Genomic DNA, 44,400 nt, shown 5'->3' with positions numbered 1-44,400 from the left:
CCATCGAAATCTACTGCCCGCAGTACGAGCCCGAGGAATCGAAAACCTAACGAGACGCGAAAGCGACGCCGCTGCCGCACCACGGCAGCGGCGTCGCTTTCGCGCACTCCCTAATGCACTTTCTGAAAGACGAGCCAGCGCAACTCGATCGGCGATTGTCCGGGCTCGACATCGAAGACGTCGAGGCCGTTGGCCCAACCTACGAACCAGTTCGTCGGCGGCCAAACGTGTTGCGGCAGATGAGCCTCTTCGTACTCGACGACTGAATCGTCGGCGACCAGCCGCAGTGGCAACTCAGCCGCCGCACGCGTCACCTCATCGCGAGTGAAGATCATTGTGTGGCATTGCTGCCCGAGTTCTACTGCGGCGCTGTCGGGAACATAGCCCGCGCGGGGCAAGAATGCGTTGAACACCAGCTGCCCGCCGGGCGCCAAACAATCGGCGGCCAGCTCGAATACGCCACGTAGTTCCTGGCTCGTCCGGAATTCCGGCACTACTTCCGAGGCCACGATCAACTGGTAGTCGGACCGGACCCCGTCCATGGTGTCGAAGGCGTCGCTTTCGATGACGTGCACGTCGAGTGACTCCCGTTCGGCGCTGGACCGAATGATGTCGGCGAACTTCGGAGTGATCTCCACCGCGTCGACCGGGTGGCCGCGCCGGGCCAGCGCCAGAGCATTGCGTCCCGTTCCGGCGCCAATATCCAACACCCGATAATCGGCCGGATCGGGCGCCTGCGCGGCCAGCCCCGACACCCGCGCGTCCGCCTCCGTGCCGAACAGCGGACCCTCGCGAGAAGCGACCCAGGTGTCGTAATCACCTGCGACGCTGAGCCATTCGGCTTGGACGCGATAGTTCATCCCCACCCCGAACGGAGCATGGTAGGAGATGACGATGTTCGAACGTTGCGATGCTGCGTAGGCCCGCGCCAATTCCGTCTCCAACATCGTTCGCAACTGGGCGGTTTCGTCGGTGGTCTGTTGCGCGCCCACACTCGCGAAGATGTTGTCGCACATCTTCATGTACTCATCGATCATGGCGGGAACCGCAGGCACTGTGATGTGCCCAGCGGCGATGGATCGGCGATATAACCGCCGCGCCATCGCCTCTCGAAGTGCGGATGGGTCGAATTCGGTGGGCGGATCCTGCATGAGATTCTTCTACCTGACCCAGCCCGCTCCATACCACCGCTGGACCGACCAGGCAGTGACTCTGAACGTCGAGTGACATCCCGACGACTCAGACGTTAACTGCCATCAACAACGGGCTCAACATCATTCGGACAGCGCGTTGCCATTCGCGGCTCAACGTGGCTGCCAGGTAAACAACGCATGTACAGCTGCTGGCCAAGGTGGATCTGCAGCGCGCCGGTCGGAACAATCGAGATGTAGGCAGCCAGCCAGCGAGGTGGGATGGCGCTGGCAATGGCGATGACGAATTCTCTTCGGGAGCCTCTGGAATGTCTTTACGCCTTGTCGTAGCGGCGGTCCTGGTCGCATCTCTTGGCCCGCTCGCGGTCGGCACCGCTCACGCCGACGCGACCGACGACAAGTTCCTGGCCAGCCTGCGCTCGGAGGGCATCACCGACCACGTCTCCGGCGCACACGCAATCGAGGCCGGTCATTTCGTGTGCGTGAAACTGGACAACGGCATGTCTGCGACCGACGTCGCGAACGACGTGCTGAACAGCAGCAGTATGCCCGCTTACCATTCCGGCTTCTTCGTCGGCGCCAGCATCGACGCATACTGCCCGCGCCACAAGGGCGCCATTCCTGGGTCATAGGCATGCCACGCCCACCGACGGCCGGCCACGTCGAGAGCCGCGTATATATAGGTGTCCCCCCACACACACGTCCACCTGCGTCGTGTCGACATTTCCCGCCGCGAGATTTTTTCCGGCAGACGGTTCAAGTGCCCGAAATATGCCGTTCAACGAGACCTCGACGGTCACCTGCGGCAAACGAGTGCACCCAAATGCTGTGGAGTGACTGTGCTAGGCCCCTAACCTGGGCCAACGCTGTTACTGTGTCGTTACACCAAGTGAATTCGTCGTGCCGTCGAGTGAACAAATGCTAACAGGCGCCATCGAGGCCAGCTTGGGACCAGGCAGTCATCTACTCTCTTGGCTGAGAGCGATGCTGGGGAACATCTGAGGGAGGAAACAGCATGTCGTTCGTGACCACACAGCCGGAAGCTCTGGCGGCGGCGGCGGGGAACCTGCAGGGCATCGGCACCACGATGAGTGCCCAGAACGCGGCGGCGGCCGCCCACACGACCGGGGTCGTGCCCGCAGCGGCCGACGAGGTGTCAGCGCTGACCGCCGCCCAGTTTGCGGCGCACGCACAGATGTATCAGGCGGTGAGCGCGCAGGCCGCGGCGATCCACGAGATGTTCGTCAACACGCTGGCAACAAGTTCCGGTTCGTACGCGGCAACCGAGGCCGCCAACGCAGCCGCTGCCGGCTAAGGCAATACAGCGGCTCGGGACGGATTGGCGACGGGCGTGGGCTCTGCGGCAACCTCCCACCGGCCGGTGACTCCGCCACAGCTCAATCGCGCTGTGAGCCGGAGTCTCGAGAGTTCTTCGTCAACTCGGACGGCGCGGTTTGGGTTGGACGTGTATCTGAACATGCAAGACCCGGTGGCCGCCGGCTGACGGAAGGGGGGAATCAGCCGAAGTTCTCGGTCGGTGGTTGTGTCACCGCGCAGCCGATCCGGCCATTGCGTCCGTAACAACAGTTCAAGCACCAACAACTAAGGAGAAACCAGCATGGCTGGACGCTTTATGACCGACCCGTACGCGATGCGGGACATGGCGGGCCGTTTCGAGACGCACGCCCAGACCGTCGAGGACGAGGCCCGCCGCATGTGGGCGTCCTCGCAGAACATCTCCGGCGCCGGCTGGAGCGGCCAGGCCCAGGCCACCTCGCTGGACACCATGAGCCAGATGAACCAGGCCTTCCGCAACATTGTCAACATGCTGCACGGGGTGCGCGACGGACTGATCCGCGACGCCAACAACTACGAGCAGCAAGAGCAGGCCTCCCAGCAAATCCTCAGCAGCTAGCTTCCAAAGCCACAGCTGCGTACGCTTTCTGACCATAGGAGAACATCGATATGACCATTAACTACCAGTTCGGCGATGTGGACGCCCACGGCGCTCTCATCCGCGCACAGGCCGCCAACTTGGAGGCCGAGCACCAGGCCATCGTTCGCGATGTGCTGGCTGCCGGTGACTTCTGGGGCGGCGCCGGTTCGGTGGCATGCCAGGAATTCATCACCCAGTTGGGTCGCAACTTCCAGGTGATCTACGAGCAGGCCAACCAGCACGGCCAGAAGGTTCAGTCCGCCGGCAGCAACATGGCGCAAACCGACAGCGCCGTCGGCTCCAGCTGGGCCTAAAACCGAACTTCAGGCGCGGCAGCACACCATCCGGTGTGCTGCCGTGTCCTGCAGTTATCAGGCACGTCAACATCTGAGGCAGGGATGGACCAGCAGAGCACCCGTACCGATATCACCGTTAACGTCGACGGCTTCTGGATGCTCCAGGCGCTCCTGGATATCCGGCACGTCGCACCGGAATTGCGGTGCCGGCCGTACGTATCCACGGACAACAACGACTGGCTCAACGAGCATCCCGGCATGGCGGTCATGCGGGAACAGGGCATCGTCGTCGGTGACGCCGTCAACGAGCACGTTGCCGCGCGGATGAAGGTGCTTGCCGCGCCCGATTTAGAGGTCGTGGCGCTGCTGTCGCGGGGGAAGTTGCTCTACGGCGTGGTCGAGGACGAGAACCAGCCGCCCGGCTCCCGCGACATTCCCGACAACGAATTCCGGGTCGTGCTGGCCCGGCGTGGTCAGCATTGGGTGTCGGCCGTCCGAGTCGGTAACGACATCACCGTCGACGACGTCTCCGTCACCGACAGCGCCTCGATCGCCGCGCTGGTGCTCGACGGCTTGGAGTCCATCCACCACGCCGATCCCGCCGCGATCAACGCCGTCAACGTGCCCCTCGAGGAGATGCTCGAGGCGACGAAGTCCTGGCAGGAGTCCGGTTTCAACGTTTTCTCCGGCGGCGATCTGCGCCGCATGGGGATCAGCGCCTCCACCGTCGCGGCGCTGGGACAAGCCCTTTCTGATCCAGCTGCCGAAGTTGCGGTGTACGCGCGGCAATACCGCGACGACGCCAAGGGACCCAGCGCGTCGGTGTTGTCCCTCAAGGATGGATCGGGCGGGCGTATCGCTCTTTACCAGCAGGCGCGCACGGCCGGGTCCGGTGAAGCGTGGCTCGCCATTTGTCCGGCTACTCCGCAACTGGTGCAAGTCGGTGTGAAGACCGTTTTGGACACGCTGCCCTATGGAGAATGGAAAACGCACAGCAGGGTGTGACCGTTGGTCGCCAAAAGCGCTGTGTCACAACGACTTCGAAGAATAAATGCAGTCGAGATGCGAACCGGCCGAATTGCTCTAGAATCGGCTGCAATACCAAAAACAGGGTCAACAACAACTATTAGTCGCGAGGCGAGGCAAATGGAATCGGACTCAGTCGAGCCGCAGCTCCCAAGGGGTTGTGACACCTTGGGCGACTCGGCGGGCCAACCGAAAGCACTTCGCCGGCGGTTGAATGGCCAGAATGAAGGTTTCTTAATGGCAGTCACATTGGCAGGGGGTGCAGGACGGTGACCGCAGTAGTTGATGCGCCACAGACCGATCTTGAGGGCGTTTCGTCGCCCCGAGCAGTCGTCATCGGCATCATGGCCGGCGAAGGCGTTCAGATTGGCGTCCTGCTGGACTCCAATGCGCCGGTTTCGGTGATGACCGAGCCGCTGCTGAAGGTGGTCAACAGCCGACTCAGGGAGCTTGGTGAGACCCCGCTGGAGGCCACCGGACGTGGCCGCTGGGCGCTGTGCCTGGTTGACGGCACGCCGCTGCGGGCCACCCAGTCGCTGACCGAACAAGACGTCTACGACGGTGACCGGCTGTGGATCCGGTTCATCAGCGACACCGAACACCGGTCGCAGGTCATCGAGCACATCTCGACCGCCGTCGCGGCCGACCTGAGCAAGCGGTTCACTGCCATCGACCCAGTCGTCGCGGTGCAGGTCGGTGCCTCGATGGTGGCGACCGGCGTGGTGCTCGCCTCCGGCGTGCTGGGTTGGTGGCGCTGGCACCACAACTCCTGGCTGCCCACCATCGCCACCGCCGTCATCGGCGTGTTGGTGTTGGGGGTTGCGCTCCTGCTGCTGATGCGCGCCAAGACCGATGCGGACCGCCGAGTCGCCGACATCATGCTGTTCAGCGCGCTGGCGCCGGTCACCGTCGCGGCCGCCGCGGCACCGCCCGGTCCGGTCGGTTCGCCTCAAGCCGTCCTCGGCTTCGGTGTGCTGACCATCTCCGCTGCGCTGGCACTGCGGTTCACCGGTCGCCGACTGGCGATCTACACCGCGATCGTGACCGTGGGCCTACTGACGACCCTGGCCAGTGTGGCCCGAATGGTCGCCGCCACCAGCGCAGTGACGATGCTGTGCACCCTGGTGCTGGTCTCGGTGTTGCTCTACCACGCCGCGCCGGCGCTGGCGCGCCGCCTGGCGGGCATCCGGTTGCCGGTGTTTCCGTCGGCTACCAGCCGGTGGGTTTTCGAGGCGCGACCCGACCTGCCCACCACGGTGGTACGCACTGACGGTGGTCCGCCGGTGCTGGAAGGCCCCGCTTCGGTGCGCGACGTGCTGCTACAGGCCGAGCGTGCCCGCTCCTTCTTGAGCGGCCTGCTGGTAGGGCTCGGGGTGCTGATGGTGGTTTCGCTGTCCGCCCTGTGCAACCCGCACACCAACGAGCGCTGGTTGCCGTTGCTCCTGGCCGGGTTCTGCGCCGGCTTCCTGATGCTGCGCGGACGGTCGTATGTGGACCGCTGGCAGTCGATCACCTTGGCCGCAACCGCCGTGATCATCGTGGCCGCGGTGTGCGTGCGCTACGCCTTGGTGTTGTCCTCACCGCTGTCGGTGTCGATCGTCGCGGCGGTCTTGGTGCTGCTGCCGGCGGCGGGTCTGACCGCGGCCGCGGTCGTGCCGAACACGATCTACAGCCCGCTGTTCCGCAAGTTCGTGGAATGGATCGAGTACCTCTGCCTCATGCCGATCTTCCCGCTGGCATTGTGGTTGATGAACGTCTATGCAGCGATTAGGTACCGGTAGCAGCAGCTTGTGGCGTGGTCGCGTAACCACCGCGACCGTCGCCGCAATGCTGTTGGCCTCAGGTGCATTGGCCGGTCTGCCGCCGGCGTATGCCGTATCTCCACCGACGATTGACCCGGGCGCGCTGCCGCCAGACAGCCCGCCCGGTCCAGTAGCGCCGATGAAGCAGAACTCCTACTGCACCGAAGTGGGAGTTCTGCCCGGTACCGACTTCCGGCTGCAGCCGAAGTACATGGACATGCTGAACCTGTCCGAGGCGTGGCAGTTCGGGCGCGGCACCGGGATTCGGGTCGCTGTCATCGACACCGGTGTGACACCGCACCCGCGCTTCGCGCACCTGCTCCCCGGCGGTGACTACGTCATGGCCGGCGGGGACGGGCTGTCGGACTGCGACGCCCACGGCACCATCGTGGCGTCGATGATCGGCGCGTCGCCGGCCAACGGCGCGGTCGCCCCGCCGGCGGCGCCGCGCCGGCCGGTGACGATTCCCACGACCGAGAAGCCGCCACCGCCACAAACAATCACGCTTTCCCCGGTGCCGAACACGACCGTGACGGTCATTCCCGCACCGCCGCCGCCGTCCCCGTCGGAGGGGGCGCCACCTGGTTCTCCGCCCGGTCCGCCCGGGCCCGGCAACCCGCCCGCGGCCAGCCACGGCAGGGGGACGGTGACCATACCCGGCTACTCCGGCGGGCGCCAGATCGTCGGCGTGGACAATCCGCGCCCGCGTGACCCGGCGCCTTCACCGCCGCCACCGGCACCCCCGGCGCCGGCGCCGAGTCCGACGACCGGGCCGGCAGCCGACGCGTTCAGCGGCATCGCTCCGGACGTCGACATCATCTCGATCCGGCAGTCCAGCCAGGCCTTCGGGCTCAAGGACGCCTACACCGGCGATGAGGACCCGCAGACGGTCGCCAAGATCGACAGCGTCCAGACGATGGCGCGCGCGATCGTGCACGCCGCCAACATGGGGGCTTCGATCATCAACATCTCCGACGTGACCTGCATGAGCGCCCGCAACATCGTCGATCAACGTGTCCTCGGCGCGGCCGTCCGCTATGCCGCGGTCGACAAGAACGCGCTGATCGTGGCCGCGGCCGGGGACAGCAGCAAGAAGGACTGCAAGCAGAATCCGCCGTTCAACCCGCTGTCGCCCAACGACCCACGCAACTGGAACTCCGTCACGACGGTCGTGACACCGTCGTGGTTCAGCGACTATGTGCTGACCGTCGGCGCGGTCGACGCGAGCGGCCAGCCGATGGCGCAGTCGAGTGTCGCGGGCCCCTGGGTGTCGATCTCCGCGCCCGGAACCGATGTCATGGGGCTGTCGCCTCGAGACGACGGCCTGATCAACGCGATCGACGGCCCGGACAACTCGTTGTTGGTCCCGTCTGGAACGAGCTTCTCGGCTGCCGTCGTGTCGGGTGTGGCCGCGCTGGTCCGCGCGAAGTTCCCCGAACTGTCGGCGTACCAGATCATGAATCGACTGATCCGCACGGCACGGGCGCCGGCGCGGGGCGTAGACAACCAAATCGGATACGGTGTCGTCGACCCGGTGGCGGCACTGACCTGGGATGTACCCCAGGGACCGGCGACGCCGCCGAAGCAACTGTCGGCGCCGCTGGGCCTGCCGAAGCCGCCACCCCCGCGCAACATGTTGCCGGTGTGGATTGCGGCCGGGGGACTGACCGGAGCATTACTGATAGGCGGTGCGGTGTTCGGAACGGCGAGTTTGATGCGGCGATCACGGAAACAACGATGAAGGCGCAGCGGAAATTGGGATTGTCGTTGTCCTGGCCACGGCTGACCACCGTCTTTCTGGTCGACGTGGTCATCCTGGTGCTGGCCAGTCACGCCCCGGAGTCCTGGCAGGGTCCCAACCGCATCGCGTTTTGGGTCGGTGTCGGCCTGGCGGCAATCGTGACGTTGCTGTCGCTGGTCACCTATCACGGGATCACGGTGACCTCCGGGCTGGCTAGCTGGCTCTGGGACCGGTCCGCCGATCCAGGTACCGCCCTGGGCGCCGGATGCACCCCGGCCAAGGACTTCAAGCGTCGGTTCGGCCGGGACGCGGTGGGCGTGCGGGAGTACAAGGGCCTGCTGGTGAGCGTCGTCGAGGTGGGCGACGGTGAGGGCGACCCCGCCGGTCGGCATCGGCACCGCACCGCGGGATCCGCAGTTCTGCCGATCGCGGCGGTGGCCGACGGGTTGCGTCAGTTCGACGTCCAGCTCGACGCCATCGACATCGTCTCGGTCCAGGTGCGCGGCGGCGCGGAAGCGGCCAAGGCGTCGGCTTCGCTAGAGGAGTGGGGACCCGAAGAGTGGGGCGTGGTGGGCGATCAGCCCGCCGCCAATCGCCGCCGCACCTGGTTGGTGCTGCGGATGGACCCGCAGCGCAACATCTCTGCCGTGCTCTGCCGTGACTCGTTGGCCTCGACACTGGTCGCGGCGACCGAGCGACTGGTACAGGACCTCGACCGGCAAGACTGCGCTGCCCGAGCGCTGACCGCCGACGAATTGGCCGAGGTGGACAGCGCGGTGCTGGTCGACCTGGAGCCCACGTGGAGTCGTCCGGGTTGGCGTCACCTCAAGCACTTCAACGGGTATGCGACCAGCTTCTGGGTGACGCCGGACCACATCGACTCCGAAACGATCGCTCAGCTCTGGCAATCCGACACCCAGGAAGTCGGTGCCACGGTTCTGACGCTGCGGCTGACCAGTGACAACGGCCGTCCGGTGTTGTCGGCCTGGGTTCGCTATCACAGTGACGGCCGGCTGCCCAGGGAAGTCGGGTCCGGTCTCAACCGGTTGACCGCTCGGCAGCTGGCAGCGGTTCGCGCCAGCCTTCCGGCTCCGACGACGCGTCCTCAGCTCGTCGTCCCGAGCCGGGAACTGAGAGACCACGATGAACTCGAGCTGCCCGTAGGTCATGAGCCGGAGCATGCATTAAGCTCCGCGGGGCAATGACTCGAGCCCAATCAGCCGCTGAAGACGCCCGCAATGCGATGGTCGCCGGCTTGCTGGCGTCCGGAATATCGGTCAACGGACTGCAACCCAGCCACAATTCGCAAGTGGCCGCCCAGATGTTCGCCACCGCCACCACACTGGATCCGGCGATGTGCGACGCCTGGCTGGCTCGCATCTTCGCCGGGGAGCAAAGCCTCGACGTGCTCTCCGGCGCCTGGTCGGCAGTACGGACCTTCGGATGGGAAACGCGTCGTCTGGGCGTCAGCGACCTGCAGTTCCGCCCCGAGATCTCCGACGGGCTGTTCCTGAAGCTCGCCATCACCAGCGTTGACTCGCTGGCCTGCGGCTATGCCGCCGTGCTCGCCGAGAACAAGCGGTACAAGGAGGCGGCCGACCTGCTCAACGCCGCCGAACCGCGGCATCCTTTCGATGCCGAGTTGGTCGAGTACGTGCGCGGTGTGTTGTACTTCCGCACCAAGCGGTGGCCGGACGTCCTATTGCAGTTCCCTGAGGGCAAGCAGTGGCGCCACCCGGAGCTGAAGGCGGCGGGTGCGGCCATGGCGACCACTGCGCTGGCTTCGCTGGGTGTGTTCGAGGAGGCCTTCCGCCGCGGGCAAGACGCCATCGAAGGTGACCGGGTGCCGGGCGCGGCAAATATCGCGCTGTACACCCAGGGGATGTGCTTGCGCCATGTTGGGCGCGAGGAAGAAGGCGTCGAATTGCTGCGCCGCGTCTACTCGCGGGATCCGAAATTCACCCCGGCTCGGGAAGCGCTGGACAACCCCAACTTCCGGCTGGTGGTCACCGACCCGGAAACCATCGAGGCACGTACGGATCCGTGGGATCCGGACAGCGCACCCAGTCGCGCCCAGACCGAGGCCGCTCGCCATGCCGAGGCTGCCGCGAAGTACCTGGCCGAAGGCGACGCCGAGCTCAACGCAATGCTGGGCATGGAACGCGCCAAACGGGAAATCAAGCTCATCAAGTCGACTACCAAGGTCAACCTGGCGCGCGCGAAAATGGGCCTGCCAGTACCGGTGACCTCCCGCCACACCCTGCTGCTGGGGCCGCCGGGTACCGGCAAGACGTCGGTGGCTCGCGCGTTCAGCAAGCAACTGTGTGGACTCACGGTGCTGCGCAAGCCGGTGGTCGTGGAAACCAGTCGCACCAAGTTGCTCGGCCGCTACATGGCCGACGCGGAGAAGAACACCGAGGAAATGCTCGAAGGTGCCTTGGGTGGCGCGGTGTTCTTCGACGAGATGCACACCCTGCACGAGAAGGGTTATCAGCAGGGCGACCCGTACGGCAACGCCATCATCAATACGCTGCTGCTTTATATGGAGAATCACCGCGACGAACTGGTCGTTTTCGGCGCCGGCTATGCCAAGGCCATGGAAAAGATGCTCGAAGTCAACCAAGGTCTGCGCCGACGGTTTTCCACGGTCATCGAATTCTTCAGCTACACCCCAGAGGAGTTGCTGGCGCTGACCCGGTTGATGGGTAACGAGAACGAAGACGTCATCACCGAAGAAGCGGTCCAGGTGCTGTTGCAGCCGTATACCAAGTTCTATACCGACGAAACCTACTCCGAAGACGGCGACTTGATCCGCGGCATCGACACACTGGGTAACGCCGGTTTCGTGCGCAACGTGGTGGAAAAGGCGCGCGATCACCGCAGCTTCCGCCTCGACGACGAAGACCTCGACGCGGTGCTCAACAGCGACCTGACGGAATTCAGCGAACGGCAGCTGCTGCGGTTCAAGGAATTGACCAGCGAAGACCTGGCCGAAGGTCTCAGCGCGGCAGTCGCCGAGAAGAGATCCAGCTAAGTTGCTGCGGGTAGGCGGTTGTAGCTAACCCATAGCCGACCCGGCTCCGCGGCGGCCCGGTCGGCTCGCTCGGCGGTCACGCCGGTCTTTCTATTAACTCGTCGTAACAGCCGCGAGTCGAATTGACGCTGCTGGGCCGCGATGCCACCATGACGCTCAAAGCGCCTCGGGCGCCGCAGTTTCTGCAGGACACCGGGTTCGAGTGAAGGATTGGCGTCGAACGGACAGCGACACCCATGGGTACCGCAGGGGGCCCCTTCTATGTGTTGTGTCCAAGACACTTCATGCCGCGCCAGCGCCGGATACGCTGTGTTCACCTGAAGTTCGGATGAGTGGACCAAGGCTTCTGGCAAAGTCGGCCAGCCGACCGCATTGCACGGCGTGGAACACCGCGACACTCCCGGCTGAGGGCTTTCACGACGGGGAGGTGGGGCGGAACTGATCCAATCAGCAGTGGTATTCCGAAGTTGTTGACCGTTATCTTCCGATCCGGTCACGGCGCTTCCTCTGCCGTCTGAATCGACTGGCGCAGAGTACCCGAGCCACGTCGCGCAGATGCGCTCGTCCGATCGGCAATTCTTTGACACCACCGCAGCGGCCGGGCCCGAGCCGGGTCGGACTATCCGACAAGGAGACGTCCGATGTTTTTCGTTGCGACACAAAGCAATCCAATGCCGCTTTCGGCCATGACAGCTGCCCCTACGGGCACGGCCGGTTAGGGGGCGGCAATGGATTACGGTGCACTTCCCCCAGAGATCAATTCCTTGCGCATGTATTCCGGGCCGGGTTCGGCGCCGCTGTTGGCAGCGGTGACTGCGTGGGACGGGTTGGCCGCTGAGCTCCGTTCGACAGCAGCCGCCTACGACACGGTGATCTCGGCGTTGACCAGCGACGAGTGGCTGGGACCCGCGTCGGAATCCATGGTGGCGGCACTCGCGCCGTACCTCACCTGGATGACGATCACCGGGATGCAGGCCGAGCAGACCGCCCGGCAGGCCGCCGCGGCCGCCGGTGCCTACGAGGCGGCCTATGCCATGACCGTGCCACCACCGTTGGTGGCCGAAAACCGTACGCAATTGGCCGCATTGGTCGCGACCAACTTGCTCGGTCAAAACACACCCGCCATCGCGGCCACCGAAGCCGCATACGGAGAAATGTGGGCCCAGGACGCGGCGGCCATGTACGGCTATGCCGCGAGATCGGCCGCGGCATCGACACTGACGCCCTTCACCGAGCCGGCGCAGACGACCAATCCCAGCGGTCAGGCCAGCCAAGCAACGGCGGTTACTCAAGCCACCGGCAACGCCGGCGGCAGCCTCACCCAAACCGAACTGCCGCAACTCATGTCCTCGGTGCCGGGCAGTCTGCAGGCACTGGCCGCACCGGCAGCCGCGTCGCCCTTGGACGCCGTCCCGGGTTCCGGCCTGCTCGCCGACTTGCTCAACTTCCTCGACGGAAACGACGGCAACCCCTATGGGATCTTCCTGAACTCGTCTCTGGTCAACGGGTTCGTCTCGGCCGGCTATGTCAGCCCAGCGGTAATCGCCCCCGCGGTCTGGGCGGCCATTGCCGACACCAATGCGGTCGCATTGGGTGCCCAAGAAGGGGCCTCGGTACCGCCCATGGGTTCCGGGTCAGGAAACGCTTCGTGGATACCGGCCGGGTCACCGGCGAGCCCCACCGGCGTGCCCCCGCTGGGGGAGACAACTGGGGCCGCAGTGGGCGCGGCCGGGGTGACGGCCGGTACCAATCAGTCGGCGGTGGTCGGGCGTCTGTCCGTTCCGCAGACATGGACGGAGGCGACCGCGGTGGCCAATCACGCGGGAGCTGCGGCACCTGGCGGTGGCTGGACCAGTTCGGCCGCGGTTCCAGAAGCCGCGGCGGGGATGCCCGGTGTGCCCGGCATGCCGGCACCGGGAATGTACGGCCACAGCTTCGGCAATGCGCCGCGCTACGGATTCCGACCGACGATCATGGGCCGCCCACCTGCCGCCGGCTGACCGATAGGAGGCAGCTAAGACGTTGGCAATCGGAGCCGGGCCGATAGGTGGCTTCCGAGCCAACACCACGATCACGGTTGGCTGAAGGAGGTGCAGGCCATGGATTTCGGTGCACTCCCACCCGAAATCAACTCCCTGCGCATGTATTCCGGGCCGGGCTCGGCGCCGATGTTGGCTGCCGTGACGGCATGGGACGAACTTGCCGCCGAAATGCATTTGGCTGCAACGGCTTACGAATCAGTGGTCTCGGCGCTGGTCAGTGAAGGGTGGCTAGGGCCGGCCTCGGCGGCGATGGCGGCCGCGGTTGCACCGTACGTGACCTGGCTGAGTGTCTCAGGCTTGCAAGCGGCGCACACCGCCGGTCAAGCTGCGGCGGCGGCGGCGGCATATGAGGCCGCCTTCGCGCTGACCGTGCCGCCTGCTGTGGTGGCAGCCAACCGAGCGCGGTTGCTCATGCTGGTGGCCACCAACTTCCTGGGCGTGAACACGCCGGCGATCGCGGCGACCGAGGCCGAATACGCCGAGATGTGGGCCCAGGATGCGACGGCAATGTACGAATATGCCGCCAGTTCGGCCCAAGCCGCGACGCTGACACCGTTCGGCGAACCAGCGCAGACCACCACCGCGTCCGGCCCGGCCAACCAGGCCGCAGCGGTCGCGCACGCATCGGGCAGCGCGGCGAGCAACCTCACCGGGACCCAGTTGCCGCAACTGATGTCGACGGTGCCGGCAAGCCTGCAAGGACTCTCTTCACCGGCGGCCGCCTCCCCGCTCGACGCCATTCCCCAAACCGGCCTGTTGGTCGACATCCTCAACTTCCTTGACGGCAACGATGGCAACGCCTTCGGGATCTTCCTGAACTCCACGCTGGTCAATGGCGTGGTATCGGCCGGATATACCGCGCCGGCGCAGATCTTGCCCGCCGTGACCGGAGCTTTGGCCGACACCAATGCGGTAGTGACCGGCGGAACCGGTGCGGCTTCCGCACCGATCGCGAGCGCCGACGCCGCCGATGTTGCGTGGAATGGGGCGACGGTCGCTCGCTCGGGTCTGGGCGGAGTCAGCGCCGGCACCAACCAAGCCGCTTGGGTCGGCCGGTTGTCCGTTCCGCCGAGTTGGACGGCGGCCGTCGAGGTAGCCGACCATGCCGGCACCGCACTGCCCGACGCGGCCCTGAGCGGCGCGGCCGCCGCCCCGCCAGCGGGCTCGGGCGTGCCCGGTGTTCCCGGCATGCCGACCCCGGCGCCGTACGCGCGGAGCTTCGGCAGTGGCCCGCGGTACGGATTCCAGCCGACGATCATGTCGCGGCCCCCGGCCGCCGGCTGACCGGCAGACGGCGATCGGCAGCGACGACTAGGGCCCCTGCTCGAGCGCTGAGTTGACTCGAAAAACTTCCAGTGCCACCATGGCCATTGCATGCACCTCGCTAGGTGAGGCGTCCGCTCGGATACAGGCCACTGACCTCGAACGTCGAAAGACGCCCAGGGTCAGGACAGCTCTTCCCGGCTTAAGGGTTGAGCCCAAGTGGCTTCCGGCTTGATAAGCCGGATACGCCGTCCGGTGCCAAAGCTCTGACGAGAGGGGTGCCGCGCCCGGTGTATCCCGCCGGGCCCTCATCCCGTGTGCGCCCCGATGGCATCCCCGTATGCCCTGGCCCGCAGGAGGTGAGAGCGAAGTGAGTCCCGGCGATTATCCGCATTCCAGATCGACCATTTCGTCTCGATCCAACCCCGGTGCCGGTTCGGCATTCTGACGCCTTTCCCGCTGCCCTGAGCCACACGCGTCCGCCGCGCCGACGCGTGTCTTGAAGCTGCGTGAAAACACGGTTAGGACCACGGGTTTGGGTCCCTCCTGCAACGAGAGCTAGCCGAAAGAGGGGCAGCGATGACTTTCGCAGTGAACTATGCCGCACTGCCGCCCGAGATCAACTCCGCGCGCATGTACAGCGGAGCCGGCGCCGCTCCGCTGCTGGCTGCGGCGTCGGCGTGGAACGGCTTGGCAGCCGAATTACGTGCTACCGCAACGTCTTACGGCTCGGTGCTGACCGCGCTGACCAGTGAGGAGTGGCACGGACCGGCGTCGGCGTCGATGGCGGCCGCAGCGGCTCCCTACGTCGCGTGGATGAGTTCGACCGCCGTGCAGGCAGAGCAGACGGCCGCCCAGGCCGAGGCGGCAGCCGCCGCGTACGAGGCCGCATTCGCCGCCACGGTTCCACCGCCGGTGGTCGCCGCCAACCGGGCTCAGCTCATGATGCTCATCGCCACGAACATCCTGGGTCAGAACACTCCCGCTATCGCCGCGACCGAAGCACAGTACGCGGAGATGTGGGCGCAGGACGCCGCCGCCATGTACGGCTATGCCGGGTCCTCCGCGACCGCCACGCAATTGACGCCGTTCGTCGAGCCCACGCCGACGACCAACCCCACCGGCCTGGCTGCCCAGGCCGCCTCGGTGAGTCAGGCCGCCGCGGGTGGAGCGCAGAACACCCTCTCGCAATTGATGTCCGCGGTGCCGAGTGCGTTACAAGGCCTGTCCGGATCCAACGGCACGTCGGGCCTGTCCGACGTTGCGGACCTGATCTTGACTGGCACGGGGCCCACCGGGTTGGAGAGCTTCTGGGCCGAGTGGGGACCCAATGCAAACATCTGGAACACGATCACGTCGACGGGTCTGTTCACCCCCGGCGCAACCGTCGGCACCTTGTCGAGTTTGTTTGGCGCGACGGCAGTTTCCGGGGTTGCCGGTGACGTCACCGACAGTGCTGCCGCCGGTGTGGCGAGTACATTGTGGGCACCGTTCGCATCGACGACTGCGCTGGGCAGCGTGACGTCCGCTGGTGCGGGCAACGCCTCGCTCGTCGGCAAGCTGTCGGTACCGCCTTCCTGGACGGCTAGCGCGCCGGCAGGTCAGATCGGGACGGCATTGGGCGGGACACCCATGGTGGCGCCGCCGCCGGCCGTCGCGGCCGGCATGCCGGGAGTGCCGCTGGGCAGTATGGCCAGCCAACCGTACGGTCGCGCGGTTCCTCAATACGGTGCTCGACCGACCTTCGTCGCACGTCCACCGGCCGCCGGTTGACAGGCCGGGGCAGCGAACTCGCAGGAACTGATCAGGCTCAGTACAGCGGTCGACGGTCACCTTCTCCTATCGTTGGTCGTAACGGGTAGGAGAACGCGGCATGGCCGTCAGCTGTCCGCTCGGTGCAGTGGCTTGCGCTTGACCGCACGCAGGCCGAGGCCCGGCGTATTGCTGAATTGAACGTGATTTTGTATTCGGCTAAGTCTGCGAGAGCGTGGCAAAAGCACTTTATGGCCACGCACGTTATTGCCGTCCTGCGGTCGCAGACCAGAACAGCGAAGCAGGCGCCTTTGCGTGCTTACTGAAGTTTGCTGAGCAGCACGATCTCTCAGCGGCGCAGGCGCCGCGGTGAACCCATCGATACGCGCTGTTTACGCCGGGATCACACCGTGGGAACGCGTCGAAAATACGTTTCATTGGGACGGGGGCAATACCAGCTGAATCGGCGTGAATAGCGTAATTCGCGCGCACCAGATAAGAACCATGCGGTCGTCTAGTTCATCGGCGAGCTTGGCCGGTTATGAGGGGACAAGGGGTAACGCGTATGGATTTCGGGGCGCTGCCACCGGAGATCAACTCCGGCCGCATGTATACCGGTCCAGGGGCAAGTCCCATGTTGACCGCCGCGGCAGCATGGGACGCGCTCGCGGCCGAATTGCACTCCACCGCAGCGTCTTACGCATCGGTGATCGAGGGCCTGACGGCCGGTTCTTGGCAAGGACCGACAGCGATGGCGATGGCCGCCGCGGCCGCACCGTACGTCTCGTGGATCTCTGCCACCGCCGCGCGGGCCGATCAGGTGGCCATGCAGGCGAAACTTGCAGCGGGCGCGTATGAGACCGCATTCGCCGCGACCGTTCCGCCGCCGGTAATCGCCGCCAACCGGGCTCAGTTGTTGGCACTGATCGCCACCAACTTCCTCGGCCAGAACACCCCGGCAATCGCCGCGACCGAGGCGCAATACGTGGAAATGTGGGCCCAAGACGCGGCCGCGATGTACGCCTACGCCGCCACGTCGGCGGCCGCGACGCAGCTGACCCCCTTCACCGAGCCACCACAGACCACCGATACGTCAGGCACGGTCATGCAGGCGGCTGCGGTATCACAGGCCACCGGCGCCTCGACCGGCTCGGACCTCACCACGCAGCTGTCGCAATTCATCACCTCGCTGCCGAATGCGTTGCAGGGGTTGGCAACGACCGTCGCATCGGCACCGACAACCGGGTCGACGTCGTTGCTACCAGGATTGGCGTTGCCCCAGATCGCCCAGGTGTCCTTGCCGCCATGGTTGGCGACCAACCTGGCGAACTGGAATTCCATCTTCTCCGTCCTCACCGGGCCGTTTTCGTTGCAGGGCTGGACGTCGATACCGGGTGGTCCCTTCCTGTCCTTCGGGCAGGTATACGCCTATGGCCAGAACGGGCAAGGTCTTCAAGCGTTCTTCACCCCCGCGCAACCGATCACCGGCGCCTTGGCGCCCATCGCCGAATCGGTCACGCCCCATCTGAGTACTGCCGGGTCGGTCGGCGGAGCGGCGTCGGGCGCAATGGGCCGCGCGGCCCTGGTCGGAAGCTTGTCAGTGCCGCAGGGCTGGACCACAGCGGCTCCGGCCATCAGAACGGTCGCCGCGACGCTGACGGCCAATCTCGCCGCCGCGCCGACCTCGTCGCTGGCCGCGGAGTCTGGTGTGTTCGGGCAGATGGCGCTGTCCAGCTTGGCAGGGCGCGCCCTAGGGGCCACCGCCGCGGGTTCCGGAGGTGGCGGCGTCGCGGTCGGCTCGCTGGGCGGCGTCGTCGCGGAAGCCGATCCGGCCGCAGCCATGATCTTCGTCCTCCCGGCGCTGGAGGACTGACGCGCGATGACTGGTAGCCCGGCCAATTGTGTTTTTTCGCAGACCTTTCCGGCGTCCGCTCTAGACAGAGGGTAGGCAGAGATGTTCTATGCAGCATTTCCACCGGAGATCAATTCCGGGCGGATGTACACCGGTCCAGGATCGGGGCCGATGTTGGCCGCCGCGGCCGCCTGGAACGGGCTCGCCGTTGAATTGCAGTCCACGGCCGCTTCCTATTCGTCGGTCATCGCGGCCTTGACCGCCGGCCCGTGGGTCGGCCCATCGGCCATGGCGATGACCGCTGCTGCCGCACCGTACGTGGCTTGGTTGAGCGACACTGCCGCGCAGGCGGCCCAAGCGGCCAGCCAGGCCACCGCAGCGGCCGCCGCATACGAAACGGCTTTCGCCGCGCACGTGCCGCCGGAAGAGATTGCGGCTAACCGTAGCCAGTTGGCGTCGCTGGTGGCGACGAACCTGTTCGGGCAGAACACCGCCGCGATTGCCGCCACCGAGGCTCAATACGGCGAAATGTGGGCGCAGGACGCCGTGGCCATGGACACCTACGCCGGGTCATCCGCCGCTGCAAGCGAAGTGACGCCGTTCACCGAGCCGCCGCAGATGGTCAATCCCGGCGGGCTGGCGGCCCAAGCCGGGGCTGCGGGTCAATCGGCGGGCGCCGCTGCGCAGTCGCTGCTGGCCGCCGGCGACCCGATATCGGGATTGCTGCAGACGCTGGCCAACCTCAGCACCGACTACACCACCACCGTGACCGGCATGCTCAACAGCCTGTTCGGGCCGGCTGGCGCATCGACGTACACGGCTTTGTACAACGCGGTGAAGGTTCCGCTCGGGTTCAGCACACAGTTCAACGACATCGGACTGTTGATCAACTTCCCGGTGTCCCAGTTCCTCAAGTTCGGCCCGAAATCGGCTGCCGCACTAGGCGAATTGCCCAAAGACGCTCTCGGCGCCGGCCTGGGAGCCCCACACTGGGGCCGCGGCTGGCTCACCAGCGCGACGGCCGCGAACCCGTCGGCGAGCTTCGGTCGGGGCATGTTGGTAGGCGCGTTGACCACACCGCCGAGTTGGGCTGCCAATACCCCGGCCATCCAAACGGTGGCAGCGGCGCTGTCAGCCGCCGGGCCGCAAGCGGTGCCCGCAGCCGAACTCGGCCAGGGCAGCCTGCTCAGCTCGATGTCTCTGGCCGGAATGGTAGGTAGCGCCCTGGGCGCCGGAGCCCCCAGCGTCTTGCCCCGGGCCGGCGCCCGGACCCGGCTCACCCCGGTCAAAGACATGAAAGACCTCAAGTCACCCGACCAACTCAAGCGGTTGGTGGCCCAGATTTCGGAGCAGCCCCAAAGCGTCCAGCACCACACCGTCGACCAAGAGGGTCTGGACAGCTTGCTCGAACAGTTGGCGAAGAAACCCGGCATCCACGCGGTGCACCTGTCCAAAGGCGACAAGCCGAGAGTCCTGCCGTCGGATGCGCAACTGGGATAGGCAGCGACTCGGTCAGTCGACCGGCGCGGGAAGGGGAGTCATGAAACTGCTTGTTGCGGTCATCGGCATCTGCGCCGCGATCGGCTTCGCCGCGCCGGCGTGTGCCGACCCGGACGACGGACCGGGCGGTGACGACGCGAGTTTCCTTGCGGCGCTGCGGTCGGCCGACATCGCTTACAGCAATCCCGCTCAGGCGATCGGTTCAGCCAGAGCGGTGTGCACCTGCTTGAACAATGGTGAATCCGGCCTTGAACTCGTGCACGACGTCAAAACGCGCAATCCGGCATTCAACATGGACGCCGCGGCCGAGTTCGCCGTCATTTCAGCGAAATACTATTGCCCACACCAGCTCGCCAAGAGCTGACTAGGGCCGCCGCAAAACTCATGCGATGCCGCATCCGCTATTTCATCTAGCGGACTTTGCTGAACCATTGACGTAGCTGCCCAAAACCCTGGCGTCCGTCGATCCGGGCCGCAGAGACCGTTAACTTTGGATATTTGCCGGAAACAAAGGCCGCTTACGCACACCGAGAATCGCACCAACGGGAAAAGTCGGTCGGCACCGCCATATCCAGCGCCGACGCACGCACTGCTGGTCGACACGCGTGCAGTTATTCCGGAACAGCATTGGGAAATCTCTTGAGATTTATATGAGCTCGGCCAGGTTTACGGCCAGAAGTGTTAACCCCTGATTACGATGGCGGCCACCAAGGGGACCGGAGGTAAGTGATGGACTTCGGGGCGTTACCGCCAGAGATCAACTCTGGACGCATGTATATGGGGGCGGGCTCCGGGCCGATGTTGGCCGCTGCGGCGGCATGGGATGCGTTGGCCGCTGAATTGCATTCCAACGCGGCGTCGTATGAATCCACGATCCAGGGCGTCACGGTGGGGTCATGGCAGGGGCCGGCAGCTGCCTCCATGACCACCGCGGCCACGCCGTTCGTGGCGTGGATGGGCACGACCGCGATCCAAGCAGAGCAGGCAGCCACGCAGGCCAAGGCGGCCGCGGTCGCTTACGAGACCGCATTCGCGGCGACGGTCCCGCCTCCGGTGATCGAGGCCAATCGCGCCCTGCTGATGGCGTTGATCGCCACGAACATCTTCGGCCAGAACACTCCGGCGATCGCGGCCACCGAGGCGCAGTACCTCGAGATGTGGGCACAGGATGCCGCGGCGATGTACGCCTATGCGGGCTCCTCAGCTGCTGCCAGCGAGCTGACGCCCTTCACCGAGCCCCCGCAAACCACCGACCCCTCAGGGGTGGCGCGACAGTCGGCTGCGGTCGCGCAGGCGACCGGCTCGGACATCCAGTCCCAGCTGGCTCAATTGATGAGTGTGGTTCCCAATGCGCTGCAAACCGTGGGGCCGGCGGCTGCTGCGCCAACGGCGGCGGCGACGCCCGTCGGCTCGATCATCGAGGCGATCTATCCCATTACCGCAGGACTCAGGCCGTTCTTCGCGGCGGTCACCGGCGCATACAGCCCCATCGGGGGCATCATCTTGCCGGGCGGCTGGTGGCTGCTATCCCTGCAAATCCTGGGCTTGGCACAGAACGGGCCAGGTGTCGCCGAACTGCTCGGCGGCGGCAAGGCGATCGCCGGGGGGCTGGCGCCGCTGCGCGGCGGATATGTCTCTTCGGTGAGTCCGAGCCCGGGCGGAGTCACGGGATCCATGGGTCAGTCGACCTTGGTCGGCTCCCTATCCGTGCCGCAGGGCTGGGTCACGGAGGCCCCGGTGATGCGGACGCTGTCGTCGATGCTGCCGGGCACCAGTGCGGCTGCTGCACCAACCGTCGGGGCCGCTCCGCCGGGAGCCTTGTTCGGCGAGATGGCGATGGCGAGCTTGGCGGGTCGCGCGTTAGCGGGCGCCAGTGTGCGCACGGTCGCCGGTAGCGGTACCGGAACTACCGCCGGTGCGGTGGCTGATGATGTCGCCAGCACCGCGACCATCATCGTCATCCCGGCGGACTGATCAAGAACCTTGAAGAAGAAGGAGAGAACGCATGTCATTTGTGACTGCACAACCGGATGAGTTGGCCGCCGCGGCAGGCAACCTAGAAAACATCGGCGCCTCGATGACGGCGCAGAGCGCGGCGGTGGCGGGCCCGACTACTGGCGTGATTCCTGCGGCGGCGGATGAAGTTTCGGCGTTGACCGCAGCGCAATTCGCCGCGCACGCGCAGCTGTACCAGGCAGTCAGCGCCCAAGCAGCCGCGATCCACCAGATGTTCGTCCGCACGCTGGCCAGCAGCGCGGGTTCGTACGCCGCCACCGAGGCGGCCAACGCGGCCGCAACGGGCTAGCCGCGAAAAGGAGAATGCGCAATGAGTTTCGCGTTCCGTCCGCCGGAGATCATCTCCGGTGAGATGTATACCGGTCCGGGCGCGGGGCCGATGCTGGCGGCGGCCGCCGCCTGGGACGCGTTGGCCGGGGAGCTGCAGGACACGGCGGTGTCATACGGTTCGATCGTCGACGCGCTGGCCAGCGAAGCCTGGATCGGCCCGTCCTCGGTCGCCATGGCGACCGCGGCCGCGCCCTACGTCGCTTGGCTGTCAGCGACTTCGGCGCACGCGAAGTTGGCGGGCGACCAGGCGAAGGCGGCCGCCGGTGCCTATGAAACCGCCTTCTCCGCCGTCGTGCCGCCACCGGAGATCGCAGCCAACCGCGCCCTGCTGGCAGCGTTGGTGGCGACCAACATCTTCGGGCAGAACACCGGGGCAATTGCTGCCACGGAAGCCCAGTACACGGAGATGTGGGCGCAAGACACGGCAGCGATGTTCGGCTACGCCGGTTCATCGGCGGCCGCCTCCAGACTGACGCCCTTCACCGAGCCACCGCAAACCACGAATGCATCGGGGTTGGCCAACCAAGCTGCGGCGTCCGGGCAGTCCGCCGGCCTGGACAGCGCGACCGCCGCGGCAGCCACCGCCGTGCCCAGCGCTGCGGCGCTGCCCTTCCCCTTCGACATCGTCACCCAACTGCTGCAGGCTCTCGGCAGCGCCTCCACGGCATATATGCAGTTCTGGAGCCAGCTGCTCAACACGGTGACAGGCACACCGTTGGCGGGCATCACCTGGGAGAACACCTTCGGAATCTTGGCCGACATCGGGCGGTTCAGCACGGTAGCCAACGACAGCATGAGCCCGGTCAACCTCGGCATGACCGAGTTCAAGATGTTCTACAAGCCCCCGGTCGACGCGCTCGAGATTCCCAAGTCGGCGCTGGGAGCCGGGTTGGGGCTGCGGTCGGCCTCCTTGACCAGTTCCGCTGCGGTATCGGCCGGCGTGGGTGAGTCGAACGTGGTGGGCAAATTGTCAGTGCCCCCGAGTTGGGCGTCGGCGACGCCGGCGATCAGGATGGTTTCCGCCGGACTGCCGGCCACCAGCCTGGCCGCCGCGCCGGCAGCGGGCATCCCGGGAGATCTACTCAGCCAGATGGCGCTGGGCAGCCTCACCGGTGGCGCATTGGGCGCAGCCGGGCCGCAGGTCTTCACCGCAAGCGGCGCCCGGGCTCGCGCCAACGGCGCGAAGGGCGCCGTCGAGCCGGTCAAACTCGACAGTGTCATCGCCAAGCTGCAGAAAGAACCGGAGTCGGTGCAGCACTGGAATGTGGACAAAGCCGGTCTGGACAATCTGCTCGATAAATTGTCCAAGGAACCCGGCATCCATGCGGTTCACGTCACGAACGGGGACAAGCCCAAAGTCACCCTGCCCGATGTGCCGTCGAGATAGCTGCGGCGATGCGCAGACTGCTGTTAGCCTCCGTCGGCGTGTTGTCCGTCATCGGTTTCGCGGCGCCCGCAAACGGTGAGCCGCAAGGGGACGACGCGGCGTTTTTGGTGGCTTTGGACAATGCCGGCATCGTCTACAACAGCCCTGGGCAAGCCGTCGCATCGGCCAAAGCGGTGTGTGGCTTGATGAGCAAGGGTGAGACGGGTTTGCAGGTGGTCAACGACATCAAGGATCAGAATCCTGGGATGACGTTGGATGCCGCGGCCAAGTTCGCGGCGGTCGCGTCGAACACCTATTGCCCCGAACACCTGACCCCGAAAGGCGGATAGCGACGATCCGGTGTCGCCGGAATTCCCCGTGGGTTACCGGTGTCCAGCCGGTTTGCCTGGACTCCACCTCTCGTTAACCCGCTTGTGGTTAGCTGCCCTCGCTGTCCAAGGATTGCGAGAGAGGGGGCCGTCATGCACACCCTGACCGTCGCTGATTTCGCACTGCGTCTTGCCGTCGGAGTGGGATGCGGTGCGCTCATCGGGTTCGAGCGGCAGTGGCGAGCGCGCATGGCCGGGTTGCGCACCAACGCGCTGGTGGCTACCGGCGCAACGCTTTTCGTACTGTATGCGACCGCGACCCAGGACAGCAGCCCCACCCGGGTCGCGTCGTATGTGGTGTCGGGGATCGGGTTCCTCGGCGGAGGGGTGATTCTGCGCGACGGCTTCAACGTCCGCGGCCTCAACACCGCAGCGACGCTGTGGTGCTCGGCGGCGGTGGGTGTGTTGTCCGCTTCGGGCCATTTGGTGTTCGCGTTGATCGGTACCGGCACCATCGTCATCATTCACCTGCTGGGGCGTCCGCTTGGGCGGCTGATCGACCACGACAATTCAGCCGAAGACGACGAAGGCTTGGAGCCCTATCAGCTGCAGCTGATCTGCCGGCCCAAGGCGGAGAAATACGCGCGGGCGCAGATCGTCCAACACACCAGTAGTAACGACATCACGTTGCGGGGCATCCACACCGCACCCACTGGTGAGGACAACATGGCGCTGACGGCTCATTTGTTGATGGGCGGAAACGTGCCGGCCCGGTTGGAGCGGCTGGTCGCGGAATTGTCGTTGCAGCCAGGAATTTTCGCGGTGCACTGGTATGCCGGTGATCAGACGAACCCGATCTTGCCCGCGCCGCACCCTGATTAAGGGCGGGCCTGCAGATCCGGTGCTGCCGCGGCCAACAAGTCGCTGCGACTTCTAGTCAACGGCGGGTAGATGCGCCGAGTGTTGATCGTCTGCTTGGTGGCCTTGGCGTCGGCGCCAGACTTGACCACCGTGCGCTCCCAACCCTCGGTGTACACCGCGCCGGCCGGCCCTAGATCGAGAACGGTGACATACCAGGGGATTCTGAGAGGCAGCATGGGCTCGCCGAACAGATCGCTGATCACGTTGTAGCCGGCATAACGGCCCATCGGCCGACCATGTTGGCACGACATGACCGAGTGGTGTTCGTCATCCATTCGAGCCCTAGCCACATCACCGGCGGCGAACACTGCGGGCACGCCGACTACACGCAAGTAGTCGTCCACCCCGACGCGTCCCAGCCGGTCGCGTACCACCGGCAGCTGCTCGGTCAGCGAACTGGCGCGCATGCCGGCACACCACACCACGGTTCTGGTGGGTATCTCTTCACCCGACGACAGCAACACCGACTGCCCATCCACCGCCGCCACACCGACGCCGGTCATTGTCTCGATACCGTCGTCCGCCAATGCCTTCTCGATGACCGGCCTTGCGGATGCACCCATGTCGGAGCCGACGACGATGTTGTGATCGACCAAAACCACACGTGGAGTCACGTCGCCGGCGCGGACCTCTCGCAGCCTGGCGGGCAGTTCGCACGCCGTCTCGATGCCGGTCAGGCCGGCTCCGACCACCACGGCGGTGGCCGCTGCGCGGGTTGGCGGCCCGACGGCCAACCGCCTCAGGTGCCGTTGCAACGCCATCGCACCTTCGTAGGTGTCGACGTCGAAACCGAACTCGCGCAGACCCGGTAGGTCCGGTTTCACCACGCGGCTGCCCGAGGCGAGAACGAGTCGTTCGTAGCCGATCACGTCACCCGATGAGGTTGTCACCGTGCGTCGTTCGGGGTCGATCGCGCGCACCTCGGCGGTGATGTGCGCAATCCCCGCAGGCTCTAGCACGTCGGTGAGGGGGATGCGGCACGCGGTCAAGTCGGCCTCGTAGTTGCGAACGCGTATGTCGTGGAACGGTGTCGAGCTCAACACCGTGATGCCGACCTCATTCGGGGGAACGGCCAGTTCATCGGCTCGCCGCGCGGCACCCAGCGCCGCCCACAGCCCCGCGAAGCCCGAGCCGATCACCACCACCGGAATCAACGGCTCAACACCTCACGCATTTGGACGAGCGTGGCTGCCGCCTTCTTACCTGGCAGCAGCATCCAGGTGTGCAAACCGCCGTCCACTTCGTGCCAGCCGATCTGGATTCCTTCGGCCGCCGCCCGGTCCCGGAAGGCCCGAGCGTCGGGGTTGAGCACGTCGTGGGTACCGGTGAAGATCGTCAACCGCGGCAAGCCGGCCAGGGACCCGACGCTCGGACTGAGCAGAGCATTGTCGAGCGGGTCCCCGCCGGCATAGCGGATCCCGGCCGCACGCAGATCGTCGACGTTGAGAAACGGGTCGATTTTCGCCACCGCGGCCACCTCGGGATCCGGTAGAGCCAAGTGCAGCCACGGCGACAGCAGCACGGCATCCGTCGGCTGGGGCAGCCGGGCATCACGCACCGCATGACACAAGGCGAAAGCCATTCCGCCGCCCGCCGAATCACCCATGAAGGCAACAGAATTCGGTTCTTGGTCGGTCAAGATCCGCCGGTACACCTGCAACAGGAACGGAAACACCTCCCGGTAGGTGTGTTCGGGAGCGATCGGATAAATCGGCACCGTCATCGTCCGGCGCATGGTGAGGGCGATCTTGGCGATCGCCGGCCAGTGAAAGTGGGGGAGGAGATCGAGTACGTAGGCTCCGCCGTGCAGATAGAGCAGGTGACCGGTCAGCGTTTCGCCGTCGGCCAACAGTGGAGTCACGTGGTAGACCGGACGCCCGTTGAGGTCGGCCCGGGTGACTTCGACCTTCCGCAAGACTCGCCTCGACGGGTTACCGGCGTAGGGAGGACGGGGGTGCGCTGCCCAACGCTCCAGCTTCGCCGGGGGGAACAGCCGGTTGCGCACGCCGGTGGAGCGCAGCAGTCGCTGGCCAAAAGTGGGTTTGAGCGTTTTGCTGTCCATCGCTGCCCCAGTGTGGACTAGGCGATCACCAGACGCTCGCCGGGAGTCGTAGTCTGTTCGTTGTGCACGGCCTCGATTTCCTGTCGGTACTTCCGCCGCAGATGCGGGACCCGGTGTTGTTTGCCATTCCGTTTTTCCTGCTACTGCTGATCCTCGAGTGGACAGCGGCGCGCAAGCTGGAAAGCATCGTCACCGACGAGTCGCGGCCGGCGTCCGGCGCCTACTTCACCCGCGATTCGGTCGCGAGTATCTCGATGGGCCTGGTCTCGGTCGCCACCACGGCGGGCTGGAAGACGCTGGCGCTACTCGGCTACGCCGCCATCTATGCCTACTTGGCACCGTGGCACCTGCCGGTTTCGGCTTGGTACACGTGGGTGATCGCGATCGTGGGTGTCGACCTGCTCTACTACGCCTACCACCGCATCGCCCACCGCGTTCGGTTGATCTGGGCGACCCATCAAGCGCACCATTCCAGCCAATATTTCAACTTCGCGACCGCGTTACGGCAGAAGTGGAACAACAGCGGCGAAATCCTGATGTGGATGCCATTACCGCTCATGGGTGTTCCGCCGTGGCTGGTGTTCTTCGCGTTCTCGGTCAACCTGATCTATCAGTTCTGGGTACACACCGAGCGAGTCGACAAGCTGCCGCGGATCTTCGAATTCGTCTTCAATACGCCGTCACATCACCGGGTCCACCACGGCATGGACCAGGTGTATCTCGACAAGAATTACGGCGGCATCTTCATCTTGTGGGACCGGCTGTTCGGCACGTTCCAAGCGGAGTTGTTCCGGCCGCACTACGGTCTGACCAAACAGGTCGACACTTTCAACATCTGGAAGCTGCAGACTCACGAGTACCGTGCGATCGCACGTGACTGGCGGTCGGCGACACGGCTGCGGGACCGACTGGGCTATGTGTTCGGGCCGCCGGGATGGGCGCCGCGGACCCGGGCCAAGCGAACTGACGCTGTCCCGGTCGCTACTTCTCCGTAACATCGTCGGTAGCTGGCGCGAAAGACCTACCGTCGGGTGAAGGCACCCGCCATCGCCAGTCTGCCGGTGCACGCGGTGCCGGCTTCGACGGATCGGAGATGATCGTGCGCCGTCTGGCTATCCGAGGATTCGCCGCATCCGCTATCGCCGCTGCCCTGACGGCGGGCCTGCCGCCGGTGACCGCCAGCGCCGATCCCGTCGCGGTCTTCCCGGGCATGGAGATCCATCAGGGCAACCACGTGTGCACCCTTGGCTATGTCGACCAGGCCCGCAGAATGGCGTTTTCGGCCGGGCACTGCCGCGGCGGCGATGTCGTCACCGATAGGGACAACAACGTCATCGGCCGGCTAGCCACGTTCCGGGACAACACACCCACGGGAACCACCGTCGCCACCGACCAGGTCATCGCCGACTACGAAGCGATCGTGCTGGCCGACAACGTCCGGACCAGCAACGTCCTGCCGGGCGGACGCGCGTTGCAGTCCAGCGCCGGCGTAGTGCCCCACCCGGGCGACGCGGTCTGCCACTTCGGTATCACCACCGGCGAAACCTGCGGGACGGTGGAGAGCGTCAACAACGGGTGGTTCACGATGTCGCACGGGGTACAGAGCCAGCAAGGTGACTCGGGCGGGCCGGTCTACTCGAACGTGAACGGCCGGGCCGGTCAGATCCTCGGAATCTTCAACAGCATGTGGGGCGACTTCCCGGCCGCCGTGTCCTGGCAGAGCGCCTCCGAGCAGGTCCACGAGGACATGGGCGCGACTCTCACGCATTAGGCCCAAGGTATCGGTTACCGCGTGTCAGACTTTGCGGCGTGGGCGTAGGCCAGGATTCGCGGGAGTCCATCGAGCAAAAGGTCATCGAGGTTGGCCGTCGTCAACTGGCAGACCACGGCGCGGCCGGGTTGTCGCTCGGCGCCGTGTGCGAGCAGCTGGACCTTGTGCCCGCAGATCTGCACCGCTGCGTGGCCAGCCGCGACGAGCTGCTGACCCTGCTACTCGTCGACGCCTACACCGAGCTGGCCGACACCGTGGACCGAGCGCGTAATGAAACCGCCGCCGACATGTGGCGTGACGACGTGTTTGCCATTGCGCGCGCGGTTCGCGGCTGGGCGGTTACGCACCCATCGCGGTGGGCGTTGCTGTACGGCAGCCCGGTTCCCGGTTACCACGCTCCGCCCGACCGCACCACCGGAGTGGGCACCCGGGTGGTGCGGGCGTTCTTCGACGCGATCGGTGCCGGAATCACCATGGGCGACATTCTGTTGACCACCGACCTTGCCCCTCAACCCATGTCGTCGGACTTCGAGCGCATTCGGGACCAGTTCGGATTTCCCGGCGACGACCGCTTGCTGGCCAAGTGCTTCTTGCTGTGGGCGGGCGTGGTGGGTGCGATCAGCCTCGAGGTCTTCGGCCAGTACGGACCCGACACGCTGACCGATCCCGAGGCGGTGTTCGATACGCAAATGCGGATGCTCGTCGAAGTCCTCACCCGACGCTGACCAATCAGCAAATTAGAACGTGTTCACCCGAACCCGTCGGGCTGAGATCTGACGATGACGGCAAAGCCACTCGTGGCCTTTAAAGCCGTGAACAGGGTGGGTTATTCTGCGAGACGATGAACCTTTCCGTTCAATCGCCGACGCAGATCGCATGGGTTACCTCCGATTTGGACGCCACCGAAACCGCCTTAACCGGCCTCTTAGGCGCCCGCAAATGGGTCCGCATCCCCGACGTGCACTTCGGCCCGGACTCGTGCAGCTACCAAGGCCGGCCCGCCGATTTCGTTGCCAGCATCTCGTTGAGCTACCTCGGGGATATGCAGCTCGAACTGATCTCTCCAGTCCGCGGGGAGAATATCTATAGTGACTTCCTGCGCGACCACGGCCCGGGCTTGCATCACCTTTGCACCGAAGCCGACAGCCTCGAGCAGCTCGACGCCGCGCTCGCTGACGCCGTCGACCACGGTGCGCAGGTGGTTCAGCAAGGCGTGATGCCCGGCGGTATTCACTTCGCCTACGTATCGGCGCCGCAGGCTGGAATGCCGTATCTGGAAATCGCCTACCTCTCTCCGGAGATCAAGGCGTTCTACGACTACATCAAACAGGAGCAGCGGTGAGCACCGACATACCAGACACGGTCAATGCGGACTCGGTGACGTCGTGGTCGGACGACGTGGACGTCCTGGTGATTGGCTTCGGCATCGCCGGCGGCTGCGCGGCGGTCAGCGCGGCCGCCGCCGGCGCACGGGTGCTGGTGCTGGAACGCGCGGCCGTTGCCGGGGGAACGACTTCGCTTGCGGGAGGACACTTTTACCTCGGTGGTGGGACCGCGGTCCAGCAGGCGACCGGTCACACGGATTCGCCGGAGGAGATGTACAAGTATCTGGTGGCGGTGTCCCGGCAGCCCGACCACGCGAAGATCAAGGCTTACTGCGACGGAAGCGTCGAGCATTTCAATTGGTTGGAAGACTTGGGTTTTCAGTTCGAGCGCAGTTTCTTCCCGGGCAAGGCCGTGATCCAGCCCAACACCGAGGGCCTGATGTACACCGGAAACGAAAAGGTGTGGCCCTTTTTGGAGATGGCGGTTCCCGCACCGCGTGGGCACAAAGTGCCGGTACCGGGCGATACGGGCGGTGCCAGCATGGTGATCGACCTCCTGCTCAAGCGCGCGGCGAGCTTGGGGGTCCAGATCCGTTACGAGACTGGGGCGAGCGAGCTCGTCGTGAACGATGCGGGCGCGGTGACCGGAGTGATCTGGAAACACTTCGCCGAAACCGGTGCGATCAAGGCTAAGTCGGTGATCATCGCGGCCGGAGGGTTCGTGATGAACCCAAACATGGTTGCCAAGTACACTCCGAAACTCGCCGAGAAGCCTTTCGTGCTGGGCAACACCTATGACGACGGCCTGGGCATCCGGATGGGCGTCTCGGCCGGCGGCGCCACCCAGCACATGGACCAGATTTTCATCACCGCACCGCCGTACCCGCCGTCGATCCTGCTGACCGGCATCATCGTCAACAAGCTCGGGCAGCGGTTCGTCGCCGAAGATTCCTATCATTCGCGGACGTCTGGCTTCATCATGGACCAGCCCGACAGCGCGGCGTACCTGATTGTCGACGAGGCCCATCTGGAGCATCCCAAGATGCCGCTGGTTCCGTTGATCGACGGATGGGAAACGGTGCCGGAAATGGAAGCCGCACTTGGTATTCCGCAAGGTAACCTGGTCGCGACGCTGGACCGCTACAACATTTATGCCGCCAAAGGCGAAGATCCCGACTTCCACAAACAGCCGGAATTCCTTGCGGCACAGGACAAAGGGCCGTGGGGTGCGTTCGACATGTCGCTCGGCAAAGCCATGTACGCCGGGTTCACCATCGGGGGGTTGGCCACCTCCGTTGACGGGCGGGTGCTGCGCGACGACGGCACGGTGATCGACGGTCTCTACGCGGCCGGAGCGTGCGCCATCAACATCGCCCAGGACGGTAAGGGCTATGCCAGTGGGACGCAGCTGGGCGAAGGTTCGTTCTTCGGGCGCCGCGCCGGAGCGCACGCGGCCCGTCGTTAGCGCCAGAGCGCACGCGGCCCGTCGTTAGCGCCGAGATTGCCGCCATGGTCGTGACCCGCGGCGAAAGCACAACCGCCACGGCAATCTCGACGACGACACCTAAACCGGCGCGGGCTGCTTCTCCACCCGACCCAGCCGCCACTCGCCGCCGCCCAGCAGCTTGAGCTCCTGTTCGTGGTGCTGTTCGACGGTGTTGCGGTGGCTCACACTGACCACCACACATTCCGGCAGCTCGGTGCGCACCAGCTGGTACAGCGCGAACTCCAAGCCCTCGTCGAGGGCCGAAGTCGACTCGTCCAGGAACACCGCGCGCGGCTTGGTCAGCAGGATGCGGGCGAACGCGATGCGCTGCTGCTCCCCGGGGGAGAGCACTTTGGCCCAGTCCTGCTCCTCGTCGAGACGGCTGTAAAGCGGGGCCAGGGCCACTTTCGTGAGGACGTCTTGCAGCTGGGCATCGGAGATGTTTTCCGGCGCATTGGGATAGCAGATGACGCTGCGCAGCGTGCCCAACGGGACGTAGGGCAGCTGCGACAAGAACATCGTTCCGTGGTCACCGTCCGGGCACGACAACGCCCCCGACGCATACGGCCACAACTCGGCGAGGCTGCGCAGCAGCGTGGTCTTGCCCGCGCCCGAACGACCCGTAATAACGAGGGAGTCACCGGCGTTGAGCTGGACGTCGAGCGGATCGATCAGCCGGTCGCCGCCCGGCGTGCGGACTTCGACGTTCTGCAGTTCCACCGTGCCGTCCGTGCTGGGCTTGACGAACACCGACGGCAACGCGCGGCCACGCTCGTTGGCGTCGACGAGCCCGTGCAACCGGATGATCGCCGCCCGGAATGACGCGAACGCGTCGTAACTGTTGCGGAAGAAGGACAGCGAATCGTGGATATTGCCGAACGACGTCGCGGTCTGGCTCACGTCGCCGAAGTCGATCTGTCCGGAGAACAGTCGAGGCGCCTGAATCACCCACGGCAACGGGACGATCGCCTGGCTCACCACCAGGTTCCAGCCGTTGAAGGCGATGCTGCGGTTCACGAACCGTAAATAGTTGGTGATGATCGGGGTGAACCGTTGCGACAGTTGACCGCGTTCCACCCGCTCGCCGCGGTAGAAGCCGACGGCCTCGGCGGCGTCGCGCAACCGCACCAGCGCGTAACGGAAAGCGGCGTTGAGTTTCTCGTTGCGGAAGCTCAGCCAAATCAGCGGACGACCGATGACGAACGCGATGATGGTGGCCACCAGGACGTACACGATGACCGTCCAGAACATGGCGCGCGGCAACGAGACGCCGAAGAGGGTCAGGGTTCCGGACAGGTTCCACAGGATCGCGGCGAACGAGATCACCGAAATAACCGCTTGCACCGCCCCGAACAGCAGCGTGTTCGTCGTGCCGTTGGCCGGCTGGTTGGGCGTACTGCCGGTCCCCGCGGTGAAGATGTCCACGTCTTGCTGGATGCGCTGGTCGGGGTTGTCGATGGTGTCGTCGATGAACAGGTCGCGGTAGTAGGCTCGCCCGCTCAGCCAGTCGGCGGTGACGTGTCCGGTGAGCCAGGTCCGCCACGCGACGATGAAGCGCTGCGTCAGGTAGATGTCCGCCATCACGCGGGCGACATGGATGACCGCCATGATGCAGAAAATGCCAATGGACACCCAGAAGCCGTGCACCCCCGAGTCCCGTACCGCGTTGTTACCAGATGCGGTGCCTTGGAACGCTTTCTGCAACGCGGTGTACATGTCGTTGCCCTGATAGCTGAACAGGACGTTGAGCCGCACACTGAGCACCACCGATAGCAGCAGCACGCCGAGCATCAGCCACACCCGGACGCTGTTGCGCCCGACGAAGTAGTCCCCGGTGACCCGCCAGTACTGCCGGCCCCACGTGGTCAGGTACCTGATCAGCAGCAGCACCACGAGCACACAGACGGCGCTGATCGCCCAGGCTTTGGCGGACCAGAACACCGAGTCCAGCAACGCCCTAGACCAGTCGATGGACGGCTTAAACGGCTTAGGGCCCAAGGCGACGTCTCCTCACAGTCGGTGGCTGCGCGACGGAAATCCTCCGGCGAACGTACCTGACGAAGCTGGCTAGGCTCCGACTATGACCACCGACGCCGCACCCGCCCAGACCATCCATGCCGGCCGGCTGATCGCGCGTCGGCTCAAAGCCAGCGGCATAGACACGATTTTCACCTTGTCGGGCGGCCACCTGTTCTCCATCTACGACGGCTGCCGCGAGGAAGGCATCCGCCTCGTCGACACCCGCCACGAGCAGACCGCGGCCTTCGCCGCCGAAGGCTGGTCCAAAGTCACCCGGGTGCCGGGGGTGGCCGCGCTGACCGCCGGACCCGGCGTCACCAACGGCATGAGCGCGATGGGCGCGGCACAGCAGAACCAGTCACCGCTGGTCGTCCTCGGCGGTCGAGCGCCGGCGCTGCGCTGGGGGATGGGTTCGCTGCAAGAGATCGACCACGTGCCGTTTGTGGCGCCGCTGGCCCGCTTCGCCGCCACCGCACAGTCCGCCGAAGATGCCGGCCGGCTCATCGACGAGGCGCTGCGCGCGGCGATCGGTGCGCCGTCGGGTGTGGCGTTCGTGGACTTCCCGATGGACCACGTGTTTTCGATGTCCGACGACGACGGCCGTCCCGGCGCACTGCGGGAGATGCCTGCGGCAGCACGCGCCGACGGCGCGGCTCTGGACCGGGTTGCCGGCCTGCTCGCTGCGGCACAACGGCCGGTCATCATGGCCGGCACCAACGTCTGGTGGGGCCATGCCGAGTCAGCGTTGTTGCGGCTGGCCGAAACCCTGCAGATCCCGGTGCTGATGAACGGGATGGCCCGCGGGATGGTGCCCGCGGACCATCCGCTCGCGTTTTCCCGGGCACGCTCAAAAGCGTTGGGCGAAGCCGACGTTGCGCTCATCGTCGGCGTCCCCATGGATTTCCGGCTCGGCTTCGGCGGGGTGTTCGGCCCGCAAACCCAGCTGGTGGTGGCCGACCGCGCCGAACCCGACCGCGAACCGCCGCGGCCCGTCGTCGCCGGCCTCTACGGCGACCTCGGCGACACCCTGGGCGCCCTGGCCGCGGGCCGCGGTGCCGACCATCAAGAGTGGATCAGCGAGCTGCGGGCCACCGAAACCGCGGCGCGCGAGAAAGAGCGGTCCGAGCTCGCCGACGACCGCGCGCCGCTGCACCCGATGCGGGTCTACGCCGAACTAGCCCCTCTATTGGATCGTGATGCCGTCGTCGTGATCGACGCCGGGGACTTCGGTTCGTATGCGGGTCGGGTGATCGACAGCTACCAGCCCGGGTGCTGGCTGGACAGCGGGCCGTTCGGCTGTCTTGGTTCGGGTCCGGGTTATGCGCTGGCGGCCAAACTGGCGCGCCCGGAGCGACAGGTCGTGCTGCTGCAGGGCGACGGGGCCTTCGGATTCAGCGGCATGGAGTGGGACACGCTGGCGCGGCACAACGTGCCCGTGGTCTCCGTCATCGGCAACAACGGCATCTGGGGCTTGGAGAAGCACCCGATGGAGGCGCTGTACGGCTACTCGGTGGTGGCCGAGCTACGCCCAGGGACCCGCTACGACGAGATCGTCCGCACGCTGGGCGGCCACGGGGAACTGGTGTCCGCGCCCGCCGAGCTGCGCCCGGCGCTGGAACGCGCCTTCGCCAGCGGTCTGCCCTCGGTGGTCAACGTGCTCACCGACCCCGCCATCGCCTATCCCCGCCGCTCGAACCTGGCCTGACCCCACCGCGAGCGTGCGCAGCGGTACGGCTGCGCCCGGCGTGTCGCGGACAAACACGCACGCCCGTGCCGGTGGGTGGGTCGCGTACCGTTGGGGCGTGCCTAAGACCACCCGCGCTCAGCCCGGCCGCCTGAGCAGCCGATTCTGGAAGCTGCTGGGCGCCAGTACGGACAAGAACCGCAGCCGCTCGATGTCCGCGGTCACCGCGTCAGAGGAATTCGACGAGAAGGCCGCCGACCTCAGCGACGAGAAACTTCGCAAGGCCACTGGCCTGCTGGATCTCGACGACCTGGCCGAGTCCTCCGACATCCCGCAGTTCCTGGCGATCGCGCGGGAAGCGGCCGAGCGGGCGACCGGGCTGCGTCCGTTCGACGTGCAGCTGCTGGGCGCGCTGCGCATGCTTGCCGGCGATGTCATCGAAATGGCGACCGGTGAAGGCAAGACGCTGGCCGGGGCCATCGCGGCAGCCGGATATGCGCTGGGCGGCCGGCACGTGCACGTCGTCACCATCAACGACTATCTGGCCCGCCGGGATGCCGAGTGGATGGGTCCGCTGCTGGAAGCGATGGGCCTGACCGTCGGTTGGATCACCGCCGAGTCCAGCGCCGAAGACCGCCGCACCGCGTATGCCTGCGACGTCACCTACGCCTCGGTCAACGAGATCGGGTTCGACGTACTGCGCGATCAGCTGGTGACCGACGTCGAGGACCTGGTTTCGCCGAACCCGGACGTGGCCCTGATCGACGAGGCGGACTCCGTCCTGGTGGACGAGGCGCTGGTGCCGCTGGTGCTGGCCGGCACCAGCCACCGGGAAACCCCGCGGGTGGAGATCATCAAGCTGGTCGGCGAGCTGGTGCCGGAGAAGGACTTTGACACCGACTCGGACAATCGCAACGTCCACCTCACCGAAGCCGGCGCCCGCAAAGTGGAAAAGGCGCTCGGCGGCATCGACCTGTACTCCGAAGAACATGTGGGCACCACGCTGACCGAGGTCAACGTGGCCCTGCACGCGCACGTGCTGCTGCACCGCGACGTGCACTACATCGTTCGCGACGACGCGGTGCACCTGATCAACTCCTCCCGGGGCCGCATCGCGCAACTGCAGCGCTGGCCCGACGGCTTACAGGCCGCCGTGGAAGCCAAGGAAGGCATTGAGACCACCGAAACCGGCGAGGTGCTCGACACCATCACCGTGCAGGCGCTGATCAACCGTTACACGACGGTGTGCGGCATGACCGGCACCGCGCTGGCCGCCGGTGAACAGCTGCGCCAGTTCTACAAGCTCGGCGTCTCGCCCATCCCGCCGAACACCCCGAACATCCGCGAGGACGAGGCCGACCGGGTATACATCACCGCGGCGGCCAAAAACGATGCGATCGTCGCCCACATTGCCGAGGTGCACGAGACCGGGCAGCCGGTGCTGGTCGGCACCCACGACGTCGCCGAATCCGAGGAGCTGCACGAACGGCTGCTGCGCCGCGGTGTGCCCGCGGTGGTGCTCAACGCCAAAAACGACGCCGAGGAAGCTCAAGTCATCGCCGAGGCGGGCGAATACGGGCGGATCACGGTGTCCACCCAGATGGCCGGCCGCGGCACCGATATCCGGTTGGGCGGGTCCGATGAGGCCGACCATGACCGAGTCGCCGAACTCGGCGGCCTGCACGTGGTCGGCACCGGCCGGCACCACACCGAGCGGCTGGACAATCAGTTGCGCGGCCGGGCCGGCCGCCAAGGCGACCCCGGTTCCTCGGTGTTCTTCTCCAGCTGGGAAGACGACGTGGTGGCGGCCAACCTCGACCACAACAAGCTGCCGATGGAAACCGACGAGGACGGTCGCATTCTGAGCCCCAAGAGCGCCGGCCTGCTCGACCACGCCCAGCGCGTCGCCGAAGGCCGGTTGCTCGATGTGCACGCCAACACCTGGCGCTACAACCAGCTGATCGCCCAGCAGCGCGCCATCATCGTCGACCGTCGAAACACGTTGCTGCGCACCGCGACTGCGCGCGAGGAGCTCGAAGATCTGGCGCCCAAGCGGTACCAGGAGCTGTCCAAGGACTTGTCCGAGGACCGCCTGGAGAAGATCTGCCGGCTGATCATGCTCTTTCACCTCGACCGCGGCTGGGCCGATCACCTGGCGTATCTGGCTGACATCCGCGAGAGCATCCATCTGCGGGCGCTGGGTCGGCAGAACCCGCTCGACGAGTTCCACCGGTTGGCGGTGGACGCGTTCGCCTCGTTGGCCGCCGACGCGATCGAGGCGGCGCAGCAGACCTTCGAGACCGCCAACGTGCTGGACGAAGAACCGGGGCTGGACCTGTCCAAGCTGGCGCGCCCGACGTCGACGTGGACCTACATGGTCAACGACAACCCGCTGTCCGACGACACGCTCTCCACGCTGAGTTTGCCCGGCGTCTTCCGCTGAGGCCCGCGAGTGTGCGCCCAGCCGCACACTGGTGCCCGAGTGTGCGGGCAGCCGCGCAGTGGGCGTTGGACTAAGGTCTCGGCTTATGGAGCAGGTGCTCGCGCCGAATCGGGTGCTCACGGTGCCCAACGTGCTGAGCGTGATCCGCCTGGCGCTGATCCCGGTGTTCGTCTACCTGATGCTGGTCACCCACGCCAACGGCTGGGCCGTCGCGATCTTGATGTTCAGCGGCGCCTCCGACTGGGCGGACGGCAAGATCGCGCGACTGCTCAACCAGTCCTCCCGCCTGGGCGTACTGCTGGACCCCGCCGTCGACCGGCTGTACATGATCACCGTGCCGCTCGTCTTCGGGCTCAGCGGCATCGCGCCCTGGTGGTTCGTCATCGCCCTGCTGGCGCGCGACGGCGCCCTGGCCGCGACCCTGCCGTTGCTGCGCAGTCGCGGACTCACCGCGCTTCCGGTGACCTATGTCGGCAAGGGCGCGACGTTCGCCCTCATGTCGGGCTTTCCTCTGGTGCTGCTCGGTCAGTGGCCCACCACGTGGAGCCACGCGGTGGGGGCATGCGGTTGGGCGTTCCTGATCTGGGGCTTGTACATGTACCTGTGGGCATTCGTGCTCTACATCGTGCAGATGGTGCTGGTGATGCGGCGGATGCCCAAGACGGCGCGTAAAGCGGGTGCGCGTGGCTGATACCGACCGCACGCTCGGCGGTTACGACCCGAACGCCGGCTACAACGCCCACGCCGCGTCGCGCCCGCAGACCATTCCGGTGCCGTCGCTGCTGCGTGCGCTGCTCTCCGAGCATCTAGACCCCGGCTACGCGGCGGCGGCTGCGGCGCGGAACGGCTCGGAGGCCCCGCGGCGCGGCCGCGACCGCGCATTCAACTGGATGTGGCAGGCGCTGGCGGCGACCCTGGTGGCGACGGTCTTCGCCGCGGCCGTCGCCCAAGCCCGCTCGGTAGCACCCGGCGTCCGGACCGCCCAGCAATTGCTGGCCACCAATGTGCGTTCCACCCAGGCCACCGCCACCCGCTTGGCGCAACGGCGTAACGCGCTGTCGGCCAAGGTCGATGAGGTCCGGCGCGCCGCCCTCACCGACGACGCCGAAGGCCAGCGACTGCTCGGTCGCCTCGACGCGCTGAGCCTGCCCGCCGCCAGCACCCGTGTCGTCGGCCCCGGTCTGACCCTCACGGTGACCGACCCGGGAGCCGGCCCTAATTTGTCCGATGCGTCCAAACAGCGGGTCAGCGGCAGGCAACAGGTGATCCTGGACCGCGACCTGCAGCTCGTCGTCAACTCGCTGTGGGCCAGTGGAGCCGAAGCGATCTCGGTGGACGGCACCCGGATCGGACCCAACGTCACCATCCGTCAGGCCGGGGGAGCGATCCTCGTCGACAACAATCCGACCAGCAGCCCCTACAGCATCCTGGCAATCGGGCCGGCTCACGGGATGCAAGAAGTCTTCGACCAGAGCCCCGGTATGCGCCGGCTCAAGTTGCTGGAAATCTCCTACGGCGTAGTGGTGAGCGTCGACGCCGGAGACGGCTTGACACTGCCCGCCGGCACCACCCGAGATGTCCGATTCGCCAAGCAGATTGGGCCCTAGTGCATGATCGGTATCGCTGCGCTTGCCGTCGGGATCGTGTTGGGGTTGCTGTTTCATCCCAATGTGCCCGAGGTGGTCCAGCCGTACCTGCCCATCGCCGTAGTCGCCGCCCTCGACGCCGTATTCGGCGGCCTGCGCGCCTATCTCGAACGCATCTTCGACCCCAAGGTCTTCGTGGTGTCGTTCGTCTTCAACGTCTTCGTCGCCGCCTTGATCGTCTATGTCGGCGACCAGCTGGGAGTGGGCACTCAACTATCCACCGCCATCATCGTCGTCCTGGGCATCCGCATCTTCGGTAACGCTGCCGCATTGCGCCGCCGATTGTTCGGAGCCTGATCGAAGTGAGGCCACGGTGACCGACGACGTTCCAGAATCGCAACCCGACGAAACCTCCGACGCGGCAACGCAACACGAGGAGCCCGAGCATTACGCCGCGCGGCGGGGCCGTCACGAACTCCCGGCGGATCGTCCCCGTCCCGAGATCGGGCCACTGCGACGCACCGGGCTGTCCACGTTGCGCAGGGGCGGTCGCTCGCGCTGGGTGTTCGGCGCGCTGGCCGTCCTGCTCTGCCTGGTCCTGGGGATCGCCATCGTCACCCAGGTCCGCCAGAACGAATCCGGGGATTCGCTGGAAAACGCCCGTCCGGCAGACCTGTTGGTGCTGCTGGACTCCATGCGGCAACGGGAGGCGGCGCTGAACACCGAGGTGGCCGACCTGCAGAACACACTCAACGCGTTACAGGCCTCCGGCAACAACGACCAAGCGGCCATCGAAAGCGCGCAATCCAGATTGGCCGCGCTGTCCATCCTGGTCGGTACTGTGGGCGCGACCGGTCCGGGCGTCACGGTCAAGATCGAAGACCCCGGCCCTGGCGTGGCGCCGGAAACCATGCTCGACGTGCTCAACGAACTGCGGGCCGCCGGCGCCGAGGCCATCGAGATCACCGACGGCCGCCAATCCGTCCGGGTCGGCGTAGACACCTGGATCGTCGGCGCTCCGGGCTCGCTGAGCGTCGACTCCAAGACGTTGGCGCCGCCGTATTCCGTTCTGGCCATTGGCGATCCGCCCACGCTCGCTGCGGCGATGAACATCCCCGGCGGCGCCGACGACAGCGTCAAACGCGTCGGGGGGCGGATCACCGTGCAACAGGCCGACCGAGTGGACATCACCACCTTGCGGCAACCAAAACCGCACCAATACGCTCAGCCCGTCAAGTGAACTAGAAGCCGGCGAGACCCGACCAGAACAGGATCACCGTGAGCGATATCCCGTCCGATCTGCATTACACCGCCGAACACGAGTGGGTTCGGCGCAGTGGGGACGACACCGTCCGCGTGGGAATCACCGACTTCGCGCAGTCGGCCCTGGGCGACGTGGTCTTCGTGCAGCTGCCGGATGTCGGCGCCGCGGTCACCTCCGGTGAATCCTTCGGCGAGGTGGAGTCGACCAAATCGGTGTCGGACCTCTACGCGCCGGTGTCGGGCACCGTGTCTGCGGTCAACGGGGATCTGGACGGCAGCCCCGATCTGCTGAACTCCGATCCCTACGGCGCGGGCTGGCTGGTGGAGATTGAGGTCGAGAACTCCGACGTCGCCGCCCTCGAAGCCGCGATCGGCGAGTTGCTGGACGCCGAGGCCTACCGCGAGACCCTGGCCGAGTGACGGTTGCTAAGGTCGCCGAATGCGTCGCGAGTCGACGATGCGGACCGCGCACAGGTCCTCAGGGGACTTCAGTTGGACTTAGAAAAGCCGGGGTATCGGGCTTACGATCCTGCAGTGGTGGGCGCATTCTCGACCCGTGCGCGGTACGGTCGGACATAACTGTTCCGAAGTAGTAAAAAGCAGTAAAGGCAGTACAGGCGGTAATTCCGAGTGACAAGCCGGCCGAACGGGCCGGTAGACAACGCCACAGCGGCCAGTGAGGAGCAGCGGGTGACGGACATGGATAACGACCAGACTTCTGACGAAGTCACTGTGGAAACGACCTCGGTCTTCCGCGCCGACTTTCTCAATGAGCTGGACGCTCCCGCGCAAGCGGGCACCGAGAGTTCGGTATCGGGAGTCGAAGGGCTTCCCGCTGGCTCGGCGTTGCTGGTCGTCAAACGCGGACCCAACGCCGGGTCTCGCTTCCTGCTGGACCAAGCCATCACTTCTGCGGGCCGCCATCCCGACAGCGACATCTTCCTCGACGACGTCACCGTGAGCCGTCGTCACGCCGAATTCCGGTTGGAAGGCAACGAGTTCAACGTCGTCGACGTCGGCAGCCTCAACGGCACCTACGTGAACCGTGAGCCGGTGGATTCCGCAGTGCTGGCCAACGGCGACGAGGTGCAGATCGGCAAGTTCCGCCTGGTGTTCTTGACCGGCCCGAAGGGTGACGATGACGGGGGATCCGCAGGCTAGTGAGCGCACCCGATAGCCCCGGACTGACCGGGATGTCGATCGGGGCGGTCCTGGACCTGCTGCGACGCGATTTTCCCGACGTCACGATCTCCAAGATTCGCTTCTTGGAGGCCGAGGGGCTGGTGACGCCGCAGCGTGCGGCATCGGGTTATCGACGGTTCACCGCATACGACTGCGCACGACTGCGTTTCATCCTCACCGCCCAGCGCGACCACTATCTCCCGCTGAAGGTCATCCGGGCCCAACTCGATGCCCAGCCCGACGGCGAGCTGCCACCCTCCGGAAGCTCTTACGGCGTACCGCGATTGGTCTCGGTCTCCAACGACAGCGCGGCGCCCGAGGACGCGCCGGACGCTGCGACGGTGGCGCCCAGCAACATCCGGCTCAGCCGAGAAGACCTGCTGGAACGAGCCGGTGTCGAAGAAGAGCTGCTCACCGCCCTGCTCAAGGCCGGCGTCATCACCGCCGGGCCGGGCGGTTTCTTCGACGAGCATGCGGTCGTGATTCTGCAGTGCGCGCGGGCGCTGGCCGAGTACGGCGTCGAACCGCGCCACCTGCGCGCCTTTCGGTCCGCGGCCGATCGGCAGTCCGACCTCATCGCTCAGATCGCCGGCCCCATGGTCAAGGCCGACAAGGCGGGCGCCCGAGACCGCGCTGACGACCTGGCGCGCGAGGTCGCCGCGCTCGCGATTACTTTGCACACCTCATTGATCAAGTCGGCCGTTCGCGACCTTCTGCACCGCTGAGGACTAGACTTTCGTTGACAGCTTGGTGTTTGACGGCAAGACCCTAGACATGGTGTTCACCGCGTCGTCACGCTGAGTGTTAGGTCGACACGGCGGCATATGCGGAGGGCAGACACAAATGGGCGAAGTTCGTGTTGTCGGCATTCGCGTCGAGCAACCGCAGAACCAGCCGGTGCTGCTCCTTCGCGAGGCCAACGGTGACCGGTATCTGCCTATCTGGATCGGCCAGTCCGAGGCAGCGGCCATCGCTCTCGAGCAGCAAGGCGTCGAGCCGCCGCGGCCGTTGACGCATGACCTGATCAAGGATGTCATTGCTGCTCTTGGGCATTCACTCAAGGAAGTGCGCATCGTCGACCTGCAGGAAGGCACCTTCTACGCCGACCTGATCTTCGACCGCGACATCAAGGTGTCGGCCCGGCCGTCGGACTCGGTGGCAATCGCCCTGCGCGTCGGCGTCCCGATCTACGTCGAGGAAGCGGTTTTAGCCCAAGCCGGCCTGCTCATCCCCGACGAGGGCGACGAGGAATCCAGCAGTGCGGTGCGCGAAGACGAGGTGGAGAAGTTCAAGGAATTCTTGGACAGCGTGTCACCCGACGACTTCAAGGCCACCTAGTCGGCTTCGGCTGGGCCCGACGGCAAACATCACGGATGCGTCTCATATCACACACGTGCAATGTCGACACGCCCGGCGGATATCAACCACTGACGACCCCTGCGGCCATACTTTGAGGACGAGTTGATGATCAACGGGGAGCATGGCAGCTGCCGAACGGCGTATGCTCTCTAGCACTCGGGCCTGAGAAATGTGGCTGTCGGAGCAGTCCGTGACGCAGCTAGTACCCCCAGCGCGATCGGCGAGAGGAAAGCACCGTGAGCGAACAGCCACGTCAAGAACAGCTCGACCTTGCCGACCGCCCGGCCACCACGACCCCTGGCGTCGTCTCCACCGAACCCGTACAACCGGGGCTGTTCCCCGACGACTCCGTGCCTGACGAGCTGGTCGGCTACCGCGGACCCAGCGCCTGCCAGATCGCGGGAATCACGTATCGGCAACTGGACTACTGGGCCCGCACGTCGCTGGTGGTCCCGTCCATCCGCAGCGCGGCGGGGTCCGGCAGCCAGCGGCTGTACTCGTTCAAAGACATCCTCGTCCTCAAGATCGTCAAGCGGTTGCTGGACACCGGAATCTCGTTGCACAACATCCGCGTCGCGGTCGACCACCTGCGTCAGCGCGGCGTACAGGACCTCGCCAACATCACGTTGTTCTCCGACGGCACCTCGGTGTACGAGTGCACATCGGCCGAAGAGGTCGTCGACCTGCTGCAAGGGGGGCAGGGAGTGTTCGGCATCGCCGTGTCCGGCGCCATGCGAGAGCTGACCGGCGTCATCGCCGACTTCCCGGGTGAACGCGCCGACGGCGGCGAGTCGATCGCCGCGCCCGAAGACGAACTGGCATCTCGGCGCAAGCACCGCGACCGCAAGATCGGCTGATCTTCCCGACGCCTTTCGCCGGCGACGGTGCGCAGTTGTCCGCCTAGGCGGCGCTGAGCACCGACGAGTAAACTGGACCACGCATCGCTCTCGCGCGGGAGAGTTCTGTGGCCGCCAGCTACGGACGCCGAAGGAGCAATACCTCTCCGTCAACCTCTCAGGCACCCGGACCGCCCGAGACAACGATGCCTCTGGAAAGCGGTGACGACCCGACCGGTCCTCACCCGCCGATGGGGAAAGGCGCCACAAACAACGGCGCCGAATCTCTCAGGCGCCCGGGATCGGGTGAAGACAGAGGGGGAGGGCTCATAGTCCTTTCCCGGTGTCAGGAGTTCGCCTTGTCCACGTTCGCAGACCGACACATCGGCCCCGACAGTGCTGCCGTTGCGACCATGCTCGCCGTCATCGGCGTCGATTCGCTCGACGCCCTGGCAGCCAAGGCGGTCCCCGCCGGCATTCTCGACAAGCTCACCAACACCGGCGCCGCGCCGGGTCTAGACCGCCTGCCCCCAGCGGTCAGCGAAGCCGAGGCGCTGGCCGAGCTGCGCGCGCTCGCCGACTCCAACACCGTCGCCGTCTCGATGATCGGCCAGGGTTACTACGACACGCTCACGCCGCCGGTCTTGTTGCGCAACATCATGGAGAACCCGGCGTGGTACACCGCCTACACGCCGTACCAGCCGGAGATCAGCCAGGGTCGACTGGAGGCGTTGCTGAACTTTCAGACGATGGTGACCGACCTGACCGGGCTCGAGATCGCCAATGCCTCCATGCTCGACGAGGGCACCGCGGCCGCCGAGGCCATGACCTTGATGCATCGCGCGGTCCGCGGCCCGGCCAACCGGCTGGCCGTCGACGTCGACGTATTCGCCCAGACCGCGGCCGTGCTGACCACTCGCGCGCGGCCGCTGGGCATCGAGATCGTCACCGCCGATCATCGAGACGGCGACGGTGTTGGAGTCGGCGAGCGCGCGCAGCTCGGCCAGCGCCTCGGCTTCGCTGACCG

Annotated in this window: 40 protein-coding genes, 1 pseudogene and 2 riboswitches; of the genes and pseudogenes, 37 read left to right on the top strand and 4 right to left on the bottom strand. The window is 65.8% G+C overall.

The window, feature by feature from the left end:
- Positions 1-110: 110 nt before the first annotated feature.
- The gene (locus A9W95_RS01700) at positions 111-1,151 is read right to left on the bottom strand and encodes a bifunctional 2-polyprenyl-6-hydroxyphenol methylase/3-demethylubiquinol 3-O-methyltransferase UbiG (protein ID WP_067408918.1); all 1,041 of its coding nucleotides are present in this window, start codon (positions 1,149-1,151) and stop codon (positions 111-113) included.
- A 308-nt stretch (positions 1,152-1,459) separates the two neighbouring features.
- Between A9W95_RS01700 and A9W95_RS01695 the strand changes: the two genes are divergently transcribed.
- The 20 genes from A9W95_RS01695 (at position 1,460) to A9W95_RS01600 (ending at position 24,318) form a co-directional block, all read left to right on the top strand.
- Entirely contained in the window at positions 1,460-1,783 is a 324-nt protein-coding gene (locus A9W95_RS01695; protein ID WP_067408917.1) for a DUF732 domain-containing protein, read from the top strand.
- A gap of 383 nt (positions 1,784-2,166) precedes the next feature.
- Complete coding sequence (locus A9W95_RS01690; RefSeq protein WP_067408916.1) at positions 2,167-2,466, top strand: PE family protein; 300 nt, start codon at positions 2,167-2,169, stop codon at positions 2,464-2,466.
- Positions 2,467-2,769: 303 nt separating this feature from the next.
- Positions 2,770-3,066, top strand: coding sequence for a WXG100 family type VII secretion target (locus tag A9W95_RS01685; protein WP_067408915.1), 297 nt, complete (start codon positions 2,770-2,772; stop codon positions 3,064-3,066).
- Between the two features lie 50 nt (positions 3,067-3,116).
- The gene (locus A9W95_RS01680; protein WP_067408914.1) at positions 3,117-3,401 is read left to right on the top strand and encodes a WXG100 family type VII secretion target; all 285 of its coding nucleotides are present in this window, start codon (positions 3,117-3,119) and stop codon (positions 3,399-3,401) included.
- 84 nt (positions 3,402-3,485) lie between these two features.
- A complete protein-coding gene (locus A9W95_RS01675) occupies positions 3,486-4,388 on the top strand; it encodes an ESX secretion-associated protein EspG (protein ID WP_067408913.1) in 903 nt (300 codons plus the stop codon).
- Between the two features lie 290 nt (positions 4,389-4,678).
- The gene (gene eccD, locus A9W95_RS01670; protein WP_067408912.1) at positions 4,679-6,190 is read left to right on the top strand and encodes a type VII secretion integral membrane protein EccD; all 1,512 of its coding nucleotides are present in this window, start codon (positions 4,679-4,681) and stop codon (positions 6,188-6,190) included.
- A complete protein-coding gene (locus A9W95_RS01665; protein ID WP_067408911.1) occupies positions 6,168-7,952 on the top strand; it encodes a S8 family serine peptidase in 1,785 nt (594 codons plus the stop codon). The genes eccD and A9W95_RS01665 overlap by 23 nt, the downstream gene beginning before the upstream one ends.
- Positions 7,949-9,157, top strand: coding sequence for a type VII secretion protein EccE (eccE, locus tag A9W95_RS01660; protein ID WP_067408910.1), 1,209 nt, complete (start codon positions 7,949-7,951; stop codon positions 9,155-9,157). Before A9W95_RS01665 ends, eccE begins: the two co-directional genes overlap by 4 nt.
- On the top strand, positions 9,154-10,986 hold the full coding sequence (gene eccA, locus A9W95_RS01655; protein WP_067408909.1) for a type VII secretion AAA-ATPase EccA: 1,833 nt from the start codon (positions 9,154-9,156) through the stop codon (positions 10,984-10,986). Before eccE ends, eccA begins: the two co-directional genes overlap by 4 nt.
- A gap of 728 nt (positions 10,987-11,714) precedes the next feature.
- On the top strand, positions 11,715-12,986 hold the full coding sequence (locus tag A9W95_RS01650; protein ID WP_067408908.1) for a PPE family protein: 1,272 nt from the start codon (positions 11,715-11,717) through the stop codon (positions 12,984-12,986).
- Positions 12,987-13,085: 99 nt separating this feature from the next.
- Positions 13,086-14,312, top strand: a complete 1,227-nt coding sequence (locus A9W95_RS01645; RefSeq protein WP_067408907.1) for a PPE family protein — start codon at positions 13,086-13,088, stop codon at positions 14,310-14,312.
- An 89-nt stretch (positions 14,313-14,401) separates the two neighbouring features.
- A riboswitch (M-box (ykoK) riboswitch) is annotated at positions 14,402-14,576 on the top strand.
- 294 nt (positions 14,577-14,870) lie between these two features.
- Positions 14,871-16,064 (top strand): PPE family protein, encoded by a 1,194-nt coding sequence (locus A9W95_RS01640; protein ID WP_067408906.1) that lies wholly within the window; start codon positions 14,871-14,873, stop codon positions 16,062-16,064.
- 544 nt (positions 16,065-16,608) lie between these two features.
- Complete coding sequence (locus A9W95_RS01635) at positions 16,609-17,916, top strand: PPE family protein (RefSeq protein WP_067408905.1); 1,308 nt, start codon at positions 16,609-16,611, stop codon at positions 17,914-17,916.
- Between the two features lie 81 nt (positions 17,917-17,997).
- The gene (locus A9W95_RS01630) at positions 17,998-19,395 is read left to right on the top strand and encodes a PPE family protein (RefSeq protein ID WP_067408904.1); all 1,398 of its coding nucleotides are present in this window, start codon (positions 17,998-18,000) and stop codon (positions 19,393-19,395) included.
- Between the two features lie 40 nt (positions 19,396-19,435).
- Positions 19,436-19,759 (top strand): DUF732 domain-containing protein, encoded by a 324-nt coding sequence (locus tag A9W95_RS01625; RefSeq protein WP_067408903.1) that lies wholly within the window; start codon positions 19,436-19,438, stop codon positions 19,757-19,759.
- 365 nt (positions 19,760-20,124) lie between these two features.
- Positions 20,125-21,369 (top strand): PPE family protein, encoded by a 1,245-nt coding sequence (locus tag A9W95_RS01620; protein WP_067408902.1) that lies wholly within the window; start codon positions 20,125-20,127, stop codon positions 21,367-21,369.
- Between the two features lie 31 nt (positions 21,370-21,400).
- A complete protein-coding gene (locus tag A9W95_RS01615; RefSeq protein ID WP_067408901.1) occupies positions 21,401-21,700 on the top strand; it encodes a PE family protein in 300 nt (99 codons plus the stop codon).
- Positions 21,701-21,721: 21 nt separating this feature from the next.
- Positions 21,722-23,128: a PPE family protein gene (locus A9W95_RS01610; RefSeq protein ID WP_067408900.1), complete on the top strand. Its 1,407-nt coding sequence runs from the start codon at positions 21,722-21,724 to the stop codon at positions 23,126-23,128.
- 8 nt (positions 23,129-23,136) lie between these two features.
- A complete protein-coding gene (locus tag A9W95_RS01605; RefSeq protein WP_067408899.1) occupies positions 23,137-23,457 on the top strand; it encodes a DUF732 domain-containing protein in 321 nt (106 codons plus the stop codon).
- Between the two features lie 132 nt (positions 23,458-23,589).
- Positions 23,590-24,318 carry an MgtC/SapB family protein gene (locus A9W95_RS01600; RefSeq protein ID WP_067408898.1) on the top strand — a complete coding sequence of 243 codons (729 nt, stop codon included), beginning with the start codon at positions 23,590-23,592 and terminating at the stop codon, positions 24,316-24,318.
- Here the strand turns inward: A9W95_RS01600 and A9W95_RS01595 are convergent.
- On the bottom strand, positions 24,315-25,511 hold the full coding sequence (locus A9W95_RS01595) for an NAD(P)/FAD-dependent oxidoreductase (RefSeq protein WP_156745950.1): 1,197 nt from the start codon (positions 25,509-25,511) through the stop codon (positions 24,315-24,317). The two genes, A9W95_RS01600 and A9W95_RS01595, sit on opposite strands and share 4 nt — an antisense overlap.
- Positions 25,508-26,419 (bottom strand): alpha/beta hydrolase fold domain-containing protein, encoded by a 912-nt coding sequence (locus tag A9W95_RS25835; protein WP_082982837.1) that lies wholly within the window; start codon positions 26,417-26,419, stop codon positions 25,508-25,510. Before A9W95_RS25835 ends, A9W95_RS01595 begins: the two co-directional genes overlap by 4 nt.
- Before the next feature lie 101 nt (positions 26,420-26,520).
- On the opposite strand from A9W95_RS25835, the gene A9W95_RS01580 reads away from it, so the two are divergent.
- The 5 genes from A9W95_RS01580 to A9W95_RS01560 all read left to right on the top strand — a co-directional run bounded on the left by A9W95_RS01580 (position 26,521) and on the right by A9W95_RS01560 (position 30,980).
- Positions 26,521-27,414, top strand: a complete 894-nt coding sequence (locus A9W95_RS01580) for a sterol desaturase family protein (protein ID WP_067408921.1) — start codon at positions 26,521-26,523, stop codon at positions 27,412-27,414.
- Positions 27,415-27,518: 104 nt separating this feature from the next.
- Complete coding sequence (locus tag A9W95_RS01575) at positions 27,519-28,190, top strand: hypothetical protein (protein WP_156745951.1); 672 nt, start codon at positions 27,519-27,521, stop codon at positions 28,188-28,190.
- Between the two features lie 38 nt (positions 28,191-28,228).
- Positions 28,229-28,915, top strand: coding sequence for a TetR-like C-terminal domain-containing protein (locus tag A9W95_RS01570; protein ID WP_067408897.1), 687 nt, complete (start codon positions 28,229-28,231; stop codon positions 28,913-28,915).
- Positions 28,916-29,031: 116 nt separating this feature from the next.
- Positions 29,032-29,532, top strand: a complete 501-nt coding sequence (locus tag A9W95_RS01565) for a VOC family protein (RefSeq protein ID WP_067408896.1) — start codon at positions 29,032-29,034, stop codon at positions 29,530-29,532.
- Positions 29,529-30,980, top strand: a complete 1,452-nt coding sequence (locus A9W95_RS01560; protein ID WP_067408895.1) for an FAD-binding protein — start codon at positions 29,529-29,531, stop codon at positions 30,978-30,980. The genes A9W95_RS01565 and A9W95_RS01560 overlap by 4 nt, the downstream gene beginning before the upstream one ends.
- 99 nt (positions 30,981-31,079) lie before the next feature.
- Here the strand turns inward: A9W95_RS01560 and A9W95_RS01555 are convergent, their stop codons facing one another.
- Positions 31,080-32,999: an ABC transporter ATP-binding protein/permease gene (locus A9W95_RS01555; RefSeq protein WP_067408894.1), complete on the bottom strand. Its 1,920-nt coding sequence runs from the start codon at positions 32,997-32,999 to the stop codon at positions 31,080-31,082.
- An 82-nt stretch (positions 33,000-33,081) separates the two neighbouring features.
- Between A9W95_RS01555 and A9W95_RS01550 the strand changes: the two genes are divergently transcribed.
- From A9W95_RS01550 to A9W95_RS01495, 12 genes and pseudogenes are all read left to right on the top strand, one after another.
- Positions 33,082-34,725 (top strand): acetolactate synthase, encoded by a 1,644-nt coding sequence (locus A9W95_RS01550; RefSeq protein WP_067408893.1) that lies wholly within the window; start codon positions 33,082-33,084, stop codon positions 34,723-34,725.
- Positions 34,726-34,822: 97 nt separating this feature from the next.
- Positions 34,823-37,147, top strand: coding sequence for an accessory Sec system translocase SecA2 (gene secA2 / locus A9W95_RS01545; RefSeq protein WP_067408892.1), 2,325 nt, complete (start codon positions 34,823-34,825; stop codon positions 37,145-37,147).
- Positions 37,148-37,232: 85 nt separating this feature from the next.
- On the top strand, positions 37,233-37,838 hold the full coding sequence (locus A9W95_RS01540; RefSeq protein ID WP_067408891.1) for a CDP-alcohol phosphatidyltransferase family protein: 606 nt from the start codon (positions 37,233-37,235) through the stop codon (positions 37,836-37,838).
- Positions 37,831-38,754, top strand: coding sequence for a DUF881 domain-containing protein (locus tag A9W95_RS01535; protein WP_067408919.1), 924 nt, complete (start codon positions 37,831-37,833; stop codon positions 38,752-38,754). Before A9W95_RS01540 ends, A9W95_RS01535 begins: the two co-directional genes overlap by 8 nt.
- A 3-nt stretch (positions 38,755-38,757) precedes the next feature.
- Positions 38,758-39,090 carry a small basic family protein gene (locus tag A9W95_RS01530; protein ID WP_067408890.1) on the top strand — a complete coding sequence of 111 codons (333 nt, stop codon included), beginning with the start codon at positions 38,758-38,760 and terminating at the stop codon, positions 39,088-39,090.
- 16 nt (positions 39,091-39,106) lie between these two features.
- Positions 39,107-39,973 carry a DUF881 domain-containing protein gene (locus A9W95_RS01525; RefSeq protein WP_067408889.1) on the top strand — a complete coding sequence of 289 codons (867 nt, stop codon included), beginning with the start codon at positions 39,107-39,109 and terminating at the stop codon, positions 39,971-39,973.
- Between the two features lie 38 nt (positions 39,974-40,011).
- Positions 40,012-40,416 carry a glycine cleavage system protein GcvH gene (gcvH, locus tag A9W95_RS01520; RefSeq protein WP_067408888.1) on the top strand — a complete coding sequence of 135 codons (405 nt, stop codon included), beginning with the start codon at positions 40,012-40,014 and terminating at the stop codon, positions 40,414-40,416.
- A 279-nt stretch (positions 40,417-40,695) separates the two neighbouring features.
- Complete coding sequence (gene garA / locus A9W95_RS01515) at positions 40,696-41,157, top strand: glycogen accumulation regulator GarA (RefSeq protein WP_371328010.1); 462 nt, start codon at positions 40,696-40,698, stop codon at positions 41,155-41,157.
- The gene (locus tag A9W95_RS01510; RefSeq protein WP_067408886.1) at positions 41,157-41,903 is read left to right on the top strand and encodes a MerR family transcriptional regulator; all 747 of its coding nucleotides are present in this window, start codon (positions 41,157-41,159) and stop codon (positions 41,901-41,903) included. The genes garA and A9W95_RS01510 overlap by 1 nt, the downstream gene beginning before the upstream one ends.
- Before the next feature lie 118 nt (positions 41,904-42,021).
- Positions 42,022-42,516: a bifunctional nuclease family protein gene (locus tag A9W95_RS01505; RefSeq protein WP_067408885.1), complete on the top strand. Its 495-nt coding sequence runs from the start codon at positions 42,022-42,024 to the stop codon at positions 42,514-42,516.
- A gap of 257 nt (positions 42,517-42,773) precedes the next feature.
- On the top strand, positions 42,774-43,394 hold the full coding sequence (locus tag A9W95_RS01500; protein WP_067408884.1) for a MerR family transcriptional regulator: 621 nt from the start codon (positions 42,774-42,776) through the stop codon (positions 43,392-43,394).
- Between the two features lie 85 nt (positions 43,395-43,479).
- A riboswitch (glycine riboswitch) is annotated at positions 43,480-43,577 on the top strand.
- 47 nt (positions 43,578-43,624) lie between these two features.
- Positions 43,625-44,400, top strand: a pseudogene (locus A9W95_RS01495) (hypothetical protein); the annotation flags it as partial.

Origin of the sequence: Mycobacterium sp. 1423905.2 (genome assembly GCF_001673155.1) — a bacterium.
Lineage (GTDB): Bacteria > Actinomycetota > Actinomycetes > Mycobacteriales > Mycobacteriaceae > Mycobacterium.
This window is presented reverse-complemented; position numbering and strand designations above follow the sequence as displayed.

What these genes read in the sequence shown, in the direction of transcription:
- A9W95_RS01700 (WP_067408918.1), bottom strand. Translation starts at nt 1,151, where the DNA reads ATGCAGGATCCGCCCACCGAATTCGACCCATCCGCACTTCGAGAGGCG.
- A9W95_RS01695 (WP_067408917.1), top strand. Translation starts at nt 1,460, where the DNA reads ATGTCTTTACGCCTTGTCGTAGCGGCGGTCCTGGTCGCATCTCTTGGC.
- A9W95_RS01690 (WP_067408916.1), top strand. Translation starts at nt 2,167, where the DNA reads ATGTCGTTCGTGACCACACAGCCGGAAGCTCTGGCGGCGGCGGCGGGG.
- A9W95_RS01685 (WP_067408915.1), top strand. Translation starts at nt 2,770, where the DNA reads ATGGCTGGACGCTTTATGACCGACCCGTACGCGATGCGGGACATGGCG.
- A9W95_RS01680 (WP_067408914.1), top strand. Translation starts at nt 3,117, where the DNA reads ATGACCATTAACTACCAGTTCGGCGATGTGGACGCCCACGGCGCTCTC.
- A9W95_RS01675 (WP_067408913.1), top strand. Translation starts at nt 3,486, where the DNA reads ATGGACCAGCAGAGCACCCGTACCGATATCACCGTTAACGTCGACGGC.
- A9W95_RS01665 (WP_067408911.1), top strand. Translation starts at nt 6,168, where the DNA reads ATGCAGCGATTAGGTACCGGTAGCAGCAGCTTGTGGCGTGGTCGCGTA.
- eccE (WP_067408910.1), top strand. Translation starts at nt 7,949, where the DNA reads ATGAAGGCGCAGCGGAAATTGGGATTGTCGTTGTCCTGGCCACGGCTG.
- eccA (WP_067408909.1), top strand. Translation starts at nt 9,154, where the DNA reads ATGACTCGAGCCCAATCAGCCGCTGAAGACGCCCGCAATGCGATGGTC.
- A9W95_RS01650 (WP_067408908.1), top strand. Translation starts at nt 11,715, where the DNA reads ATGGATTACGGTGCACTTCCCCCAGAGATCAATTCCTTGCGCATGTAT.
- A9W95_RS01645 (WP_067408907.1), top strand. Translation starts at nt 13,086, where the DNA reads ATGGATTTCGGTGCACTCCCACCCGAAATCAACTCCCTGCGCATGTAT.
- A9W95_RS01640 (WP_067408906.1), top strand. Translation starts at nt 14,871, where the DNA reads ATGACTTTCGCAGTGAACTATGCCGCACTGCCGCCCGAGATCAACTCC.
- A9W95_RS01635 (WP_067408905.1), top strand. Translation starts at nt 16,609, where the DNA reads ATGGATTTCGGGGCGCTGCCACCGGAGATCAACTCCGGCCGCATGTAT.
- A9W95_RS01630 (WP_067408904.1), top strand. Translation starts at nt 17,998, where the DNA reads ATGTTCTATGCAGCATTTCCACCGGAGATCAATTCCGGGCGGATGTAC.
- A9W95_RS01625 (WP_067408903.1), top strand. Translation starts at nt 19,436, where the DNA reads ATGAAACTGCTTGTTGCGGTCATCGGCATCTGCGCCGCGATCGGCTTC.
- A9W95_RS01620 (WP_067408902.1), top strand. Translation starts at nt 20,125, where the DNA reads ATGGACTTCGGGGCGTTACCGCCAGAGATCAACTCTGGACGCATGTAT.
- A9W95_RS01615 (WP_067408901.1), top strand. Translation starts at nt 21,401, where the DNA reads ATGTCATTTGTGACTGCACAACCGGATGAGTTGGCCGCCGCGGCAGGC.
- A9W95_RS01610 (WP_067408900.1), top strand. Translation starts at nt 21,722, where the DNA reads ATGAGTTTCGCGTTCCGTCCGCCGGAGATCATCTCCGGTGAGATGTAT.
- A9W95_RS01605 (WP_067408899.1), top strand. Translation starts at nt 23,137, where the DNA reads ATGCGCAGACTGCTGTTAGCCTCCGTCGGCGTGTTGTCCGTCATCGGT.
- A9W95_RS01600 (WP_067408898.1), top strand. Translation starts at nt 23,590, where the DNA reads ATGCACACCCTGACCGTCGCTGATTTCGCACTGCGTCTTGCCGTCGGA.
- A9W95_RS25835 (WP_082982837.1), bottom strand. Translation starts at nt 26,419, where the DNA reads ATGGACAGCAAAACGCTCAAACCCACTTTTGGCCAGCGACTGCTGCGC.
- A9W95_RS01580 (WP_067408921.1), top strand. Translation starts at nt 26,521, where the DNA reads ATGCGGGACCCGGTGTTGTTTGCCATTCCGTTTTTCCTGCTACTGCTG.
- A9W95_RS01565 (WP_067408896.1), top strand. Translation starts at nt 29,032, where the DNA reads ATGAACCTTTCCGTTCAATCGCCGACGCAGATCGCATGGGTTACCTCC.
- A9W95_RS01550 (WP_067408893.1), top strand. Translation starts at nt 33,082, where the DNA reads ATGACCACCGACGCCGCACCCGCCCAGACCATCCATGCCGGCCGGCTG.
- A9W95_RS01540 (WP_067408891.1), top strand. Translation starts at nt 37,233, where the DNA reads ATGGAGCAGGTGCTCGCGCCGAATCGGGTGCTCACGGTGCCCAACGTG.
- A9W95_RS01530 (WP_067408890.1), top strand. Translation starts at nt 38,758, where the DNA reads ATGATCGGTATCGCTGCGCTTGCCGTCGGGATCGTGTTGGGGTTGCTG.
- garA (WP_371328010.1), top strand. Translation starts at nt 40,696, where the DNA reads ATGGATAACGACCAGACTTCTGACGAAGTCACTGTGGAAACGACCTCG.
- A9W95_RS01505 (WP_067408885.1), top strand. Translation starts at nt 42,022, where the DNA reads ATGGGCGAAGTTCGTGTTGTCGGCATTCGCGTCGAGCAACCGCAGAAC.